The 57,671-nt window shown below is 62.0% G+C and carries 51 protein-coding genes and 1 tRNA gene (1 of these 52 running past the window's edge); 28 read left to right on the top strand and 24 right to left on the bottom strand.

Annotated features, from left to right (window positions below; translation table 11 throughout):
- Positions 1–1,054, bottom strand: partial view of a type I secretion system permease/ATPase gene (locus NPX02_RS14645; protein WP_260294503.1) — the beginning only. Its footprint begins 1,124 nt before the window's first position; the window shows 1,054 of its 2,178 coding nt (coding positions 1–1,054); its start codon is at positions 1,052–1,054; its stop codon lies beyond the left edge, outside the window.
- A 107-nt stretch (positions 1,055–1,161) separates the two neighbouring features.
- On the opposite strand from NPX02_RS14645, the gene NPX02_RS14640 reads away from it, so the two are divergent.
- Positions 1,162–1,503: a hypothetical protein gene (locus NPX02_RS14640; protein WP_260294502.1), complete on the top strand. Its 342-nt coding sequence runs from the start codon at positions 1,162–1,164 to the stop codon at positions 1,501–1,503.
- A gap of 241 nt (positions 1,504–1,744) precedes the next feature.
- Here the strand turns inward: NPX02_RS14640 and NPX02_RS14635 are convergent, their stop codons facing one another.
- The 11 genes from NPX02_RS14635 to trmJ form a co-directional block, all read right to left on the bottom strand.
- Complete coding sequence (locus NPX02_RS14635; RefSeq protein WP_260294501.1) at positions 1,745–2,983, bottom strand: DUF1015 domain-containing protein; 1,239 nt, start codon at positions 2,981–2,983, stop codon at positions 1,745–1,747.
- Between the two features lie 329 nt (positions 2,984–3,312).
- A complete protein-coding gene (gene iscX, locus NPX02_RS14630) occupies positions 3,313–3,507 on the bottom strand; it encodes a Fe-S cluster assembly protein IscX (protein WP_260294508.1) in 195 nt (64 codons plus the stop codon).
- 19 nt (positions 3,508–3,526) lie between these two features.
- The gene (gene fdx, locus NPX02_RS14625) at positions 3,527–3,865 is read right to left on the bottom strand and encodes an ISC system 2Fe-2S type ferredoxin (protein WP_260294500.1); all 339 of its coding nucleotides are present in this window, start codon (positions 3,863–3,865) and stop codon (positions 3,527–3,529) included.
- 22 nt (positions 3,866–3,887) lie between these two features.
- Positions 3,888–5,759, bottom strand: a complete 1,872-nt coding sequence (gene hscA, locus NPX02_RS14620) for a Fe-S protein assembly chaperone HscA (protein ID WP_260294499.1) — start codon at positions 5,757–5,759, stop codon at positions 3,888–3,890.
- A 54-nt stretch (positions 5,760–5,813) separates the two neighbouring features.
- The gene (hscB, locus tag NPX02_RS14615) at positions 5,814–6,359 is read right to left on the bottom strand and encodes a co-chaperone HscB (protein ID WP_260294498.1); all 546 of its coding nucleotides are present in this window, start codon (positions 6,357–6,359) and stop codon (positions 5,814–5,816) included.
- Between the two features lie 77 nt (positions 6,360–6,436).
- Positions 6,437–6,760: an iron-sulfur cluster assembly protein IscA gene (gene iscA / locus NPX02_RS14610; protein WP_260294497.1), complete on the bottom strand. Its 324-nt coding sequence runs from the start codon at positions 6,758–6,760 to the stop codon at positions 6,437–6,439.
- Between the two features lie 73 nt (positions 6,761–6,833).
- Entirely contained in the window at positions 6,834–7,220 is a 387-nt protein-coding gene (gene iscU / locus NPX02_RS14605; protein ID WP_260294496.1) for a Fe-S cluster assembly scaffold IscU, read from the bottom strand.
- A 102-nt stretch (positions 7,221–7,322) separates the two neighbouring features.
- The gene (locus tag NPX02_RS14600) at positions 7,323–8,537 is read right to left on the bottom strand and encodes an IscS subfamily cysteine desulfurase (protein WP_260294495.1); all 1,215 of its coding nucleotides are present in this window, start codon (positions 8,535–8,537) and stop codon (positions 7,323–7,325) included.
- Positions 8,538–8,571: 34 nt separating this feature from the next.
- Complete coding sequence (gene iscR / locus NPX02_RS14595; protein WP_260294494.1) at positions 8,572–9,090, bottom strand: Fe-S cluster assembly transcriptional regulator IscR; 519 nt, start codon at positions 9,088–9,090, stop codon at positions 8,572–8,574.
- A gap of 59 nt (positions 9,091–9,149) precedes the next feature.
- Entirely contained in the window at positions 9,150–9,977 is an 828-nt protein-coding gene (gene cysE, locus NPX02_RS14590) for a serine O-acetyltransferase (RefSeq protein ID WP_260294493.1), read from the bottom strand.
- 304 nt (positions 9,978–10,281) lie between these two features.
- The gene (trmJ, locus tag NPX02_RS14585) at positions 10,282–11,010 is read right to left on the bottom strand and encodes a tRNA (cytosine(32)/uridine(32)-2'-O)-methyltransferase TrmJ (RefSeq protein WP_260294492.1); all 729 of its coding nucleotides are present in this window, start codon (positions 11,008–11,010) and stop codon (positions 10,282–10,284) included.
- A 116-nt stretch (positions 11,011–11,126) separates the two neighbouring features.
- Between trmJ and NPX02_RS14580 the strand changes: the two genes are divergently transcribed.
- Both NPX02_RS14580 and NPX02_RS14575 read left to right on the top strand, forming a co-directional pair.
- On the top strand, positions 11,127–11,924 hold the full coding sequence (locus NPX02_RS14580) for an inositol monophosphatase family protein (protein ID WP_260294491.1): 798 nt from the start codon (positions 11,127–11,129) through the stop codon (positions 11,922–11,924).
- A 272-nt stretch (positions 11,925–12,196) separates the two neighbouring features.
- A complete protein-coding gene (locus NPX02_RS14575) occupies positions 12,197–12,442 on the top strand; it encodes a hypothetical protein (protein ID WP_260294490.1) in 246 nt (81 codons plus the stop codon).
- A gap of 80 nt (positions 12,443–12,522) precedes the next feature.
- Here the strand turns inward: NPX02_RS14575 and secF are convergent, their stop codons facing one another.
- The 5 genes from secF to queA form a co-directional block, all read right to left on the bottom strand.
- The gene (secF, locus tag NPX02_RS14570; protein ID WP_260294489.1) at positions 12,523–13,461 is read right to left on the bottom strand and encodes a protein translocase subunit SecF; all 939 of its coding nucleotides are present in this window, start codon (positions 13,459–13,461) and stop codon (positions 12,523–12,525) included.
- A 14-nt stretch (positions 13,462–13,475) separates the two neighbouring features.
- Complete coding sequence (secD, locus tag NPX02_RS14565) at positions 13,476–15,329, bottom strand: protein translocase subunit SecD (RefSeq protein WP_260294488.1); 1,854 nt, start codon at positions 15,327–15,329, stop codon at positions 13,476–13,478.
- Between the two features lie 91 nt (positions 15,330–15,420).
- Positions 15,421–15,753 (bottom strand): preprotein translocase subunit YajC, encoded by a 333-nt coding sequence (gene yajC / locus NPX02_RS14560; protein ID WP_260294487.1) that lies wholly within the window; start codon positions 15,751–15,753, stop codon positions 15,421–15,423.
- Positions 15,754–15,941: 188 nt separating this feature from the next.
- A complete protein-coding gene (tgt, locus tag NPX02_RS14555; protein ID WP_260294486.1) occupies positions 15,942–17,036 on the bottom strand; it encodes a tRNA guanosine(34) transglycosylase Tgt in 1,095 nt (364 codons plus the stop codon).
- Between the two features lie 161 nt (positions 17,037–17,197).
- Entirely contained in the window at positions 17,198–18,229 is a 1,032-nt protein-coding gene (gene queA, locus NPX02_RS14550; protein WP_260294485.1) for a tRNA preQ1(34) S-adenosylmethionine ribosyltransferase-isomerase QueA, read from the bottom strand.
- Between the two features lie 105 nt (positions 18,230–18,334).
- Here queA and NPX02_RS14545 point away from each other — a divergent pair.
- The 10 genes from NPX02_RS14545 to NPX02_RS14500 all read left to right on the top strand — a co-directional run bounded on the left by NPX02_RS14545 (position 18,335) and on the right by NPX02_RS14500 (position 31,168).
- A tRNA-Leu gene (locus tag NPX02_RS14545) sits at positions 18,335–18,421 on the top strand.
- A 566-nt stretch (positions 18,422–18,987) separates the two neighbouring features.
- Positions 18,988–20,352 carry a substrate-binding protein gene (locus NPX02_RS14540; RefSeq protein WP_260294484.1) on the top strand — a complete coding sequence of 455 codons (1,365 nt, stop codon included), beginning with the start codon at positions 18,988–18,990 and terminating at the stop codon, positions 20,350–20,352.
- Positions 20,353–20,585: 233 nt separating this feature from the next.
- Positions 20,586–21,401 carry a sulfurtransferase gene (locus NPX02_RS14535; protein WP_260294483.1) on the top strand — a complete coding sequence of 272 codons (816 nt, stop codon included), beginning with the start codon at positions 20,586–20,588 and terminating at the stop codon, positions 21,399–21,401.
- An 88-nt stretch (positions 21,402–21,489) separates the two neighbouring features.
- Positions 21,490–22,401: an archaetidylserine decarboxylase gene (gene asd, locus NPX02_RS14530; protein ID WP_335342576.1), complete on the top strand. Its 912-nt coding sequence runs from the start codon at positions 21,490–21,492 to the stop codon at positions 22,399–22,401.
- Between the two features lie 148 nt (positions 22,402–22,549).
- Positions 22,550–23,014, top strand: coding sequence for an outer membrane lipoprotein (locus NPX02_RS14525; protein ID WP_260294482.1), 465 nt, complete (start codon positions 22,550–22,552; stop codon positions 23,012–23,014).
- Between the two features lie 236 nt (positions 23,015–23,250).
- Positions 23,251–23,580 (top strand): DUF4156 domain-containing protein, encoded by a 330-nt coding sequence (locus NPX02_RS14520; RefSeq protein WP_260294481.1) that lies wholly within the window; start codon positions 23,251–23,253, stop codon positions 23,578–23,580.
- A 141-nt stretch (positions 23,581–23,721) separates the two neighbouring features.
- The gene (locus NPX02_RS14515) at positions 23,722–25,455 is read left to right on the top strand and encodes an autotransporter assembly complex protein TamA (protein WP_260294480.1); all 1,734 of its coding nucleotides are present in this window, start codon (positions 23,722–23,724) and stop codon (positions 25,453–25,455) included.
- Positions 25,452–29,177 carry a translocation/assembly module TamB domain-containing protein gene (locus tag NPX02_RS21490; RefSeq protein ID WP_260294479.1) on the top strand — a complete coding sequence of 1,242 codons (3,726 nt, stop codon included), beginning with the start codon at positions 25,452–25,454 and terminating at the stop codon, positions 29,175–29,177. The genes NPX02_RS14515 and NPX02_RS21490 overlap by 4 nt, the downstream gene beginning before the upstream one ends.
- A gap of 451 nt (positions 29,178–29,628) precedes the next feature.
- Positions 29,629–30,534, top strand: coding sequence for a toll/interleukin-1 receptor domain-containing protein (locus NPX02_RS14505; RefSeq protein ID WP_260294478.1), 906 nt, complete (start codon positions 29,629–29,631; stop codon positions 30,532–30,534).
- A 103-nt stretch (positions 30,535–30,637) separates the two neighbouring features.
- Positions 30,638–31,168, top strand: coding sequence for a hypothetical protein (locus NPX02_RS14500; RefSeq protein ID WP_260294477.1), 531 nt, complete (start codon positions 30,638–30,640; stop codon positions 31,166–31,168).
- Between the two features lie 197 nt (positions 31,169–31,365).
- Here the strand turns inward: NPX02_RS14500 and NPX02_RS14495 are convergent, their stop codons facing one another.
- Entirely contained in the window at positions 31,366–31,533 is a 168-nt protein-coding gene (locus tag NPX02_RS14495; protein WP_260294476.1) for a hypothetical protein, read from the bottom strand.
- Positions 31,534–31,771: 238 nt separating this feature from the next.
- On the opposite strand from NPX02_RS14495, the gene NPX02_RS14490 reads away from it, so the two are divergent.
- The 15 genes from NPX02_RS14490 to NPX02_RS14420 all read left to right on the top strand — a co-directional run bounded on the left by NPX02_RS14490 (position 31,772) and on the right by NPX02_RS14420 (position 50,526).
- Positions 31,772–34,672, top strand: coding sequence for a peroxidase family protein (locus NPX02_RS14490; protein ID WP_260294475.1), 2,901 nt, complete (start codon positions 31,772–31,774; stop codon positions 34,670–34,672).
- An 18-nt stretch (positions 34,673–34,690) separates the two neighbouring features.
- Complete coding sequence (locus tag NPX02_RS14485; protein WP_260294474.1) at positions 34,691–35,725, top strand: catalase family protein; 1,035 nt, start codon at positions 34,691–34,693, stop codon at positions 35,723–35,725.
- The gene (locus NPX02_RS14480; protein ID WP_260294473.1) at positions 35,722–36,177 is read left to right on the top strand and encodes a hypothetical protein; all 456 of its coding nucleotides are present in this window, start codon (positions 35,722–35,724) and stop codon (positions 36,175–36,177) included. The genes NPX02_RS14485 and NPX02_RS14480 overlap by 4 nt, the downstream gene beginning before the upstream one ends.
- A gap of 15 nt (positions 36,178–36,192) precedes the next feature.
- Positions 36,193–37,491, top strand: a complete 1,299-nt coding sequence (locus tag NPX02_RS14475; RefSeq protein WP_260294472.1) for a hypothetical protein — start codon at positions 36,193–36,195, stop codon at positions 37,489–37,491.
- Positions 37,492–37,504: 13 nt separating this feature from the next.
- On the top strand, positions 37,505–39,037 hold the full coding sequence (locus NPX02_RS14470) for a Dyp-type peroxidase (protein WP_260294471.1): 1,533 nt from the start codon (positions 37,505–37,507) through the stop codon (positions 39,035–39,037).
- A complete protein-coding gene (locus NPX02_RS14465; protein WP_260294470.1) occupies positions 39,034–40,257 on the top strand; it encodes a catalase family protein in 1,224 nt (407 codons plus the stop codon). The genes NPX02_RS14470 and NPX02_RS14465 overlap by 4 nt, the downstream gene beginning before the upstream one ends.
- 303 nt (positions 40,258–40,560) lie before the next feature.
- Entirely contained in the window at positions 40,561–40,791 is a 231-nt protein-coding gene (gene cydP, locus NPX02_RS14460) for a cytochrome oxidase putative small subunit CydP (RefSeq protein ID WP_260294469.1), read from the top strand.
- 11 nt (positions 40,792–40,802) lie between these two features.
- Positions 40,803–42,389, top strand: a complete 1,587-nt coding sequence (locus tag NPX02_RS14455; protein ID WP_260294468.1) for a cytochrome ubiquinol oxidase subunit I — start codon at positions 40,803–40,805, stop codon at positions 42,387–42,389.
- 12 nt (positions 42,390–42,401) lie between these two features.
- Positions 42,402–43,544 carry a cytochrome d ubiquinol oxidase subunit II gene (gene cydB / locus NPX02_RS14450; protein ID WP_260294467.1) on the top strand — a complete coding sequence of 381 codons (1,143 nt, stop codon included), beginning with the start codon at positions 42,402–42,404 and terminating at the stop codon, positions 43,542–43,544.
- Between the two features lie 22 nt (positions 43,545–43,566).
- Positions 43,567–43,698 carry a cytochrome bd-I oxidase subunit CydX gene (gene cydX / locus NPX02_RS14445; protein WP_260294465.1) on the top strand — a complete coding sequence of 44 codons (132 nt, stop codon included), beginning with the start codon at positions 43,567–43,569 and terminating at the stop codon, positions 43,696–43,698.
- 56 nt (positions 43,699–43,754) lie between these two features.
- Complete coding sequence (locus NPX02_RS14440; RefSeq protein ID WP_260294464.1) at positions 43,755–44,444, top strand: endonuclease/exonuclease/phosphatase family protein; 690 nt, start codon at positions 43,755–43,757, stop codon at positions 44,442–44,444.
- A gap of 113 nt (positions 44,445–44,557) precedes the next feature.
- Positions 44,558–45,322, top strand: coding sequence for a TVP38/TMEM64 family protein (locus tag NPX02_RS14435; RefSeq protein ID WP_260294462.1), 765 nt, complete (start codon positions 44,558–44,560; stop codon positions 45,320–45,322).
- The gene (locus NPX02_RS14430; RefSeq protein WP_260294460.1) at positions 45,319–47,568 is read left to right on the top strand and encodes a hypothetical protein; all 2,250 of its coding nucleotides are present in this window, start codon (positions 45,319–45,321) and stop codon (positions 47,566–47,568) included. Before NPX02_RS14435 ends, NPX02_RS14430 begins: the two co-directional genes overlap by 4 nt.
- A complete protein-coding gene (locus tag NPX02_RS14425) occupies positions 47,565–48,854 on the top strand; it encodes a glycosyltransferase (protein ID WP_260294459.1) in 1,290 nt (429 codons plus the stop codon). The genes NPX02_RS14430 and NPX02_RS14425 overlap by 4 nt, the downstream gene beginning before the upstream one ends.
- Before the next feature lie 43 nt (positions 48,855–48,897).
- Entirely contained in the window at positions 48,898–50,526 is a 1,629-nt protein-coding gene (locus NPX02_RS14420; protein WP_260294458.1) for an alkaline phosphatase family protein, read from the top strand.
- A gap of 58 nt (positions 50,527–50,584) precedes the next feature.
- Here the strand turns inward: NPX02_RS14420 and NPX02_RS14415 are convergent, their stop codons facing one another.
- The 6 genes from NPX02_RS14415 to NPX02_RS14390 all read right to left on the bottom strand — a co-directional run bounded on the left by NPX02_RS14415 (position 50,585) and on the right by NPX02_RS14390 (position 57,523).
- On the bottom strand, positions 50,585–51,493 hold the full coding sequence (locus NPX02_RS14415; protein WP_260294457.1) for a DMT family transporter: 909 nt from the start codon (positions 51,491–51,493) through the stop codon (positions 50,585–50,587).
- Positions 51,494–51,779: 286 nt separating this feature from the next.
- Positions 51,780–54,863: an efflux RND transporter permease subunit gene (locus tag NPX02_RS14410; RefSeq protein ID WP_260294456.1), complete on the bottom strand. Its 3,084-nt coding sequence runs from the start codon at positions 54,861–54,863 to the stop codon at positions 51,780–51,782.
- A gap of 1 nt (position 54,864) precedes the next feature.
- Positions 54,865–55,956 (bottom strand): efflux RND transporter periplasmic adaptor subunit, encoded by a 1,092-nt coding sequence (locus tag NPX02_RS14405; protein WP_260294455.1) that lies wholly within the window; start codon positions 55,954–55,956, stop codon positions 54,865–54,867.
- Positions 55,957–56,032: 76 nt separating this feature from the next.
- Complete coding sequence (locus NPX02_RS14400; RefSeq protein ID WP_260294454.1) at positions 56,033–56,314, bottom strand: hypothetical protein; 282 nt, start codon at positions 56,312–56,314, stop codon at positions 56,033–56,035.
- A complete protein-coding gene (locus NPX02_RS14395; RefSeq protein ID WP_260294452.1) occupies positions 56,281–56,463 on the bottom strand; it encodes a hypothetical protein in 183 nt (60 codons plus the stop codon). Before NPX02_RS14395 ends, NPX02_RS14400 begins: the two co-directional genes overlap by 34 nt.
- Positions 56,464–56,797: 334 nt before the next feature.
- Positions 56,798–57,523, bottom strand: a complete 726-nt coding sequence (locus tag NPX02_RS14390) for an exonuclease/endonuclease/phosphatase family protein (protein WP_260294451.1) — start codon at positions 57,521–57,523, stop codon at positions 56,798–56,800.
- Positions 57,524–57,671: the final 148 nt, after the last annotated feature.

Raw genomic sequence — 57,671 nt, 5'->3', positions numbered from 1 at the left:
TGGCCCCTTTCTGCGCCGAGGCGCGAAACGAGCTTTCAACGGCCTTGCGCAGCGGCGCTTGTATCAGCCAGCCATAGATCACCACCAGGGGGATGAGGACCAGCGGCACCAGCACGATCGGACCGCCGATAAACCAGATCACCAGCAGAAAGAAGACGATAAAGGGGAGATCCACCAGTGTGGTGATGGTGGCTGAGGTGATGAAGTCGCGAATGCTTTCAAATTCACGCAGGTTATTGGCAAATGCGCCGACCGAGGGTGGCCGGACATTCATCTTCATGCCCATCACCTGTTCAAATATCCGCGCGGAAAGCAGCACATCGGCCTTTTTACCCGCCAGGTCAATAAAGTAACCGCGCAGCACCCGCATCAGAAAATCGAAGCCGAACACCACGGAAACGCCGATCGCCAACACCCAGAGGGTCTCGACGGCGTTATTGGGTACCACCCGGTCGTAGACGTTCATGATGAACAGCGGGCTGGCCAGGGCGAACAGGTTGATCAGGAATGAGGCCACCAGTACATCGCGATAGATGCGCCAGGAGCTGAACAGGGTGCTCCAGAACCAGTGCCGCTCGCGTAGTTTGAGCACCTCGGGCGCCCGGTCATCGAACTGATGCTGGGCCTGGATGAATATTGCATAGCCGCTGTATTCGGCTTCCAGCTCCGCCAGCGGCAGCTGTTTTTCCCCGTGACCACTCTCCGGCTGGATGATGGTCGCGATGCCCGACACGGGATCGACCGAGAGCAGAATACAGGCCTGCCGTCGTTTCATCAGCATCACGGCGGGAAGCACAAAGTCCGAGATACGCCCGATCGCGCGTTTCACCACCCGGGAGGAGAGTCCCGCCCGCGCCGCGGCACGGGGAAACAGCTCCGGGGTCAGGCAGTTGTCCACCAGCGGCAGGCCGGCTCTCAGCGCTTCCGCCGAATAACTTCTCCCGGAAAGCCTGGCGACAATAACCAGCGAAGCCAGCAAGGGGTCATCATGGGCGGAACCATCACGCGGATGGGTCCAGACGTTGTCTATTTGCGCTTCTACTGAGACATTCATCGGATTAAATCACGTTCCTGTCGATTTTTTTTGCACATTATACTAACGTGATGGTTAATCAATGTGGATTATATCCACCAACTTTCCAGGACCAACAACATACCCCTATGCCATTTGCCCAGCGCGATAAACAGGGTCGGATCATTGCTCTCTTCAGCGAACCGCAGGCGGAAGCGCGGGAGGCGATACCAGCGAGTCATGAAGAGGTGCTGGCATTTCTGCTCTCCGGCAACACCGACCAGACCGAGACCAAGAGCTACCTGTCGCAAACCGATGACGAGATGATCCGGGTCGTGGAGGACGTCATTGACCTGCTGATCAAGAAGAACCTCATACTGTTCACCGACCTGCCCGCCGCCGCGCAACAGAAGTTGGTTATGCGCAAACGCCTGCGCGCCAAATTCCTGCTGGAAGACACGGTGCTGATCGAGGATGACGACATCCTCTGACGGGACATCCCGCTTCTACCTGTTCCTGGTACAGGGTATCGGCAGGGACGGGAGAACTTGAAGGGCTCGCAAAAGAATTAACAGGCAGGGGTCGGAGTCAATTCCGTCCGCAGGCAAGGGTCGGAGTCAATCCCGTCCACCCCTGGTGGTTGTAACTTACCATGTCTCACGGGTTGACTCCGACCCCATGGTATCGTCTCACGGGTTGACTCCGACCCCTGGCGCTATCCTGAAAGCGTTATCAGAGCAGATGGCTGACCAGGCCATCCGCCAGCTTCGGCTCAAACCAGGTGGATTTGGGTGGCATGATCTTACCGGCATCCGCCACCGCCATCAGGGCGTTCATGGTGGTCGGGTAGAGCGCGAAGGCAACCGCCCACTCGCCGCCGTCCACCCGCTGCTCCAGGGCCTTCAGCCCACGGATGCCGCCGACAAAGTCGATCCGGTTGTCGGTGCGCTGATCGGCTATCCCGAGCAGCGGTTCCAGCAATTCATTGGCCAGCAGGCTCACATCGAGGCTCGCTACCGGATCGCTTGAGGGAATACGCGCATCCTCCAGTTCCAACCGGTACCAGGTGCCCGCCAGGTACATGCCGAAATGCCCCGTTTGCTCCGGCTTGACCGGCTGATCCATCTCCCTGACGCGGAATTGCTCGCCGATCGCGCGCAGAAATTGTTCGCCGGTCATCCCGTTCAGATCCTTGACGACACGGTTGTAATCCAGGATGCGGGTCTGCTTGTGGGGAAAGATGACCGACAGGAAGTAGTTGTACGGCTCCTCCCCGGTATGTTGGGGATTGCCCGCCCGGCATTGCGCCGCCACGCGGGACGCCGCGGCCGAGCGATGATGGCCATCGGCCACATAGAGGGCCGGCAGCCCTTCGAACAGCAGGGTCAGGGCGGTTATCCGGGTTTTGTCCGACACCACCCAGATCTGGTGGCGCACCCCGTCGCTTCCCGTCATCTCCATGTCGGGATCGCCCTCGGCCACACCGTCGAGCAGGCCGTCGATCCGCTCATCGCTCGGGTAGACCAGAAACACTGGGCCGGTCTGGGCATTCAGCGCAGAAATCTGCTTGACCCGATCCAGCTCCTTGGCCGGGCGGGTCAGCTCATGGCGTTTGATCCGACCATCATCATAGGCATCCACCGAGGCGGCAGCCACCACACCCAGTTGGGTATGGGTGCCCATGGTGAGGCGATAGACGTAGAAACAGTCACCGCTGTCCTGGACCAACACCCCTTCACGGCGCATGGTGGCGAGATTTTCCGCCGCCTTGGCATAGACCTCTGGGGCGTAGGGATCGACATCGGCGGGGAGATCGACCTCCGGGCGGGATATGCGCAGAAAACTCCAGGGCCTCCCTTCGACCATCGCCCTGGCCTCGGTGTCACTCATCACATCATACGGCGGGGCAGCGACCTCCTCCGCGCGTCCGGCGGCGGGCCGCAGCCCGGGGAATGCTCTGATCAGCGACATGACTCTCCTCGAAGGATATGCTTGGGAACGGCGACTTATTCAGCGCGCATTGTTCCAAAGCGTTCGGACGCTGTCCAGACAGTGATGCTTATTGCGATATTAGGGGCGGTTTCGGTGTACGCGCGGGGATGGGAGGATTTAGTCATCCCGCGTGGGCACAAAAAGCGTGCCCACCCTACCAACCTCACAGGAATCGTAGGATGCCGGTGAGCTTGCGAACCGCATCAATTACGGACAGACACGATGCGGTTCGTGTTACTCACCGCATCCTACCGCGCTACGGCCGCGGGTCGGGCGAGCGGAAAGGCGCCATCCGGCTAGGCAGCGACCTACTCCCGCTCCTCGATCCAGGCCATCTGGATGGCTTCCAGGATCCGCTCCCCGGTGTGCTTCGGGTCATCATCAAAATCGGGCAACGCCATGACCCACTTGTTCAGGTCGACGAAGTTGACGTGACTGGGATCGACATCCGGATGCGCCTCGTCCAGTTCGATCGCGATATTGAAGGAATCCGTCCATTTCAAACCCATAATCTGCCCCAATTCAGTGAGTTTCTGAAACCATATTGATGGTGTATTTTGGTATCTCGATTACCAGATCCTCATCACCGACCTGCGCCTGACAGCTGAGGCGGGATTCCGGCTCCAGCCCCCACGCCTTGTCCAGCAGATCCTCCTCCACCTCATCCGCCTCTCCCAGCGAGTCGAAACCCTCGCGGATGATCACGTGGCAGGTGGTGCAGGCACAGGATTTTTCACAGGCATGCTCGATCTCTATGCCATTCTGATTGGCCGCATCGCAAATGGAGATGCCGGGCTCCACCTCGATCACCGCCCCTTCCGGGCAGATCTCTTCATGGGGAAGAAAAATAAGCTGAGTCATGTTCAATCCTATGCTGCTGTCGCTATTCAAAGTCGTCAATGCGGTGGCCGGACATGGCCTTGCGCACACTGGCGTTCATACGTCTTTCGACATAGAACTCGCAAGTTTTCTCCAACGCCTCCACGGCCGCCTTGATGGCGGCCTGATCCCCCTCCCGGGTGATCTCCGCGAGCGTCCGCAAAGCCGATTCTATGCCGTTTCGTTCCTTCGCATCCAGCAGCTCGTCGCCATCGGCATGCAGGGCCGCGGTCAGCGCCTCGATGACGCGCTCCGCCTCGACCTGCCGTTCGCGCAGCAGCCGCGCCTCCATGTCCTCCTTGGCATGGTCAATGGATTCCCGCAGCATGGATTCGATCTCACCATCGGTCAAGCCATAGGAGGGTTTCACCTCGACGCTCGCCTTGACGCCGCTGCTCTGCTCCTGCGCCTCCACACTCAGCAGGCCATCGGCATCCACCGAGAAGGTGACCCGGATGCGTGCGGCACCGGCCACCATGGGCGGGATGCCGCGCAGCTCGAAGCGCGCCAGGGAGCGGTTGTCGGCAACCAGTTCCCGCTCGCCCTGCAGCACATGCACGGCCATGGCGGTCTGCCCGTCCTTGAAGGTGGTGAACTCCTGAGCCCGGGCCACCGGAATGGTGGTATTGCGCGGGATGATCTTCTCCACCAGTCCGCCCATGGTCTCAATCCCGAGCGACAGCGGATTGACATCCAGCAGCAGCATCTCGTGGTCCGACTTGTTGCCCACCAGGACATCCGCCTGAATGGCGGCACCAATCGCCACTACCCGGTCCGGATCGATGTCCACCAGCGGATCGGTGCGGAAAAACTCGCCCACCAGCTCGCGCACCCGCGGGACCCGGGTGGAACCGCCGACCATCACCACATCCTTGATCTGCTCCGGGGTCAGACCGGCATCGCGCAGGGCCCGGCGACAGGGCGCCAGGGTCTTGCGTATCAGGGGTTCGATCAGGCTCTCGAACTGTGCGCGGCTCAGTTCGCCCTGCCAGGTCGTGCCGTCGGCCAGGGCTACCGTGATCGCGGTACTGTGCGCCTCGGTGAGCGCCTCTTTCGCCTTGCAGGCCACCTGCATCAGCTGGCGCAGGATGGAGTGGTCGGCATCCCGGTCGATACCGGCCTGGGCCATGATCCATTCGGCCACTACGTGATCCAGGTCGTCCCCCCCCAACGCGGAATCGCCGCCGGTGGAGAGGACTTCGAACACCCCCTTGTTGAGGCGCAGGATCGAGATATCGAAGGTACCGCCACCCAGATCGTAGATGGCATGCACGCCATCCGAGCCGGTATCCAGACCGTAGGCGACCGCCGCCGCCGTGGGTTCATTGAGCAGCCGCAATACCTTGAGGCCGGCAATCGTGGCGGCATCCTTGGTGGCCTGCCGCTGTGCGTCATCGAAATAGGCCGGTACGGTGATCACGATGCCTTCCAGCTCACCGCCCAGGGAATGCTCGGCACGCCGCACCAGGGACTTGAGAATCTCCGAAGAGACCTCGATGGAGCTGACCTCACCGCGTACGGTCTGGATCCGCGGAACGGCTGCGTCGCCCTCCTGGAACCGGTACGGTAGCTTGTTGCCGAGGGATTTGATATCCGCGAGCCCGCGACCGATCAGGCGCTTGACCGAGATGATGGTATTCAGGGGGTCCTGCGCCGCCATCTCCCGGGCCCGGCGACCCACCTCGATGCCGTTTTCCAGGTAGCGCACGACCGACGGCAGCAGATGCTCACCGTCCTCGTCCGGCAGGGTGACCGCCTTGCCGCTGCGTACAACAGCCACCAGGGAGTTGGTGGTGCCCAGGTCGATCCCGACCGCCAGCCGGTGTTGATGCGGCGCGACGGATTGTCCCGGTTCAGAAAGTTGGAGTAAGGCCATAATCCTGGGATCCTCAGTCGATCGCTGTACAGCGCAGCCTATCAGAACGGCTTATCATAGGGCGTCATCCAGCTCGGCTTCGAGGGATTCGGCATCAAAACGAAGTTTTTTCAGGAACTGCATCTTCAGCAGATTCTCTTTGGCCGCCGCCAGCTGCTCCGGCGTCGCCGACTCGAACTGCACCGCCATCTGAGCAATCAGGCCGTTGATCCGTCGATTCACATCGGTCATGAACTCCGCGATCACCGCATACGGATCCGGCTTGTCACGCGCCGCCTCCAGCTCCTCGCGCAGTTCCATCTGTTCCATCAGGAAGGCGGCGTCCCGGGTGGTCTCCCGGCCGTGTTCCATCTCGATCCCGTTCAGACTGAGCAGATAGCTGGCACGCAGGACCGGATCTTTCAGGGTTTCGTAGGCCTCGTTGATGCGCACCGCCCCCTGCATCGAGAGGCGGCGTTCCTGTTCTGTTGCATTGGCAAACCGGTCGGGATGCACTGCTCTCTGCAACTCACGGTAATGAGCTGATAGCTGTTCAGTGTCTACGATATAACCCACCGGCAAGCCAAACAACTCAAAGTAGTTCTTTGAGAAATCCAGCATCGCTTCGCTTTAACTGTTATTGGGCGTTAGACGGTTATCGGGTGATGTGGGCTCGGTGCCGAGAGGGGAACCCCCCATCAGACGTTAAAGCTTTCGCCACAACCACAGGAGTCCTTGACGTTGGGATTATTGAACTTGAATCCCTCGTTGAGCCCCTCGCGGGTGTAATCCAGCTCGGTGCCGTCCAGATAGAGCAGGCTCTTCGGATCGACCAGCACCTTGACGCCATGCTGTTCGAAAATCTGGTCATCCGCTTCACTTTCGTCGGCGAACTCAAGAACGTAAGCCATACCCGAGCAGCCGGAGGTGCGGACACCAAGTCTTATACCCAGGCCCGACCCCCGGTTTTGAAGAAAATTGCGAACATGCGTGGCAGCCGCTTCAGTTATGGTAATGGTCATATCGTCTCACTCCGGGTTCCCTTTCGGCATCCCGATCTACAACAACTCCAGAGGCAATATAATGCCTTAACGGCTACCCCTTTGCATTCTTTGCCGTGTAATCCTGCACAGCGGCCTTGATTGCGTCCTCGGCAAGCACGGAACAGTGAATCTTGACCGGCGGCAATGCCAGCTCCGCGGCGATCTGGGTATTTTTTATCTGCTGCGCCTCCTCCAGGGTTTTGCCCTTCACCCATTCGGTCAGCAGGCTGCTGGAGGCGATGGCGGAACCGCAACCGTAGGTCTTGAACTTGGCGTCTTCGATCACACCCTGCTCATTCACCTGGATCTGCAGTCGCATCACATCACCACAAGCGGGTGCACCGACCATCCCGGTACCGACATTCTTGGCATCCTTGTCCATTACACCGACGTTGCGGGGGTTCTCATAGTGGTCCAGGACCTTCTCGCTGTATGCCATTCTCAATTCTCCGGATTCAGTGCCCAGACCAATATATGCCGGTGACACTGGTAAACTGCAAATAGATTAACCTTATATACCCAATCAGACAGTAACTCGCACCTAATGTGCCGCCCACTGTACCGAATGGAGATCAATCCCTTCCTTGAACATATCCCACAAGGGCGAAAGCTCGCGCAGACGGTTCACCTGCTGACTGATCAGCCCGATGACATAGTCGACCTCTTCCTCGGTGGTAAAACGACCGATAGTGAAGCGGATTGAGCTGTGCGCCAGTTCGTCCTCCCGGCCGAGGGCGCGCAGCACATAACTGGGCTCCAGACTTGCCGAAGTACAGGCCGAGCCGGAGGAAACGGCAAAGTCCTTCAGCGCCATGATCAGCGATTCGCCCTCGACATAGGCAAAACTGATATTGAGGTTGCCCGCCACCCGATGTTCCAGATCGCCATTGAGATAGACCTCGTCCATCCCCTTGATGCCGTTCCAGAGCCGGTCACGCAGCTGCATGATGCGCTCATTGTCCTGCGCCATCTCCGCCTTGGCGAGACGGAACGCCTCGCCCATACCGACGATCTGGTGGGTGGCCAGGGTACCCGAACGCATGCCGCGCTCATGGCCGCCGCCGTGCATTTGGGCCTCCAGACGAACCCGTGGCTTACGCCGCACGTACAGCGCGCCGATGCCCTTCGGGCCATAGATCTTATGCGCGGAGAGCGACAGCAGGTCCACCTTCATGCGCTCCATGTCCAGCGGCACCTTGCCGGCACTCTGCGCGGCATCCACATGAAACAGAATCTTGCGCGCGCGGGTCAGCTCGCCGATGGCCTCGATATCCTGAATGACCCCGATCTCGTTATTCACGTGCATGATGGAGACCAGGATGGTGTCGTCACGCATCGCCGCTTCCAGCTTACCCAGATCGATCAGGCCGTCCGGCTCGGGATCCAGGTAGGTCACTTCAAACCCTTCACGCTCCAGTTGCCGGCAGGTATCCAGAACCGCCTTGTGTTCGGTCTTGCAGGTGATGATGTGCTTGCCCTGTTTCTGATAGAAATGGGCGGCCCCCTTGATGGCCAGGTTGTCGGACTCCGTCGCCCCCGAGGTCCAGACGATCTCTTTGGGATCGGCATTCAGCAGCGCGGCGACATCGCTTCTCGCCTGTTCTACCGCGTCATCCGCATCCCAGCCGAACTTGTGGGAACGCGAGGCCGGATTGCCGAACATGCCATCCGGAGTCAGGTACTGGCACATCTTCTCCGCAACCCGGGGATCAACGGGCGTGGTTGCCGAATAGTCCATATAGATGGGTAATTTCATCATCACTCCAAAATCTTAAGTTTGTCGAGCGGTATCAGGCCCGTACGCCTGTACCCACCGAGGTAGCTGCAAATTTCACATCGGCCGTAACGGCGGCCTTTTCAGCTGCCCGGCGTCGCTCTTCATCCTGTCGCTGCGCGACCTTCTTAACCCCGCGCCGCTCCATTAAATCGTGCAGGCTGATCCGGTTAAGATAGTCGTAAATCTGGTCACTGAGGTCATGCCAGAGATCATGGGTCAGACAGCGCTCGTTGTCCTGACAGTTATGGCTGCCGCCACACCGCGTGGTATCGACCTTTTCATCCACGGCGGTAATGACGGCGGCAATAAAGATCTCGTCGGCCTCCTTGCCGAGCACATAGCCGCCACCCGGCCCCCTGACACTGGATACCAGGAACTTTTTCCGCAGTCGGGAAAACAGCTGTTCCAGATAAGAGAGGGAGATCCCCTGACGCTCGGCGATATCCGCCAGCGTGATCGGTCCCTCCCCCTGATGGAAGGCCAGATCCAACATGGCGGTTACGGCGTAACGTCCTTTTGTGGTTAACCTCACAGCGGATACTCCTAAATATTTGATGACGCTAATATATAATACCTGAGTGAATCGGTCAACTATTCAGGGCCGCTATTTTCTTTCACCGGATCCTCCAACTCCAGGCCCTCAGCTCCTTGTATTTTAAGCAATTCTTCGGCCGTCGAGGCGAATTCGGAGGTGTCTATCTCGGGAATCTCCAGGTCGGGGTGATCTTCGCTGACACGCCGGAGTATCTGACACATGGTCTGCATGCGCTGATCCATGACGTGGATATGATCCAGCATGCAGTTGATGGCGTGGGCGACCGGATCGGGTGCATCACTGGTGGCACCGTAGGCGTCAAAGCCCATCTTCTCGGCGATCTCCGAACGCCGCGCCTTGGTGGCGCCGGACGCCGCCGCGATCAGGCGCCCGGGCACACCGACCACCGTAGTGCCCGGCGGGACCGCTTTCAGCACCACCGCGTTGGAGCCGATTCGGGCACCGTCGCCGATCTCGATCGGGCCCAGCACCTTGGCGCCGGCCCCCACCACCACATTATTACCCAGGGTCGGATGGCGCTTGCCCTTCTGCCAGCTGGTACCGCCGAGGGTGACGCCGTGATACAGGGTACAGTCGTCGCCGATTACCGCCGTCTCCCCGATGACCACACCCATGCCGTGATCGATAAAGAAGCGGCGCCCGATGGAGGCCCCCGGATGGATCTCGATCCCGGTGGTCCAGCGCGCGAAGGTGGAGAGGAATCGGGCGATCCAGCAGAGGCCTATACCCCACAGCCAGTGGGTCAAGCGATGCATCAGCAGGGCGTGCAGGCCGGGGTAGGTGGTGAGTACCTCGAAGGTGTTGCGGGCCGCCGGGTCGCGTTCAAATACACTGGCGATATCTTCTTTGAGACGAGTGAACATTAGGGGATTCCATCTACTCCGGCACGACATCAGTAAACTGCTATTCCCGACTATTCTACTCGATTATTTCACCGACTGACCAGCGCCGGCACCCGCAATCCCGACGCGGCAAACCACCGCCTGTAGGAGTGGCTCCGCCGCGAAGTTTTTGCTGTGCATCGAAGAATTTGCGGCGGAGCCACTCCTATGGGCGATTCGTTTTGACGGTCACATGGCCCACGCACCCCTCCTTGATCGAGCACCGCGTGGCGGGGGAAATGCACTTATAAAGAAGGAGGCAGGGGGTCTTATCCGCCAAAACCGCCTATTCGCACCGCATCGATTTACGGCCTTGCGCCGCACTCAGGATACCGCGCAGGATATTGAGCTCCTCCGGATCCGGGCGCGCCCGCAGAAACAGCCGCCGCAGTCGCCGCTGCAGTTTCGCCGACTGTCGGGGATCACTGAAACCGATATCCAGCAGCGCCTGCTGCAGATGCTGGAAAAATCCCTCCATCGCCTCCACCGGCGCCGCCGCTGCCAGCTCCGACTCCCGGGGTTCGGCTGCCGCCAGTGACTGCAGGTAGATTTCATAGGCGATCACCTGCAGCGCCTGGGCGATATTCAGGGAACTGTATTCAGGATTGGCCGGGATATGCACCAGATAGTGACAGCGATCCAGCTCGCTGTTGCGCAGTCCGGAGCTCTCGCGGCCAAACAGGATCGCCACCTCGCCCTGGGTCGCCTCGGCCCACACCTGCTCGGCGCAGGCGCGGGGCAGTAGTTGCGGCCACTCCACCGTCCTGAGCCGGGCGCTTGCCCCGACCACCAACCGACACCCCGACAGGGCCTGGTCCAGCGTCTCAACGACCCGGCACTGCTCCAGGATACTGTCCGCGCCGGCCGCCCGGGCGGTCGCTTCCGCGCTGGGGAAGGTGCGCGGGGCGACCAGACAGAGCCGGGTCAGCCCCATGTTTTTCATCGCCCTGGCGGCGGCGCCGATATTGCCCGGATGAGTGGTCTCGATGAGGATAATTTTGATGTTCTTCAGCATAGCCGCAAAGCCTACCTGATTCGGTGCCATTTCTCAGCTGGATTGAACGAAAAATCTTGCCGTGGAAAGTGATTTCTCCTTTATTAGCGGCGCGGGTTGATGTATCTTCCACGCCCATGCACCCGATGATGAATATTGCTGTCCGTGCCGCGCGTAGCGCCGGTAACATACTCCTCCGTTATTACGAGCGATCCGACACCCTGACGATTACCCAGAAGGGCCGTAACGATTTCGTATCCGAAGTGGACAGGGCCTCCGAACAGGCCATTATCGACACCCTGCGGAGCGCCTATCCCAACCACGCCATCCTGGCGGAAGAGAGCGGGAGCAGGAGCGGCAATGAGTTCCAGTGGATCATCGATCCGCTCGATGGCACCACCAACTACCTGCATGGATTCCCCCAGTTCTCCATTTCCATCGCCCTGAAACACAAGGGCATACTGGAGCACGGGCTGGTCTATGATCCGCTGCGCGACGAGATGTTTACCGCCAGCCGCGGAGACGGCGCGCTGCTGAACGACCGGCGCCTCCGGGTAACCAATCGGAAAACGCTGGAAGGGGCGCTGCTCGGAACCGGTTTTCCGTACCGCGACCTATCCAATCTGGACGCCTATCTGGGCATGTTCCGGGACTTGATCAAGGATACCGCCGGCATCCGCCGGCCGGGATCGGCGGCACTGGACCTGGCCTACGTGGCCGCCGGACGCCTGGACGGGTTCTGGGAGCTGGGCCTCTCCGAGTGGGATTTCGCCGCCGGCGCCCTGCTGGTCAAAGAGGCCGGCGGTACCGTGTCGGATATCAATGGCGGCGGCCGCTTCTTCGAGACCGGCAACCTCATTGCCGGCGGTCTGCGACTCCATTCCGCCATGGCCGGCGTGATCCGTCCGCACCTCACCGAGCGACTGCGCGCCTGATGGTTCGGGGGCCCGCCGCACCTCGGCTACAGCCCCAAATCACCACTTGATCGAGAGGGGTTGGAGTCAAGCCGCGTATTTCCGGAAATCGGTTAATCCATTTCGACCGGCTTGACTCCGCCCCCTGAGTACGGCCTGCGTGACCCAACAACACCCTCGGTACTACGGAATTATTCTTGAGCGGGACCTAAAGTTTTTCAGACCCGGCCCGATAACCCGGTTAAGTTCATAGGAGGTGCCACATTCATTGGGCACTTTGGAGGTCGGGTGCCATGAAGGACAATTCAAATATCACCGTTACGATCAGTGATCGTGCACTTGAGATGATCATGCGCGACGTGCTGGATGGCCTGCTTGAACTCTCTCTGGAATCCTCACTCTGTGCCGATACCACCGATTTCGAAATCCTCGAGATCCGTCCGGCACAGACCGGCAGACCAAACCAGCGGCGGACAGATGCCAGGAAAACCGAGGCAGCGATTATCGATTTTCCCAACCTCAAACGCGCCTGCGGATAGCCTCGACCACACACAAAAAAAGCCCGGCGGGTGGCTCTCCCCCGCCGGGCTTTTTACTGCTTGTTATTTTCCCGCCGGCCTCAGGGTTCGGCGTCCACCTCGGCACCCTCTTTGACCACCGGCATGAGGTCCGCCTTGCTGATGCCCAGCATCAACACCGCGGTGCTGGCCACATAGATCGAGGAGTAGGTACCGACCAGGACGCCGATAATCAGCGCAAAGGCAAAGCCGTGAATGATCTCGCCACCAAACACGAACAGGGCGACCAGCACCAGCAGCGTGGTCAGGGAGGTCATCAGGGTACGCGACAGGGTCTGGTTCAGCGAACTGTTGATAATCTCCACCGCACTCCCCTTGCGCATCTTGCGGAAATTTTCCCGGATACGGTCAAACACCACGATGGTGTCATTCAGCGAGTAGCCGATCACCGCCAGAATGGCCGCCAGCACGGTCAGATCGAACTCGATCTGGAACAGGGAGAAGATGCCCAGGGTGATCACCACGTCGTGAACGAGGGCGATCACCGAGCCCAGGGCAAAGCGGTATTCGAAACGCAGCGCCACGTAGACCAGGATGCCAATCAGGGCGTAGAGCATCGCCAGCCCTCCATCCTCGGTCAGCTCGTCACCGACCTGGGGACCGACGAACTCCACCCGACGCAGCGTGGCCTCGCCGGCCTGCGCCTGTTTCAGCGCGGCGAAGGCACGGTCGCTGAGTTCGGCGCTCGCCAGTTCCGCCTGGGGCGGTAGCCGCACCAGCACATCCCGGGAGGTACCGAAGTGCTGTACCTGCGCATCGCCGAAGCCGCCCTCACCCAGGACTCCCCGCACCTTGGACAGCTCCACCGCCTGCTCGTAACCGACCTCGACCAGAGTTCCCCCGGTAAAGTCGATCCCGAGGCTCAGTCCGCGCACCAGGACGGAACCGAGCGAGATCAGCACCAGCAGCACCGAGAGGGTCGCGGCCAGATTTCGCTTGCCCATGAAGTCGATTTCGGTCGTTCGTTTAAAAATCTGCATCAGAGTTATCCCAATCAGATACTGAGCCGGGCGACACGCTTGCCGCCATAGATCAGATTGACCACGGCGCGGGTGCCCACAATGGCGGTAAACATGGAGGTCAGGATGCCGATAAACAGGGTGACGGCAAAGCCCTTGATCGGTCCGGTACCAAAGCTGAACAACACCACGGCGGCAATCAATGTGGTGATATTGGCATCCACGATGGTGGAGAGCGCCTTCTCGTAACCGGCAAAGATGCTCGCCTGGGGGGTGCTGCCGTTGCGAATCTCCTCACGAATACGCTCGAAGATCAGTACATTGGCATCCACCGCCATACCGACCGTGAGCACGATACCGGCGATACCGGGCAGAGTCAGAGTCGCCTGCAGCATGGAGAGCACCGCCACGATGAACACCAGGTTCAGCAACAGCGCCATATTGGCCACCAGGCCGAACACCTTATAGTAGATGGCCATGAAGATCATCACCACGGCCAGGCCGATCAGTACCGAGGCAAAGCCCTGATCGATATTATCCTGCCCCAGGCTGGGACCAATGGTTCGCTCCTCGACGATATCGATCGGCGCCGCCAGGGCACCGGCGCGCAGCAACAGCGCCAGGTCGTGGGCCTCTTCCGGGCTGTCCAGACCGGTGGTCTGGAAGCGGCGCCCGAACGGCTCGATGATATTGGCAACACTGATCACCTCCTCCACCTGGACCTTGCGGGTCACCGGCTGGCCATTCACCAGGCGGGTATCCTTACGGGTTTCGATAAACACCACCGCCATCGGCTTGTTGACGTTTTCGGTGGTCACATTGCGCATGCGCCGCGCACCCTGACTGTCCAGGCTGACCGACACCATGGGACTGCCGGTACGCTGATCGAAGCCGGACGAGGCGTCGGTGATCTGGTTGCCGGTCACGATCACCCGCCGTTTCAACAGAATCGGCCGGCCATCACGGGTCTGGTACAATCGGGAGCCGGGCGGCACCCGGCCGGCCAGCGCATCCTCCACGCTGTGCTCGGTATCCTCCAGGCGATACTCCAGGGTAGCCGTGGCACCGAGCAGCTCCTTGAGTTTCGAGGGGTCCTGGGCGCCCGGGAGCTGCACCACGATACGCCGCTCGCCCTGCTGCTGGATTACCGGCTCCGAGACCCCCAGGGCGTTGACCCGGTTACGCAGGGTGGTAATGTTCTGGTCCAGGGCAAATTTCTTCACCGCGCGCTGTTCGCTGGGACTCATTTTCGCCTGGACCAGAAAATCATCCCCCTCGTCCAGGGCTTCCAACTGCAGGTCGCGGTACTCGTTGCCGATGACATCCAGCGCCTGGTCGCGCAGCCCGGCCTCCTTGAACGAGACCAGGATGGCGTCATCACGGACGGCCACCCGGCTATAACGCAGCTTCTCATCCCGCAACAGGGTGCGCAGATCACCGTTGTAGCGTTCCATCGCCTGGCTCACCGCCGCGTCCATGTCGACATCGATCAGCACATGGATACCGCCGCGCAGATCCAGACCCAGGTACATGGGCAGCGCGCCCACGCTCTGCAGCCAGCCCGGCACGTCGGTGGAGAGCGTCAGGGCCTGGGTATAATCGCCGCCCAGGGTGGTCTCCAGCATCTCCTTGGCCCGCAACTGACTCTCCGAGTCGTTGAACCGGACCAGCAGCTTGTCGTCGCCGGCATCGGTTGACTTGATTGCGATGTTTGCCTTGTCCAGGGCCGTGCGAACCGTTTGTTCGGTCGCGGAACCGACCGTGGCCCGACGGCTGCCACTGATCTCCAGTGAAGGGTCCTGGTCAAAAACATTGGGCAGGGCGTAGAGCAGGCCAAACAGCACCAGCACCACTACGAGGAGGTTCTTCCAGAGAGGATATCGGTTCATCGTTATCTGTTGTTGCGGAAACTCTACAGGGATACGCCGGAGCAACCCGGGGGCCCTACGAAACAGCCGGCCCGCACGGGCCGGCCAGTGATTACAGCTCTTTCAGGGAGCCTTTGGGCATGATGGCCGCCACTGCCTGACGGCGGATCTTGACCTCGACCCCTTCGGCGATTTCGACCTTGACGAAGTTCTCACCCAGATCGGAGATCCTGCCCATCAATCCGCCTTCGGTCTGTACCTCATCGCCCTTGGCCAGGGTCTCGACCAGTTTTTTATGCTCCTTCTGACGCTTCATCTGCGGACGAATCATCAGGAAATAGAGCATGATAATCAGGCCGATCGGCAGGATCAGGCCTTCCAAACCGGCTGAACCCGCACCGTCGCCAGCCGCCTGGGCCAGGGCATCTGAAATAAAGAAACTCATGGTGTTCTTACCTTAAGTCAAGTGGTCAAAATGTACTGATTCGGCACGGACCACACCGTGCGGGAATCACAAGCGGGGCATTATGCCACAGTTGTTATGATTAAAGAATTTATCACCACCACCGGCCGATCAAGGACGGGGCGATACCCGAAGATGAGACCCCATGGATGGTTTTTCAAGCCGGCAGATCAGGCCCGCATGGCGTAAAAATCCCGGGCAAAGGCATCGAACCGCTGTTCGGCAATGGCCTGGCGGATAGCGCGCATCAGGGACTGATAATAATACAGGTTATGGATGGTATTCAGCCGGGCACCCAGGATCTCGTTACAGCGCGACAGATGACGCAGATAGCTGCGGCTGTAGTTTTGGCAGGTGTAGCAATCACAATGCGGGTCCAACGGGCCGGTATCATTGGCATGCACGGCATTGCGGATGCGCACCACCCCCTGGTGGGTAAACAGGTGGCCGTTACGCGCATTGCGGGTCGGCATGACGCAATCGAACATATCGATGCCGCGCCGCACCGCCTCGACGATATCCTCCGGCGTCCCCACCCCCATCAGATAGTGCGGCTTGTCCGCCGGCAGCCTTGAAGAGAGAAAATCCAGCACCCGCCAGCGGTCGGCGGGCGGCTCGCCCACCGACAGCCCGCCCACCGCATAGCCGTCGAAACCGATCTCCATCAGCCCCTCCAGGGAACGTCCGCGCAACGCCTCATAAACCCCGCCCTGGACGATACCGAACAGGGCCGAGTGGTTATCGCCGTGCGCCTGCTTGCTGCGTTGCGCCCAGCGCAGCGAGAGCTCCATGGAGACCCAGGCCTCCAGCTCGGTGGCGGGATAGGGGGTACACTCGTCGAAGATCATCACAATATCGGAACCGAGTTGACGCTGTACCGCCATCGACTCCTCCGGCCCCATGAATATCCGGCTACCGTCGATCGGCGAGCGAAAGTGCACACCCGCCTCGGTAATCTTGCGCATCGCCCCCAGGCTGAACACCTGAAACCCTCCGGAATCGGTCAGTATGGGTCGCTGCCAGTGGATGAAATCATGCAGGTCGCCATGCGCGGAGATGATTTCGGTGCCGGGGCGCAGCATCAGGTGGAAGGTGTTGCCGAGGATAATCTCGGCACCGCCCGACTCCAGCTCCTCCGGGGTCATCGCCTTGACCGTTCCATAAGTCCCCACCGGCATGAAAGCCGGAGTCTGGATCGAACCGCGCGGGAAGGTGATCCGCCCCCGGCGCGCCGCGCCGTCAAGATTTGTGACTTCAAATAGCATGATTTATATCAACATAAATGGATTTTAACGACTTGACACAATGCAGCATATATTAGAAACTACGCATGTACTGAAAAACAACTCAGTACACACTCCTCCATCCTCCTTTGGTGGATTTATTTACGCGGCAATCCACTTGCCGCGTTTTTTTTGCCTGGCGATTATGGCCCGGCCGAACGCTCCAGAAACATCGCATCCCCATAACTGAAAAAACGGTAACGCCGGGCGACCGCATGCCGGTACGCCGCCATGATCCGCTCATACCCGGAGAAGGCCGCCACCAGCATCAGCAGGGTGGATTCCGGCAGATGAAAGTTGGTCACCAGGGCATCCACTCTGCGGAACCGGTAACCCGGGGTGATGAACAGCCGGGTATCCCCACAGAACGGCTGTATCTCCCCCTCCCGGGAGGCGGACTCCAGACTGCGCACACTGGTGGTGCCGACCGCCACCACCCGGTTGCCCCGGGCACGCGCCGCACGCACCCGCGCGCACACCTCCGGGCTCACCTCCGCGTACTCGCTGTGCATGACGTGCGCCTCCAGGCGATCGACCCGCACCGGCCGGAAGGTGCCGGCGCCCACATGCAGGGTGACGCAGGCGCGCTCGATCCCCATGGCATCCAGCCGTTGCAGCATGTCATGGTCAAAATGGAGACCCGCGGTGGGAGCCGCCACCGCCCCCTCGCGATCGGAGTAGACGGTCTGGTAGCGCTCCTCATCCAGTGCCTCATCGTCGCGGCAGATATAGGGAGGGAGCGGCATATGTCCAGACCGCCGCATCAGTTCATGGAGATCGGCGTCATGGGAGGCAATGACAAACAGATCCTCCTGCCGCCCCCGGACCTCCAGTTCACCGCCGCCTTCCAGCAAAATGCGGCTACCCGCCTTGGGTGACTTGCTGGCCCGGATATGGGCAAGACCCAGGCCCGGTTCCAGCACCCGCTCGATCAGCAGTTCAACCCGTCCGCCGCTCGCCTTGCGGCCGAACAGCCGAGCCCGCATCACCCGGGTATCATTAAACACCAGCAGGTCACCGGGCTGCAGCAGCGAGGGCAGGTCAACAAACAGGCGATCGACCGGCGCCTCCGTACCGCCCGGCAGATGCAGTAGCCGGCTGTCCTGCCGGTTTCCGGTCGGAAACTGGGCAATCAGCTCATCGGGGAGATCGTAGTGGAAGTCGCTTCTCTGCATGGGGGGCGCATATTACCATAGACTGCTATCCCGCCAAGGCTTCTGTGGCGCGCCCTGGAGGGATTGCACTGCCCCATGAAAAGATTATACTACGCGTCTTCGTATGCCGGGGTGGTGAAATTGGTAGACACAGGGGATTCAAAATCCCCCGGGGGCAACCCCTTGTCGGTTCGAGTCCGACCCTCGGTACCAGTCGCAAAAACCCGCTGTGGAACACCCCTCAGCGGGTTTTTTTCATGTCCAGGAGTCTGCCGGACTTAACGCTGATATGGGTACCGGTGAACCCGGCCAGCGGCGGATGACTGTCGGGTGGTTCACAAAATGCGGCCACACCGGCAATAATCCTCAATTAATCGGCAAAGCGGCCGATGCAGTGCTATGCCGGGCCTGTCACGCACGGCAGTCACCCGCGAGCAGTCAAAAAAATACAATACCGAAAGGCCTGGTGCCCGCTTTTGGTCAATGAGTTATTAGGTGGTGTCGTTGTTCCCGGCAAGCATTCGACAGGGCTGTCTTGTGCCCGGAACTCCCCCTGGGGTATTGATCGAACTACTAAGGCGATTGCCGGAAATGCACATCCCGGATTACCTAGGATTTTCGTTTCCCTGCAAGGCGCCCCAGGCGAAGCATAGTCGGACTATGTGATGCCTGGGGCAACGCCGCAGGGGGACGAAAAGACCAGCAAGCGGGGATGTTTTTTGACAGAAATCGCCTAATAACGAGATGGGCCAAAGCCCCAGTGAGAGGATGATATAGCGATGACAGATCACCGTTCTGACAAGTCCAGTACCCTTTCCCGGCGTGGATTCATAAAGCTGGGGGCCGCCTCGGTGGCCGCGGCCGGTTCCCCCCTATTCTTTATAAAAGACGCCTGGGCCGAAAACGCGGTCGGCAACTATCCGGTCAGGGGCAGCAGTGTGAAGTTCGGCTTCAACTACCCGCAGAGCGGCGCCTACGCCGACGAGGGGGCCGATGAGGGACGTGCCTACAAGCTGGCCGTCCAGCACATCAACAACGGCGGCGGCATGCTCAACACCTTGCAACCGCTGGCCCTGAAGGGCAACGGGGTGCTGGGGAAAAAAGTCGAATATGTGATTGGCGATACCCAGTCCAGTCCGGGGCCGGCGCGCACCAGTGCGCGCCGCATGATCGAGCAGGACGGCGTCATCATGTTCTCCGGCGGCTCTTCCAGCGCGGTGGCCATCGCCCAGCAATACCTGGCCCAGGAGAAAGGGGTCATCTTCATGTGCGGGCTGACCCACTCCAACGACACCACAGGAAAGGACCGGCGTCGCTACGGCTTCCGTCACTTTTTCAACGCCTACATGAGCGGCAAGGCACTGGCACCGGTTCTGGCGCGGAATTACGGCAAGGACCGGCGCGCCTTCCACCTGACCGCCGACTACTCCTGGGGACACACCCAGTATGCCTCGATGAAGGAGTTCACCGAGCAGGAGGGCTGGACCACGGTGAACAACATCATGACACCGCTGGGATCGAATGACTTCTCCATGTTCATCACCGCCATCCTCAACTCCGACGCCGATGTGCTGATCCTCAACCACTACGGCAAGGACATGGTGAACTCCCTGACCCAGGCGGTGGAGTTCGGCCTGCGCGATCTGCAGAAGAACGGCAAGAACATCGAGGTGGTGGTGCCCCTGTTCAGCCGGGTGATGGCCAAGGGTGCCGGGGCCGCCAATATCGACGGTGTGTACGGCACCACCGGCTGGAACTGGACGCTGCAGGACCCGGGCTCACAGACCTTTGTGAAGAGCTTCACCAAGGCGTATGGCTTCCCGCCGTCACAGGCCGCCCACACCTGCTATGTACAGACCCTGCTGTACGCCAACGCTTGCGAGAAGGCCGGCACCTTCTATCCACCCGAGGTGATCAAGACCCTGGAAAATTCCCGCTATACCGGCATCGGCCCGGGACAGACCTTCTACCGGGGAGAGGATCATCAGTGTTTCAAGGACATGCTGGTGATGAAGGGGAACGGGCCGGACAGCATGACCGGCCAGTATGACCTGCTGAAGACCGTGGAACAGGTGAAAGGCGAGGATACCGTCTACGACCACGCCACCTTCAGCGGTGAGCTGGGCCCCTATCTGCCTGCCTGACAGAACCAGATCGCCGCCGCCCGGTAAATCGGGCGGCGACTGCTGGACAGCCGTCGGGTGAATAAGCGCCAGCGCCTGCCCTCCCCAGGTTTGTCAACGGTACATCCTTGTACCCCTCCTCACCCCACGAAACTGCGTTACTGCCTGATATAAACGCACGCCCGGGTAAAGCCTTGAAAGCCGGCGATCCGCCACCATTATTCTATTTTTAGGTGACCGCCGGACGACCAACCATGAACGCACCCGACCTGCCGCTGATTCTCGAAGCCGATGCACTCGAACCGATACTGGGCAACAGTGGCCTGCTGGTGGTGGACCTGACCAAGCCCGCCACCTACGCCGAACTGCACATCCCCGGTGCCGTCTATCTCGATTACGGGCAGATCATCGCCATACGCAAGCCAACCATGGGCCTGCTGCCGGAAACCGCCGAGCTTGAGCGAATCTTCTCCGCCTTGGGTATAGATGATTCGGTGCATGTGGTCGCCTACGACGACGAGGGCGGCGGCAAGGCCGGACGGCTGCTCTGGACCCTGGAGGTGATGGGCCACACCCGTTTCTCGCTGCTGAACGGCGGCCTCCATGCCTGGGCCAATGAGGGTCATCCCCTGGAACAGACCGCGGCAACGCCCAGCCCCCGACAGTTCCAGGCCCAACCCACCACCGACCCGGTGGCCGATGGGGACTACATCAAACAGCACTTGGGCGATGCCGGCATTGCCCTGCTCGATGCCCGTAGCGCGGACGAGTACAGCGGCGTCAAGAAATATGCGGAAAAGGCCGGACACATCCCCGGGGCCATCAACATGGACTGGCTGCTCGCCCTGGACCAGCAGCGCAACCTGCGTCTCAAGCCGGATGCCGATCTGGAACAGATGCTGACCGATCTCGGCATCCGCAAAGAGCATGAAGTGATCACCTACTGCCATACCCATCATCGCTCGTCTCTCACCTATGTGATGCTCAAGGCGCAGGGATTCCCGCGGGTGAAAGGCTATCCGGGCTCCTGGTCGGACTGGGGCAACCGCCCGGATACACCAATCGCCTGAGCGCCCGCCCCCGGTACGGGCGCATTTACCTCACCCGGTGATGCCGGTAGTATCCCCCCACTATCCGCAATCAACGGAACCGCTGTAGATGAATCAACCCCAATCCGAGGCCCCGGCCAAGACGGCCGGCCTGGCCGACAAGCTGTTTGCCCTGCTGCTCTACCTGCTGCCACACCACCTGCTGTCCCAGGCCATGCACTGGCTGACCCGGATCGAGTGGCCACCGCTCAAGGACCGGCTGATAGCCGGCGTGATCCGGCTCTACAAGGTGGACATGGAGCTGGCCGTGGAACCGGACCCGACCCGTTATGCCAGTTTCAACGCCTTCTTTACCCGGGCGCTGCGGCCCGAGGCCCGCCCGTTTGCCGAGGCCGAGGCTGCCGTCCTCTCACCAGTCGATGGCACCGTCAGTCAGCTCGGCAGGATCGAAAACGGCCGCATCTTCCAGGCCAAGGGGCAGAGCTACACGCTGCGGGAGCTGCTGGGCGACGACGCGGAGTGGTGTGAGCGGTTCAGCGACGGTCATTTCGCCACCCTCTATCTCTCGCCGCGGGATTACCACCGCATTCACATGCCACTGGCCGGTGAATTGAAAAAGATGCTGCACATCCCCGGCCGCCTGTTCAGCGTCAGCCCCTCCACCACCCGGGTGGTGCCGCGCCTGTTCAGCCGCAATGAGCGGCTGGTCAACCTGTTCGAGACCGAACAGGGCCCGATGGCCGTGATCATGGTGGGGGCTATTTTCGTGGCCAGTATGGAAACGGTCTGGGCGGGCACGGTCGCCCCCGCCTCGCGACACATCAGCCAGTGGCGTTACGGGCCGCTGCCGTCGGCCACCCCTGTTCTCCTGGGGAAGGGTGAAGAGATGGGTCGCTTCAACATGGGATCGACCGTGGTGCTGCTGTTCCCGAAGGATGCCGTCGCATGGAGCGATACGCTTGGCGCCGATACCGAGATACGGATGGGGCAGCAGATAGCCACCATCACCAATCCGCGCTGACTCCCCGCCTCTGTCGGAGTCGGAGTGACCTTATGCGCCCATCCGTGGTCAATAATGTTAATCCGTGGAGCCGTTTTCTGCGGGTTGATTCGGGCCGGGACATGCCACCACCGGCGACAGACTCCCAGCACAGAGAAGGGGAACACCCATGAAAAAACCAGGCTATCTGTTCATCGCGCTGTTGGTATCCGTGACGCTGGTCGGCTGTACCCGCGGCCTGACCGGCACCACCTATACCCGTGACGAAGCCCGCCGGGTACAAACAGTGCAGTACGGCACGGTTGAGTCCGTCACCCCGGTGGTGATCGAGGGCAGAAACGAGGGTATTGTCGGTACCGGTTCCGGCGCTATCGTCGGCGGTCTCGCCGGCAGCACGGTGGGCGGCGGCAAGGGGCGCAGCATCGCCACCGTAATCGGGGCCGTGGCCGGCGGTCTGGCCGGCCAAGCGGCGGAGAAGAGCCTGACCACCAGTCAGGGCCAGGAGATTACCCTGCGCATGGAATCGGGTGAGATCCTCTCGGTTATCCAGGAAGTGGAGAATGACCAGTATTTCCGCCCCGGTGACAGGATCCGGCTGCTGAAACAGGGCGGGGTAACCCGGGTCGCCTACTAGGAAGACGCTGAATTTCCAGGGTGAGGCGTGGTACAGGTAACCGCGAAGGACGCAAAGCACGCGAAGAACCGCCCAGCTTCGTATCAGCCCTACGCGCCTTACCCGGTCTGCAAGTGATTGGCCTGCCTTGTTGGCCGATCTTGGTGCCGCCGCAACCTCCACGTGGAACAGAGGTCCCCTGATCTGGTATACAATCAATCATATAGCCGGGCCACGCCTTAATTGAGGTAATTCTAATGAATAAGAAATTCTCACTCTGTGCCATTGCGAGCATCCTGATGTTAAGCGGATGCACCTGGGTGAAGACCACTCCCGAGGGTGAAAAGGTCCGGGTTCTGGATGCGACCGAGGTCGCCACCTGCAAGGAACTTGGCGCCGCCACGGTCTCCCTTGTGGACAAGGTCGCCGGTATCGAACGGGATCCGCAGAAAGTGCGGAAGGAGCTGGAACTGCTGGCCCGCAACAGTGCCGCCCGCATGGGGGGCGACACGGTGGTACCGGCCTCTGACATCAGTGACGGCCAGCAACGCTTCACCGTCTACCAATGCGTCGGGGTCGACCAGTAGCCGACCCAACCGGTGCCCGGCGAGTGCATCCCGCTACGCTGACTCATCGCCACTGAACCCACGACGCGAACACCCGGGTACGCCCTGCGGCTGACCTCGTGACGTATACTTGCCCAAATGAGATGTTTTCGAACCCGGCTTATGCAGACCAAAAGGCGGCATCATTCACCCTGGTATGCGCTTTGGGGCACACTCTGCATCGGCACGGCGGGGGCGGCGACACCCGAGATCGAATTCACCGGTGTCAGTGGCGAGCTGCAACTGAATCTGCGTAGCGGGCTCTCCCTCACCACCGAGTCCTGCGATGCCCCGAAGTGGCGGGTCAATCGGCTGTTTCGCCGCGCCGACCAAGAGCTGGACCAGGCGGCCAGGGCTCTGGGGTACTACCAGATAAAGGTGGAAAAGGAGCTGCAATTCAAGGAGGAGTGCTGGCAAGCCCGCTTTACCATCGACCCGGGCCGGCCGATCCTCCTGGATCGGGTCGACATCCGCATCGAGGGCGAGGCGCGGGACGATCCCGCCTTCAACAAGCTGTTGCAGGAGACCCGGGTGCGCCCCGGCGGCCAGCTGCACCACGGTCGCTACGAGAGGCTGAAGACGCAGATCGAAACCCTGGCGGCGGAACGGGGCTATTTCGACGGCCTTTTCAGCCGCCGGGCGTTGCAGGTCGACCCGGCGGCCGGCCAGGCAGACGTCACGCTGCACTACCGATCCGGCCGGCGCTACCACATCGGCACCCTGGAGCTGGATCAGCACACCTATGAGCCCCGGTTGCTGGAGCGCTACCAGAACATCCATTCCGGTGATCCCTACGACGCCGGGGAACTGGCGGCGCTGCACCGGGGACTGGCCGACAGCGGCTATTTTGAACTGGTCTCCGTGAAGCCCGACTACGAGGGGGCCGCGGACGGCCGGATCAATGTCCGGGTACAGCTGGAGCCGATCAAGCGCACCGCCTACCGGGTGGGCATCGGCGCCGCCACGGACACCGGACCGCGCCTCAGCCTAGCCTACGACCGGCGCCGCATCAACCGCCTCGGCCACCGCCTGCAGTCCAAGCTTACCCTCTCCGGTGTGGACAGCTCCCTGGGTCTGGAGTACCTGATCCCGATGCAGCGCCCGCATATCGACCAGCTCAGCATCCGTGCCGGTTACCGCGAACAGGACACCGATACCACCACTAGCGACACCGCCACCCTGGGTCTGCGCACCCTGGGCAAACGCAACGGCTGGAACGAGACCCGCTACCTGGACTGGATATCGGAAGAGTCCCTGATCGGCGACGAAATCACCTCGGCCACGCTGCTGGTACCCGGCATCAACTGGACCCGCACCCAGGCCGACCATCGCATGCGGCCAAACCGGGGATCGCGGCTCAACCTCGAACTGCGCGGCGCCCATGAGAGCCTGCTCTCGGACGCCAGCTTCGTGCAGATTCTGGCCGCCGGCAAATGGGTGCTGCCGCTGGGCAAGGGGCGCCTGCTGCTGCGCACCGACACCGGCATGAGCCTCACCCCTGACTTCACCGATCTGCCGGCCTCCTACCGCTTCTTCGCCGGCGGTGATCAGAGCGTGCGCGGCTACGAATACCAGTCCCTGGGGCCGGAGAATGCCAGTGGCGACGTGGTGGGCGGCCGTTACCTGGTCACCGGCAGCGTCGAATACGAATATCCGATCCAGGGTGCCTGGTCGGCAGCCCTGTTCGTGGATGCCGGCAATGCCTTCGACGCCTGGAGTGACGGAATCAAGCACTCCGCCGGTATCGGCCTGCGCTGGCGCTCTCCGGTCGGCCCCATCCGGCTGGACCTGGCTATCCCCGACGACCAGCGCCGGGACAACTTCCGTATCCATTTCTCCATGGGGCCGGATCTGTGAGGCGGCCGCTGCTCCTGGTGTTGTTGCTGACGCTGCTCGGCATAGTAGGTGGCGCTGCCTGGCTGCTGGGGAGCGAGCAGGGCAACCGGCGTCTGCTAGAGTGGACCCTGGGTGACAACCTGCGCATCGAACGTTATGCCGGCACCCTGCTCCAGGGACTGGACCTGCAGGGGGTGGCGTATCGTGACGGTGAACTGCGGCTGACCATCGAGAACCTGCACCTGCGCTGGGAGCCAACCGCCCTGTTCGGCGGCCTGCTGCATATCCGGCAGCTGCAGGCGAGCGGCATTCACTACGTCTCCCTAGCCCCGGCCGAAACGGCGGCGAGCCCCGCCCCGCCACAGCTGCCGCTGACGCTGCGCCTGGACCAGGTCGAGCTGGATGATATCCGCATAGGGGACGGCGACGAGGCGCAGTCGATCGGCCGCCTCGCCCTCAACGCCCGCACCCGGGAAGACACGCTGGAGATCCTCAACCTCCAGGTCGACTACGCCGCTTACCGGGCCGAGGTGGAGGGGCAAATCGAGCTGGCCGAGGACTACCCGCTGCAGTTAAAGATCCGCTGGCAGGGGGACTTGTCGGAGCTTGGGCCTGAGTTCGGGCCGGCGCGCGGTAGCGGAGAGATCAACGGCAACCTGCAACGACTGACCCTCCAACACACCCTGGAAAGGCCGTTCGGGATCCGCACCCAGGGTCAGGTCGACCTGTCCGGCGAGAGCCCCGAGCTGACGCTCGAAGGCGACTGGCGGCCACTGGCCTGGCCGCCGCAGGATGCCGTGGTGGAGAGCGCCGGTGGCCAGTATCGACTGAGCGGCCCGCTGGAGTCCCCGCGGCTGAGCAGCGAGGCCGAGCTGTTGTTTCCCGGTACCGATACCCCGCCGTTCAAGGCGCGGCTGGAGACCCGGCTCTCCCCCGACGGCCTGACCGATCTGGACCTGGAGGTGCGGGAGATCCGCGCGGCGGGACTGTCGCCGCTACAGCTGCGGGTCACCGGCGCGGTCCGGCTGGCGGGCGAGGAACCGCAACTGGATCTGCGTGGTGAATGGATGCAGGTCCGCTGGCCCCTGTTGAGCGAAGCCTTCAATGAGAGCCCGAACGGCAGCTTCCGGCTCAGCGGCCCGGTCACGAATCCGCACCTGGAGAGCCAGGCCGACCTGCATTTCCCGCAGGGCGGGGCGCCGGACATTCAGGCACGACTGCAGGGCCAGCTGAGCGCCGGCGGCCTCTCCGACATGACCCTCGAGGCCGAACTGCTGGACGGTACCCTGCGCAGCCAGGGCCAGGTGACTTGGGCCCCGGCCATCGACTGGAACCTGGCGATCAGCGGCGACTCCCTGAACCCGGCGCGCCAGTGGCCGGAGTGGCCCGGCAAACTGGCCCTGCAGGCCACGCTGCAGGGCGGCATCTCGGATCAGGGGCTCTGGCTGAGCACCGAACTGCGGCGGTTGGACGGCACCCTGCAACAGCAGCCGGTGACGGCCAGCGGGCGCGGGCGCTACGACCACAACGGCCTCGAACTGCAGGCGCTGGATCTGCAGAGCGGACCCAACGGGCTCAAGCTGCAGGGTCGTCTGGGCGAACGGCTGGATCTGCGCTATGACCTGCAGGCGCCGAAGCTGGCGGCCTTCTGGCCGGCGCTGCAGGGGGCGATCACGGCCGACGGGCGGCTGGGTGGCACGCGGGACCAGCCGGAATTCAGCACCCGGCTCCGGGCCACCGGCCTGAGTTATGCGGAGCAGCGGATCGGCCGGCTGGAGGCGGACCTGACCTGGCTGCAGGGTCGGGCCGAGGGCCAGCTGACAGCGACCGGTCTGCAGAGTGGCGAATGGCAGGGCCGCCGGCTGTCACTCAGCCTCACCGGGACCCCTGAAGCCCACCAGGTCCGGCTGAGCCTGGAGGCCAGCGACCTCCGGCTCGACACCGCGCTGCAGGGTGGCTGGAACGCCCCGCTCTGGCGCGGCCACCTGGAACGGCTTGCCATAGACCAGGCACAGTTCGGACGCTGGTCCACGACCGGCCGCTCGGCCCTGCTGGCCGGCAGCGACCGATTCAATCTGGAGCAGACCTGCCTGACCCAGGAGCAGGCACGCCTGTGTACCAGCGGCGCCTGGACTCCGAAGAGCAGCCGGGTCGATGGCAACCTCACGGCCATCCCGCTGAACCGCCTGCTGCACTGGCTGCCGGCAGAGGTGGCGGTCAACGGCAGCCTCGACGGGGAACTGCACCTGGCGGGCACCTTCCCCGCCCTCACGGGCGAGGCGCGACTGGCGCTGCCCCAGGGGAACCTGCGGATGGAGGCGGCAGAGGATCAGCCGTTGCAGCTGGCCCTGCGGGACGGGCTCTTGACCCTGCGCATGACCCCGGAGGGAAACCGCGCCTCCTTGGAAATAAAAGCCGGTGACGGACGGATCGCCGCCGATGCCCGCACCGCCCCCTTCAACGCGGGGAAACCCCTCGCCGTATCCGGAAACCTCAAGGCCGAACTGCCCGATCTGCAACCCCTGGGATTGTTGCTGCCGGGCCTGCGTGACCTCCGGGGCCGGCTGGTGGCGGAGGCCAGCCTCGACGGCGACCTTGGCCAACCGCGGATTGAAGCCCTGGCGACCCTCGATGAGGGGGCCGCCAATCTACCGCAGCTTGGCCTGATGCTGGAAGGGGTGCAACTGACCGCCCGCAACCGCGGCAACGAACGACTGGTGCTGGAGGGTCAGCTGGTCTCCGGAGGCGGCACCCTCAGGCTGCAGGGAGACCTGCTACTCGATGCCGCCCAGGGCTGGCCGCTTAGCCTCAAACTGCAGGGCGAGGAGATCCAGGTTGTGCGACTGCCGGAGGCGGTGGCCTACGCCTCCCCCAAACTGGAGATCGGCCTGCGCAACCGCCGGCTCCAGGTCGAGGGCAACCTGAAAATCCCCAAGGCCGATATCCAGCTGCGGGAGCTGCCCGAAAGCGCCGTGGAAGTGAGTGAGGACGAGGTCATCGTCGGACAAACCGGAACCGAACAGAGCACGCCCCCCCTGGCCATCGAGACGCGTTTGTTCATCCAGCTCGGTGACCAGGTCCGTTTCAGCGGCTTCGGTCTCAAGACCCGGCTGGAGGGGGCGGTCGCCCTGAACAGCCGGGAAGACCGGACCCTGGCACGCGGTGAGTTGTCGCTGCAGGAGGGGCGCTACCGCGCCTATGGCCAGGACCTGACCATCCAGCAGGGTCGCCTGCTGTTCAACGGACCGCCGCAGAATCCAAGCCTGGATATCCGGGCTACCCGACTTTCGCACGACCGCTCGGTGACGGCCGTACTCAACCTCAGCGGCAATCTGCGTGACCCCCGGGTACAGGTCTCCAGCGACCCGAGCCTGCCGGAGGAGGAGGCCCTGGCCTACCTGATCACCGGCCGCGGCCTGGCCGAGGAGGGGCCGGGGAGCGCCGCCATGCTGCGCCAGGCCGCGGCCGCCAAGGGCCTGGAGAAGAGCCAGGAAATTCTCAACCGGCTGGCCGGCGGACTGGGGGTGGACGAGGTCCGCTTCGAGGAAGGCGAGACCCTGGAGGATACCTCCCTGCTGCTGGGCAAATACCTCTCACCCGATCTCTATGTCAGCTACGCGGTCGGTCTGTTCGACAACCGCGGTGCCCTGGTCACGCGCTATCGTCTGAGCGAGCGATTGCGCCTGGAGGTGCAATCCGGCAGCAGCCAGAGCATGGACCTGATCTACGATGTGGAGCGCTGAGGGAAGCGGGTTGAAGTAGTGGCCGATACGCTCTCGCACCATTCGCCCGGTGACGGGTGGTATTCGACAACGGCACTGCAGAGCGCGAGAGCCGGACTGATGCTGCGCACCGCAACACGCCAACTCCATGCCCCCAAATATTTCGGTCGCCTGACCCCGGGGAGACCGCTCCCCGCCCATTAACCAATCCGCTATTGAGCGCCGTGCCAATTCATCCGATCTATGATATTGGTGACGATATACTATGATGTTAGTCACTTCCTTGATTATTGACACCGTGGACTCCGGTCCAGTCTGCACCAGGATCGTATCCATCCCTAAAGGAACCTAGGGGGACTCATGAAGAAGTGTCAGTTGTACAGAAAAACAATTGCCGTGACCGGTATAGGTTCTATTCGTTCACACCCGGCGCCACCACTGGCAGCACTCGCTTCGTTCTTCTAAGTGAGGCATGGGCCAGATATTCATTTCGTATCGTCGCGAGGGCTCGTCGGGGCATGCCGGGCGCCTTGAAGAGGCGCTCGAAGCGCATTTCGGCGCCGACCAGGTGTTTCGTGACGTGGAGGATTTGACACCTGGACTGCCGTTTCCCCAGGCGCTGTCCCAACGGATCGATGCCGCAGCGGTCATGCTCGCGCTCATAGGACCACACTGGCTCAATACCGAGCGCGACGGCGTTCGACGCCTGGATCGGGAGGATGACTTCGTGCGCAACGAGGTGGCCCAGGCGCTTGCCAGCGGCAAACCGGTGGTGCCGGTCCTGATCGACGAGACTCCCATGCCCACGGTCGAGCAGCTCCCCGATGTGCTGCATGCGCTCGCCCAGCGCCAGGCGGTGCGCCTCTCCGACGTAGGCTGGCGAGACGATGTGGCTCGGCTGATCGACACGCTCGAACGCTGGGTGCCGCCGGCCGCCGCTGTTGGCGGCGAAGCGAGGATGCGACGGCGTGTGTTTTTTTCCCTGGCAGGCGCGCTCCTCACTGCCCTGGCGGTGACCGTCTGGTGGTTCATGCAGGGGGATGACTTTCCGTCAGGCCAGTGGCAGGGAAAGGTGCATTACGATTGGGGGCCGACCCATCAAGAGCACTTTAGTTTCGAGCGCCAGGGCAATTCCATCGTCGGCCGGGCCAGCTTTCTTGGGCATGGCTTGGCGATTGATAAGGCAACCTGGGCGGATGGCGTGCTCAGCTTCGAGACCCGGACCGAAAGCGTGATGGGCGAGGAGCGTCGGCAGTTGATTCATCGCTATCGCATGGTGCGATCCGCTCCCCGGCAATGGCGCGTCGACTACGCCATCCATGGCGGATTCACGCCGGCGTCGCCAATGGAGTTCACCGTCACGCCGGTGGTGCCATGAGGCCTGTGTTCAACCGCCCGCGATCTTGCGCAGGCCGGCTGGACGGCCACAGACAGGAGACAGGTGTGATGTCGATCAAGTGAGTGGGTTTGAGGTCGCGGCGATGATGTTGTCAGCTGTGCTGGCGATGCCCGTGTTTGCCTGGGAGCTGAACGGCACACACCCGATCGAACTGGCGCGTAAAGACGGTTCGGCAGTGATGCTGGGCGAAGTCGTGTTTACACTGAAGGGCGATCGTGTGGGCTTTGAGTTCAAACCCGACCACAAGGTGTTCCAGGATTATTTCCTGTCCATGAAGGAGTTCAAGTGCCTGACCGGGCAGCAAGAGGTGTTCTGCCATGTGCGCTATCCGTATTCCAATCCGGCCAGCGTGACGGCGAATGACCTGAGCTGGCTGGAGCACGCCTTCCTGTTCCTGCACAAGTCGCCCAAAGAATTCGGTGCCCGTCTGTGGAACGGGGTGATCCACAAGATGAATATCACCGATGAGGGCATTGTCGGGCAGCCGCAGGCGGTGGATCTGAACCTGATCAGCGCGCCGCCGACGGACAATCGGCCGCCCTGTGGGCTGGGCGAGCGTAGCGATATCGAACCGGCAACCCGGGAGTTCGGGCTGCTGCAGATTCGGGAATAGGAAAGATAAACGCTCTTTTGCACGCTGGCCAACGCTCGATTCACAGGTGACGAATGGCCACGCGTTTTGCCACCACCCCTCAATACCGTGCCCTTCACTCCTCGACATCGAGAAACACCTGCACACCACCGCCAATTTATCCCCGACCCGGCCGATAGAGCAGCCGACGCCCTACCTTATGCCGCCAGCAGCGAACATCAGTGTCGAGAGACCCTGACCCTAGGAGTCTGTCGGTAGTGCCATGCCAGCAAGATCACGCCCGCCAGACCGGGCAACAGCAGCAACACATAGGAGCGGGTGCTGTACTGCTGTAACAGGAGCGGTATACGGTCGAGAAAACTCCAGAAGTCGTCTGTGGATTCCACCCGAACCACTATAAACCTGGTCTTCCGGTTGTCCTGGACTGCGCCGGCAGCTCAATCCGCTCACACGCGACTGAGTTGAAGCGCAACGCGGCAATTCATCCGATCTATGATATTGGTGACGATATACTATGATATTAGTCACTTTCTTGATTATTGACACCGTGGACTCCGGTCCAGTCTGCACCAGGATCGTATCCATCCCTAAGGGAACCTAGGGGGACTCATGAAGAAGTGTCAGTTGTACAGAAAAACAATTGCCATGACCGGTCCACTGTTTTATGGCCTGTTGTTGTTCAGCCCATCGGCATCGGCCGAAAGCGATACCGAAGCCTGCCTGCGAATGGCCAAAAGCGGTCTGCTGGAGATTGGCGACGACCCCACCCGACGCTTCCTGGGCAAGGTGGAAGCCGATACGGCCCGCTGTCGTGGCGGCGACAAAGCGGTGCAATACCGCGACACCCCCTGGGTGGACTGGCAGAACTATTACGCCACCGGCGACGGGCAGAGTCTGCACCCGGGTGACCAGGCCATCACCCGCCTGGGAGAGCATCTGTACCCGAACGGACGTGGCGTTGACGGCGCGCTGATGGACCTGGAGTACCAGCGCATCGAACTGATCAAGTTCAACCTGTTCGATCCCAGCACCTACCAGCGCTTTGTCACCGATCCGGTGCGCGCGTCAACAACCGTGTGGGATGAAATGCGCCTGCCCCCCGACCACCCGGACTATGCGGCAGTCGGCGGTGACGGCAGGCAGTTGTGCAAAGGCGGGCTGATCACCCATCGCACCCTGAACGGCATTTGCAACGATCTGACCAACCCGTTGATGGGCGCGACCGGGACACCGTTCGCCCGCAATGCCCGATTCGAGGAGACCTTTCCGCGCCTGCAAAAGACCGAGCTGACGCGCAATCGGCACGACGGCCGCCTGGATCTGCTAAAACCCGATCCACAGCTGCTCAGCCGCAAGCTGTTCACCCGCGAGCAGACCCCGGGCAACGGCTGCAACCAGGGCCTGGGGGATGCCGAGGCCTCGCCCGAGGTGAATTGCGACTATCTCAAGGCGCCGTTTTTTAATGTACTGGCGGCGTTCTGGATTCAGTTCATGACCCATGACTGGTTCTCGCACGCCGTGGAGGGGCTGAATGAGGAGCGGCTGGCATCCGCCGGCTGTGAATCGGCCGAGGCCCAGGCCCTGGGTTGTCGGCCCGGGGACCGGCTGCAGCCGTCCCTGTATGCCGAAACCGCCGATCCGGAGAGCTTCACCCATGACGGTCAGAGCTATCTAAAGCGGCCCTACCGCACCACCAGCAACCAGGTCACCGCCTGGTGGGACGCCTCACAGATCTATGGTCATGACGCGGTCTCACTGCGGCGTGTGGCGCGCGACCCGAACGACCCGGCGAAGCTGCTGCTGCGGGACAACTACCTGCCCCTGCTGCCGGACTGCCCGGCCTACAGCGCGGATTGCCCGGTGCAGCCGCAATGGCGCGGACAGGAGGCGGCAGCCTTTCCGGACAACTGGAATATCGGTCTCAGCTTCTATCACAACCTGTTCAGCCGCGAGCACAATACATTCGTCGACAATTTCCGTGCCCTGCAGCAACAGACCCCCGACGCCGACTCGGGGCTGCGCGACCCGGACCAGCCGGAGCGGGTAATCAGCTACAAAGAGGTGACCGATGAACGGCTGTATCAGGCGGCACGGCTGGTCATCTCCGCAGAGATCGCCAAGATTCACACCATTGAATGGACCACCCAGCTGCTCTACAACGAACCCCTGAACAAGGCCATGAACGCGAACTGGTCCGGCCTGTTCAATCAGGAGGAGAGCCGGGTATCGCAGATCCTGCGCCGCATCACCGGCCGGGATGAAAACTTTCTCAGTCGTGTCTCGTCGCGCCTGGTACAGTGGTTCGGAGTTTCCGAGGATGCCAGGAAATCCGGCGGCGCCTACTCGGTGTTCGCCTCCGGGGCCGGCATTTTCGGCCTTGGCAACAGCCGGCCCGCGGGCCATCTGTGGTGGAAACATGACGGCTGGGATCTGACCAACCTGGAACAGGATGTCAACGGCGGCACCAACCATTTCGGCTCACCGTTCAACTTTCCCGAGGAGTTTCCCTCGGTGTATCGCCTGCATGCGCTGGTCCCCGACCTGATCGAATTCCGCAATACCGAAGCTCCGGACAACATCAGCCACAAGATCGCGGTCGCCTCCACCGTGCGCCAGGGCGCCACCGAACAGATGCACCGGCGCGGCCTGGAGAACTGGGGTCTGAGCATGGGCCGCCAGCGCCTCGGGCTGCTGCAGTTGCGCAACTCGCCGCTGTTCCTGCAGAACCTGCCCATGCCGCACCTGGACTCGGAGAGCAAAAAGCTCGACATTATCGCCCTGGATATCCTGCGCGACCGGGAGCGCGGGGTGCCCCGCTTCAACGAGTTCCGCCGCCAGATCGGCCTGCGCACCCTGACCAGCTTTGATGATTTTGTCGATCAGCGGCTGGATGAGAACGATCCCTGGCGTCAGCACCAGCAGGAGACCGTGCGGCGCCTGCGGGAGATCTACGGCACCCACCTGTGCGACGCGTCGAAGATCATCTCTACCGCCCAGCGCAACCCCGACGGCAGTTTCATCAACGACTGCCATGGCCGGACGGACGGCACCCGGGTGGACAATATCGAGGACGTGGACAACATCGTCGGCTGGATGGCGGAGTACACCCGTCCGCACGGCTTTGCCATCTCCGAGACCCAGTTTCACATCTTCATCATCAACGCTTCCCGGCGTCTGTTCAGCGACCGCTTCTTCACCTCCAGCTTCCGGCCCGAGTTCTATTCACGGCTGGGTTACGACTGGGTGATGGATAACGGCCCCGTGCAGGAGTGCCCGTTCCCGGTCAGCACCCGGGCGGACGGTAGCGAGGCATGCCTGGAACCCGACGCGGTGAACGGTCACCAGGTGGCGGTCTCGCCCTTCAAGCGCCTGCTGATCCGCAATATCCCCGAACTCAGGGAGGAACTGCTGCCGGTGAAAAACGCCTTTGATCCCTGGGCACGGGACCGGGGCAGTTATTACGACATCTCCTGGAAACCGCGTCCGGGCGCTGAAGCCGACCCGGCCTTCTCCCCCAAACCCTAGCCTGAAATGGTAAATGGAATGACCACCCAGTGCAGAGACCGCCGCAAACACCCGTTGCCCCTGCTGGCAACCGGGCTCCTGTTGGCGGGCGGCCTGGGCGCCGCCGAACCGCCCAGCACCGAACAACTGGTGGCGGAGATGAACCAGCGTATCGCGGCCATCACCCGGGCCGCTGCGGTCAACGGCGTCATTCCCCGCTTCAACCAGGCCAAGAGCCTGGGTTGTTTAGAGGCCACGTTCCGTGTGCACGGCGATCTCGATGCCGCGCTCAGGCAGGGACTGTTTGCCCGGCCGGCCAGTTACCGGACGACGCTGCGTTTCGCCAACGCCAGCCAGCAGGACGATTCGAAAAAGGATATCCGTGGCCTGTCCATCAAGCTGTTCGACGTCGACGGGGAGCCGCTGTGGGGCGAGCCCGGCATCCAGGATTTTCTGCTCAACAGCTATCCGGCGCTGTTTGTCGCCACCCCGGAGGATTTCCTCGCCTTCATTCGGGCGCGCCAGGACGACGCCATGCTGCGTTTCTTCATCAATCCGTTCGACCCGCACCTGAAATCCCTGTGGATTCTGTTCCGGGCACGGGCCGTACACGACAGTCCCTTCAACATCCGCTACTGGAGCACCACGCCCTACCGGTTTGGCAGCAGCGACGGCCCGGCGGTCAAATATTCGGTCACCCCCTGCAGCGACAACCCGCAGCCATCGCAAGCGGCCTCCGGCAAGGATCAGCTGCGGGCCGCCATGCAGGCTCACCTGAGCCAGGGCCCGGCCTGCCTGGAGTTCGGGGTCCAGCCGCGTACCCGGCCGGTGGAGATGCCCATCGAGGACGCCTCGGTGATCTGGGACGAGGAGGATGCGCCGTTCCACACGGTGGCCACGCTCACCATCCCCGCGCAGGCGTTCGACAGCCCCGAGGCCCTGGCGGCCTGTGAAAAGATCAGTTTCAACCCCTGGCAGAGCCTGCCTGCCCATCAACCGCTGGGACGCATGAACGCGGTGCGCAGAGAGACCTACATCGAGGCATCCCAACTCAGAAACCGGGAGGCACCATGAATCCACTGGTTGCAAAATGGCTGGACAAATCCCGCGACGAGCTGGATGAGATCTATCGCAACGCCGGCGCCGGTACCATCCCGTCTGGCGATACCCGCGGCACCGCCATTGTCACCGGCTCGCTGTTTTCCAAGACCCTGGCGGCCATCGCACGCCTGTTCGCCTGGCAGGGCAAGATCTTCGACCTGTTCCCGCCGGACCGGCAGAACGGCATCCTGGTGAACAAGATCACCCCGTTCAGCCTCACCTTTGTGGTGGCCAAGGTGTACCGCGACGCCAGCTGGATGGACGGCCAGGAGACCATTGTCATCGACTATTCCAAGACCTCGTTTTTCGCCAAGGCGATACGTGACGAAATCCGCGAGGTGGAGCCCGGGGTCTATCTGGGCAAGGTCTGGTGGGGCAAGACCCGGGTGCTGGATTTCGCCCTGACCCGAAATGTCACCCCATAGCCGGGACGATCGGACATGACGCCCCAATCCACGTTCATGATTATTGCCGACATCGCCAACGGGCAGCTGGGGCCGCTGCGCGCCCTGCTGGAGAGCATGAACCGCGAACCGGGCATGGTCGATCCCGACAACCCGCTGTTTCCGTTTGCCCGTTTCGGACGCCTGCACGTGGCCCGGTTTCTGATACTGCAAGCGCTGTTGGAGGATGAGCTGACCACCCTGCCTGATGCGCCGCCACGACTGCTGTTTCTCGGCGACTATGACGGCCCGGCGGATAGCTTTATCGCGGAAATGGCGGTGCTGGCCGGTCCGCAGCTGCGACATATCTTCGGCCACTGCGCCGACTTCATTGGGGAGCCGGAGAGCCTGGTGAACTGGATGCAGCGGCACGATGTGAAACCGGCGGCCAACTACATCAACTGGATCGGCCGCACCGTGACCCAGGTCCATGAGGAAGAGGCGCTGCACCGCGCCCTGTCCGGGGAGCTGCGGCGGATTGTGCAGGATATCGGCCGGGACGATTCGCGCGCCATTCGCCAGCAGTTGCTGTCGTTTGTCGAACGGGAAACCGCGGCCGGGCACCTGACCCTTACGCCCCCGGCACCCACACCGGTGGAGTGGTGGCTGAAAAACCGCCTGCACAAATACGGGGTGCCGCTGCTGCTGTTGCTCCTGTCGCCGCTGTTCCTGCTGCTGTCGCCCTACCTGATCCTGCGGCTGCGCACGCTGGAAAGCCGTGATCCGGAGCTGGTTGGGCGGCCGCCCCGGGAACACCTGCAGGAGCTCTCCGCGCTGGAGGACCAGGATGTCACCAATCCCTTCAGCGCCTACGGCGAGGTCAAGCCACAGGCATTCCGGCGCCACGCGGTACGCTTCTTTCTCTGGCTGCTCGATTACTCCGCCCGGCACGTCTATAACCGTGGCTACCTGACCCGGGTGCAGACCATCCACTTTGCCCGCTGGGTAATGCTGGACGATAACCGCCGCCTGCTGTTCGCCAGCAATTACGACGGTAGCCTGGAAAGCTATATGGACGACTTCATCAACAAGGTGGCCTGGGGACTGAACCTGGTGTTCAGCAACGGCGCCGGTTACCCATCCACGCGCTGGCTGATCAAGGACGGTGCCGAACAGGAGCAGAAATTCAAATACTTTCTAAAGCGCCGGGCACTGCCGACCCAGGTCTGGTACAAGGCCTACCCCGGCCTGACGGCCTTCGATCTGGCCCGCAACAGCCGCATACGCAAAGGCGTGCAGGTACGTCAGGACAGCGACGCGGAGATACGCCAATGGCTGGCACAGATTCAGGCATGACAGGAACGCGACCATGAGCGGCCCCGGCAGCGCGGAATACAGCGACATCCAGGCCCTGGCCCGCTTCGGCCACGGCGGCCTGAAAGAGGCGCTGTTCCTGTTGCTGGAGATTGCCGATCCGGCAGCGGCGGGTGACTGGCTCAATAACGCCCCGGTGAGTAGCGCCGAATGGACCACGCCGGCACCGGAAACGGCCCTGCAGGTGGCCTTCACCGTAGATGGCCTGCGTGCCCTGGGGCTCGACGAGGCGATGCTGGATGGTTTCTCGGAAGCGTTTATCGCCGGCATGGCCGCCGAGCCGAGCCGCTCGCGGCGCCTTGGGGATGTGGCCCACAACGACCCGTCGCACTGGCATTGGGGGGGCGGCCCAGACAGCGTGCCGCATCTGCTGCTGATGCTCTACGCCCGGACCGGCCAACTGGAGGCCCGGAAGGCGACCCTGCAAGAAGATCTCTTTAACCGGGCTTTCCGCACCGTGGCAGAGTTGCCTACCGCGGATCATGGCGACCGCGAGCCGTTCGGCTTTGTGGATGGCATCAGCCAGCCGGCCATCGACTGGGAGCGCCGCCAGACTACCGACCTGCACCGCCGCGACCGCTACTCCAACCTGCTCTCCCTGGGCGAGTTGTTGCTGGGCTATCCCAATGAATACGGCCAATACACCCGCCGTCCGCTGGTTGATCCGCTTTCCGACCCTGCGGCACGGTTGTTACCGACCGCGGAAGAGCAACCCGAGCTGCACGACCTGGGACGCAACGGCAGCTACCTGGTGATGCGCCAACTGCATCAGGACGTGGCGGGGTTCTGGCGCTTTGTGGATCACCAGGCCGACGGCGACCTGCAACAGCGGGAGCGGCTGGCCAGCCGCATGGTGGGACGCCAACGCGACGGCACGCCGCTGGTCGCGCACACCACGCAAGCCATCGAAGGTATTGAGGAGAGCGGTCGGCAGGCCGACCTCAACCAGTTTGATTTTGCCGAGGACCCGCACGGCCACCAGTGTCCGATCGGCGCCCACATCCGCCGCTCCAATCCCCGCACGGGTGATTTTCCTCCGGGGGTGACCGGACTGCTGTCACGCCTGAAACGGATCTTCGGCTTCGGCCGCCGCTTCCCGGACGACGACCTGATCGCATCCACCCGTTTTCATCGACTGCTGCGTCGCGGCCGGGTCTATGGCGCGCCGTTGACGCCGGAACAGGCATTGGAGACCGACGCATCCGACGAGCCCCGGGGCCTGCACTTTATCTGCCTGGTGGCCAATATCTCGCGCCAGTTTGAATTCGTGCAGAACGCCTGGACCATGGGCTGCAAATTTGCCGGACTCCCGAACGAGTCCGACCCGTTGCTGGGCAACCGGCAATCGCTTGCCGACGGCCAACCGACCGACCACTTCAGCCAGCCCGACCCGCAGGGGCCGTCCCGGGACACCCAGGGTCTGCCACCCTTCATCACCGTGCAGGGTGGCGCCTATTTCTTCATGCCGGGAATTCGCGCCCTGCGCTATCTGGCCGGCCGCGCCGCGGCCAAGGATGACAGCGCATGATGAGCAAGGCACTGCGCCAACGGATCTATCCGGTGCTGGATGCCCTGCACCGGGTGATGGTGGCCGGCATGCACCTGGAACGCCGTCTGGAGCCCTGGTTCCGGCCGACGCTGAACCACCTGACCAGGGAGCCGCTGGCGCGGCTGCTGCAGTACCTGATCAACCGCAATCGCCCCAACCTTGGCCTGGGACTGGCCGAGGAGAAAATCTTCGACTGGGAGGAGCAGGCGCTCGATGACATTATCGATCTCATGGCCGACCAGATGCGTGGTCACTTCAAACCCGGCGGCTACGAACGCGGCGGCAACACCAAGACCCATGGCATCGTGCGCGCCACGGTAACCGTGCGCGCGGATCTGCCGGAACACCTGCGGCGCGGCATTTTCGCCAGCCAGCGCAGCTACCCCGCCTACGTGCGTTACTCCGGTCCTGGTCCGGACGTGCCGGCGGATATCCGCGATGTGGGCTTCTCCAGCATGGCGGTAAAAATCATGGACGTGCCGGGTGAGAAACTGATGGAGGAGGAGCGCTTTACCCAGGACATGATGGGGGTCTGCACCCCCACCTTCGTCACCCCGGATGTGCGCGAGAACGCCAAGCTGCAGTACTGGAGCCTGGTGGACATGCCGCTCTACTACTTCATCAATCCCTTCGACTCCCACCTGCGGGACTTCCTCATGCAGGCGCTGTGGAATGAAACCCAGTACAACCCCCTCGGCCACCGCTACTACAGCTGCGTACCCTACCTGCTCGGCGAGGGCCAGGCCATGATGTACTCGTTCGTGCCGAAAACCGAGGTGCCACGGGAAATTCCCGGACTGCCGTTCGGCTCGCCCTCCTTCAACTACTTGCGTGACAACATGGTGAAGACCCTGAACCAGAGGGATGTGGAGTTCGACCTGCAGATCCAGCTGCAGACCGACCCGCACCGCATGCCGATCGAGAACGCCGCGGTGCGCTGGCCGGAAAAACTCTCACCCTTCATTGCCGCCGCCACTATCCATATTCCACGCCAGAAATTCGATTCACCGGCCCAGTTCGAATTCGCCAAGCGCCTGAAGATCAACCCCTGGCACTGCATCCCGGAACACCGTCCGCTGGGCAACCAGAGCCGCGCCCGCCGGCGTATGTACTACGAGCTGTCCAAATTCCGCCAGCAGATGAACGACGTCGCGCATCTGGAGCCCACCGGTGACGAGGCCTTTGATGAGGCCGAGTAGACACCGGCTGCCAATAACATGGGTATCCTCGAAACCATAAAGGCTTTCCTCCAACGCTCGCCGCAGGAGCCGGCCGCGGGGCGGCATCGGTTTACCCCGGATCAAGCCGCGGACCTACAAACCAACAGCGTTCTGGCAATCGAACCGCTTTCTGCTATTAGTTACACATGACCGAACGCTTGTCGCCCAGGCGGCGGAGCAGACGTTGTCCCGATAGGGGAACAGCGAGACACGGGCTGCCGCAATGTTCAGCGCCCGGGCGGTGTTTCGTACCTCACAGTCATCAATAACACGGCCGATCCATTGCACAACTCATCCACCACCACAGCGCGCTCACCCAACCGGCTGTTTTCCAGCCGCCTGGCGCGTGAAATCACCGTGGTGCTGGTGGTCAAGTCGATCGCGCTCTATGTTATCTGGATGGCCTTCTTCAGCGAGCCTGTTTCCCCACGCCTCACGGCGGATCGTGTCAGTGAGGCCATTGTCGGCGGAGGCACGGACCGGCCGGCCGTACCGCGACACAATAACGAGTAAAGGAGTACAACATGGTAGAAGAGGTCGTCGAGCTATCGCGCCTGCAGTTTGCCATTACCGCGATGTACCACTTCCTGTTCGTTCCGCTGACCATGGGTCTCTCGTTTTTGCTGGTGATCATGGAGACGGTCTACGTCATGACCGGCAAGCAGATCTACCGGGACATGACCCAATTCTGGGGCAAACTGTTCGGCATCAACTTCGCCCTCGGCGTCACCACCGGCATTACCCTGGAGTTCCAGTTCGGTACCAACTGGGCCTACTACTCGCACTACGTGGGTGACGTCTTCGGCGCCCCCCTGGCCATCGAGGGGCTGATGGCCTTCTTCCTCGAGTCCACCTTCATCGGCCTGTTCTTTTTCGGCTGGGAACGCCTCAGCAAGGTACAGCACCTCACCGTCACCTTTCTCACCGCCCTCGGCTCCAATCTCTCGGCGCTCTGGATCCTGGTGGCCAATGCCTGGATGCAGAACCCGGTCGGTGCCGAATTCAACTACCAGACCATGCGCATGGAGATGACCAGTTTCTACGAACTCCTGTTCAATCCCGTGGCCCAGGTGAAGTTCGTCCACACCGTTGCGGCCGGCTACGTCACCGGCTCCATGTTCGTCCTCGGTATCAGCGCCTACTACCTGCTCAAGGGGCGCGATCTGCCGTTCGCGCGCCGCTCGTTCGCCGTGGCCGCCGGGTTCGGACTCGCGTCGATCCTCTCCGTGATTGTGCTCGGGGACGAGAGCGGCTACAACCTGGGTGACGTGCAGCGGACCAAGCTGGCCGCCATCGAGTCTGAGTGGGAGACCCATGAACCGCCGGCGGGATTCATCCTCATCGGCCTGCCCAACGAGGAGACCCAGACCACCGACTATGCCATTCGCATCCCCTACCTGCTGGGGTTGATCGCCACCCGCACCCTCACTGAACCGGTCTACGGCATCAAGGACCTGCTGGTCGATCACGAGGCGCGCATCCGCACCGGTATCACCGCCTACGCGCTGCTGCAGAAACTGCGCAGCGGTGATCCTGACGAGGCCGACAGGACCGCCTTCGAGGAAGCCAAGAAGGACCTGAGTTACGGCCTGCTGCTCAAGCGCTACACCCCCAACGTGGTGGACGCCACCGAGGCGCAGATCAAGCAGGCGGCCCGCGACACCATCCCCCGGGTGGCGCCACTGTTCTGGAGTTTCCGCATCATGGTGGCGGCGGGCTTTCTCATGCTGTTCATCTTTGCCGCCGCCTTCTACTACTGCGCCAAACGTCGCGAACACCGCAAGCGGTGGCTGCTGCGCCTGGCCCTGTACGGTATCCCGCTGCCGTGGATCGCCGCCGAGGCGGGCTGGATCGTGGCGGAGTACGGCCGCCAGCCCTGGGCCATCGGCGAGGTCCTGCCCACCTTCCTGGGTGTCTCGTCCCGCACCACCGGCGACCTGTGGTTCTCGCTGGCCGGCCTGGTCGGCTTCTACACCCTGCTGCTGGTGGTGGAACTCTACCTGATGTTCCGCTTCGCCCGCCTCGGACCCAGCAGCCTGCACACCGGGCGTTATCACTTTGAACGCTCCTCCGGCGGCGCGGCCGGCCAACCCATGGACCAGCAGCAGTAACGGGAGAATCCGATGATCTTCGATTACGAAACCCTGAAGCTGATATGGTGGGTCCTGATAGGAGTGCTGCTTATAGGCTTTGTCATCAGCGACGGCTTCGACATGGGTGTCGGCGCCCTGCTCCCCTTTCTCGGCAGGGATGACGACGAGCGGCGTGTCATCATCAACACCATCGGTCCGCACTGGGAGGGCAACCAGGTGTGGTTCATCACCGCCGGCGGCGCCATCTTTGCCGCCTGGCCGGCGGTCTATGCGGCGGCCTTTTCCGGCTTCTACATCGCCATGCTGCTGGTGCTGTTCGCCCTGTTCTTCCGCCCGGTGGGTTTCGATTACCGCAGCAAGATCGCCGATCCGCGCTGGCGCACGGCCTGGGACTGGGGGCTGTTCGCCGGCGGCGCGGTGCCGGCGCTGCTGTTCGGCGTCGCCTTCGGCAACCTGCTGCTGGGGGTGCCATTCTCCCACGACGAGTTTCTGCGTCCCAGCTACAGCGGCAGTTTCTGGGGACTGCTGCACCCCTTCGCGCTGCTCTCCGGCGTTCTCAGCCTCGCCATGCTGATGACCCACGGCGCCCTTTGGCTGCAGCTGCGCACCGAGGCACCAATCGCGGCGCGGGCGCGGGCGGCGGCGCGCATCGCGGTGCTGATCATGCTGGCGGCCTTCGCGCTGGCCGGGATCTGGCTGGCCTTCGGCGTCGACGGCTACCGCATCGTCTCCATGCCGCCCACCGATGCCCCGTCCAATCCACTCGCCAAGGTGGTGGAGATCGCCGACGGCGCCTGGCTGAACAACTATGGCCGTTATCCGTGGATGATACTGGCGCCGGTCGTCGCCTTCGCCGGCGGCGTCGGCACCTTCCTGCTGGCAACCATTCGCCGTCCCGGCTGGGCCTTCATCACCAGCGCCCTGTCCATGACGGGAGTGATCCTTACCGCCGCCTTCTCCATGTTCCCCTTCATCCTGCCCTCCAGTACGGTTCCGAACAGCAGCCTCACCGTGTGGGATGCCCCATCGAGCCACCTGACCCTGATGGTGATGTTCTGGGCGGCGGCGATTTTCGTGCCGCTGATCCTGCTGTATACCTTCTGGTCCTACCGGGCGCTATGGGGCAAGGTCACGGTGAAGCAGATCCAGGAAAACACCCACTCGGCCTATTGATAACGGAGCAGGAGAAGAGACGATGTGGTACTTCACTTGGATACTGGGTTCGCTGCTGGCGGTGGCACTGGGCATTATCAATGTCATGTGGCTGGAAGCAGAACTGAGTCTCGGCGACGAGGATGAGGATGAGGATGAGGATGAGGCCGGATGATGACGCAGACATCGGTTACGGACGGATTCAACCGGGTGAGAGCATCGTAAAGAGCCATGGATATTACCCTCGCCACTTACAACATTCACGCCGGTATCGGTGCGGACGGGGAATTTGCTCCCGATCGTATCTGCGCAGTGTTAGCCGAGCTAGATGCGGATCTGGTGGCACTGCAGGAGGTCGAACACCATCAGGTGGGCGATCTGGATCTGCTGGACTATCTCGCGGAAAAGTTGGCATGCAGCGCGATCCCCGGTCCCACGCTGCTGCGGGAAACCCGGCACTATGGCAATGCCCTGCTGACCAGACTCCCGCTTCTGGCGCTGAACCGGCTTGACCTGAGCATACCGGGTCGTGAACCGCGTGGCGCACTTGACGCCACCTTTGATTTTCACGGACAGATCATGCAGATGGTCGCCACCCATCTTGGCCTCACACCCGGAGAACGTCGCCGCCAGGTGCAACAGTTACTGGCCCTGTTTAACCGGCCCAGGCCGGCGGATATTTCCGTGCTGATGGGCGACATCAATGAATGGTTCCTGTGGGGTCGCCCCCTGCGTTGGCTGCATGCGCATTTTCAGTCGAAACCCAACTACGCCACCTTCCCGGCGCGTTGGCCGCTGTTCGCCCTGGATCATATCTGGATAAGCCCGCGTAGCCGATTGCGCACGCTGCAGGTGCACCGCAGCAGGCTCGCGCGTATCGCCTCCGATCACCTGCCGTTAAAGGCGGTTATCAAAATATGAGGTTTCCGCACTGACGCCCGATCCCGTCGCCCGTCCCGCGGTGGACCCCATTATCGCCAGGCGGACAACTATACTGTTTGTACGCCATTAGCCTACCCAATGACCCGGCACAGATGAACGACACACCGACCCATTCGCCGACCCATTCATCGATCAGGCACCTGAAATCGCCCCTGTGGGCCATGGCCGGGAGCATCCTGTTCGTCGCACTGATCGTGGGGGCGCTGATCTACTTCGGCGTTCATGAACAGTTGCTGAGCCTGTTGCAGTGGGTCGACGCACAGGGGGCGTGGGCCGCGACCCTGTTCATCCTGATCATGGCGGCGGTGGTGGTCTTGTTGCTCCCGGGTATTCTGGTTACCACCGGGGCCGGCTTCGTCTTCGGTCTGCTGCAAGGCACGCTCTATGTCGTTCTCGGTACCACACTGGGCGCCGCCCTCGCCTTTCTGATCGCCCGTTATCTGTTCGGCAGACGCGCCAGGCGTTTTATCGTGGCGCACAGCCGACTGCGGGTGGTGAGCGAGGAGATGACCCGCCACGACTGGAAAGTGGTCCTGTTGACCAGGCTCATCCCGTTTTTTCCCAGCAAAATATCCAATTACTTTTTCGGTTTGACCGGTTTCTCATTTCGCGGTTATGTGTTGGGCTCGCTGATCGGTTTCATCCCCTTCTCCCTACACAACGTCTATCTCGGCTCCATCGCCGCCGATCTCGCCACCCTGGGTAACCAGGAGATCGGCCGCAGTCCGTTGGAGTGGGTGCTCTACGCCACCGGCTTTATCGCCACCGTGGTCGCGATCGTGTTTTTCAACCGGCTGGCACGCCGCGCACTGCACCGCTACACCCGCGGCACCGACGCGGAAGAGGAGGTATCGTGAGCTGGACGAAATGGCTGCCGCTGCGTTTCATCATCCGCCGGGCCATACGCAGCCAGGGCTTTCTCGATCCCATCGAATTGATGGCCAGGCTGCGCAGCTTTGCCCAGCCCTCCGAGGTGGGAGAGCCGATCGAACTGCTGCGCGCCGGCGTGGTATTCCATGCCCGCGGCCTGATCAACAGCAAGGTCATTCAGAACAACCTGGACTGGGTGTGGCCCTACTGGATCAAACGCCAGTTCGATCCCCACGACGTCTCCTTCACCCCGCGGGCATTCTCCTTCTCCCACATCAATCTCACCCATCGCAACTGGACCGCCATCGGCTATCCCGGTAGCGAGGAGCTCTCCCTGGTCGACCCTCGCGGCCTGCTCACCCCCTGTTTTGACGGCTGGTCGCTGGACGGCTGGGTGATCACGGAAGACGGCCGCACCCTGCTGCCGTCCCTGGCGGTGACCAGCGAGCAGCGACAGGATATGGCGGACGGCTTATCGATAACCACCCGCTGCCAGGCCGATGGCATGGTTTTGACCAGCCAGGCCAGCGTACATCCCGTTGCCGGCAGGCCGGTATGCCGGCTGACGCTGACCGCCGGTAGCACCACTCCGGCCTGGCTGGCCCTGGTACTGCGGCCCTACAACCCCGAAGGGATCAGCTTCATCCACCAGGTCAGCCTCTCTGCGGATCGCCGACGCTGGACGGTCGACACGAACCACACGATCGAATTCAGCGCACCGGCCGAACGCCATCACATATCCGATTATCGTGCCGGCGACGTCTTTATCCACCTCTCAGAGCTTGAGGATCAGGCTGAAGGGCTGTGCGACCTCGGCATGGTCACGGCCGCCGCGCTGTTCCCGATCGCGGCCCATGGCGAGACCGCACTGGACGTGCGCATCCCCCTGGATAACAACGGCGCGAGCCAACCGGACAGTGACTGGCCGAGCGTGCGCCAGCAGGCCTGCAGGCTGCGCTGCCCCGAAGCGCGTTACCAGTTTCTCTACGATGCCGCGGTCACCTCGCTGGTACTGCACTCCCCCCACGATGTCTATCCCGGTCCCTACACCTATAAACGCTTCTGGTTTCGCGATGCCGCCTTCATCATCCACGCCCTGTTGTGCCTGGGGCTGAACGATCGGGCCGAACGGGCACTGTCACGTTTTCCGGAGCGGCAGACCCCGCTGGGCTATTTCCGCTCCCAGGAGGGTGAGTGGGACGCCAACGGCGAGGTGTTGTGGATACTCTCCCGGTTCGAGCAGCTGACCGGTCAAAGGCTCACAGCCGACTGGCACACGCCTATCCAGCGCGGTGCCCGCTGGATCATCCGCAAGCGGCTGGCCGATGACATCGACGCCCCGCATGCCGGGCTGCTGCCGGCCGGATTCAGCGCCGAACATCTGGGCCCGAACGATTATTACTACTGGGATGACTTCTGGTGCATCGCCGGATTGCACGCCGCCCATGAACTGATCAAGGGGCACGCGGCCGACCTCGGCGAAAGTTACCTTCGCGCGGCACAGGCGTTCACCGCCGCGGTCGATCGCAGCCTGGATAGTTGTGCCCGGCGCCTGGGCCGCCAGGCCATGCCCGCCTCGCCCTATCGCCGGCTGGATGCCGGGGCCATCGGCTCACTGGCCATCGGCTATCCGCTGCAGGATTGTCCACCTGACGATCCACGCTTACTGGATTGTGTCGAATTTCTGTTGTCTAAATGTTTTGTTGACGGCGCATTTTTTCAGGACATGATCCATTCCGGCCTCAATGCCTATCTGACCCTGCATGTGGCCCAGGTCCTGCTGCGGGCCGCTGACCCGCGTTATCTCGAGTTGATGGATACGGTCGCCGCCCTGGCAACCTCCACCGGACAATGGCCGGAAGCGATCCACCCACGCACCGGGGGCGGCTGCATGGGCGACGGCCATCACGTATGGGCCTCCGCCGAATGGGTGATGATAATCCGCAACTGCTTCGTGCGCGAGGAGGATGACCGCCTGACCCTCTGTGGCGGTATCCCCGGCCGCTGGCTCGAACAGCGCCAGCCCATCGGTTTCGGACCGGCCCCGACCGCGTTCGGGTCGATTTCGATCACCCTTACCCCGACCGATGAAGAGCGGGTCCGGATCGACTGGCAGGGCGCCTGGCATAGCGATCAACCGGCCATGGAGATCCGCCTGCCCGGCTTCACCGCGGTCACTGTTGAGTCCGGCCAGCACGCCCTCACCCTGCGCAGAAAGGTCATGAAGGTATGAATATCGTCATCTTCAGCAACACCTTTACGCCACATGTCGGCGGCGTGGCCCGCTCGGTGGAAGCCTTTACCGAAGCCTACCGTGAACGTGGCCACCGGGTACTGGTGGTCGCACCGGAATTTGCCAACACTCCGAAAAACGAGATCGATGTCATCCGCATACCGGCGATCCAGAACTTCAACACCAGCGATTTCTCCGTGGCCCTGCCCATCCCCACCGGCCTGACCGACAAATTGGAGGCATTCCAGCCGGACATAGTCCATGCGCAACACCCCTTTCTACTGGGTATGACTGCGGTACGCACCGCCCGCTATTTTCAACTGCCCCTCGTCTTCACCCATCACACCCTCTATGAGCAGTACACCCACTATGTGCCGGGCGACTCTCCGCTACTGAAACGCTTCGTCATCGAACTGGCCACCCATTACGCCAACCTGACGCATCAGGTCTTTGCCCCGAGCGAAAGTATCCGCGCGCTGCTGCTCGAGCGCGGCGTCACCACACCCATCCGGGTCCTGCCCACCGGCGTGAAAGTGGAACAGTTTGCACAGGGTGACGGAGCGGCCTTTCGAAAACAGCACCACATACCCGCGGACAGTTTTGTCGTCGGCCACCTGGGACGCCTGGCAGCGGAGAAGAATCTGGAATTCCTCGCCAGGGCGGTTGCCGAATTTATCCGCTCGCATCGCCAAGCATGGTTTCTGGTCATCGGCACCGGCCCCGCGGAGGCCGCGATACGGGGAATCTTTTCCCAGGCCGGGCTCGAAGCGCAGCTGCTGATTTGCGGCATCCTGCCACCCCGGGAGCTAGGCGATGCACTGAGCGCGATGAACCTGTTTGCCTTCGCTTCGCAAAGCGAGACCCAGGGGATGGTACTGACCGAAGCAATGGCCGCCGGTCTGCCGGTGGTTGCCCTGGACGCCACGGGCGTGCGCGAAGTGGTCAGGGACCAGCAAAACGGCCGCCTACTGCAGGAGCAGACCATCGAGGCGTTCAGCGGCGCGCTAGCCTGGGCACATGACCTGCCGGCGGAACAGATGGAGCAACATATCGCCGCCGCACGCGAGACGGCCGAGGCCTTTTCCATGTCGCGGTCGGCCGACCAGGCGCTCGAATGCTTTGCATCATTGCAGCAAGCAACGGCGAAGCATAGCCACGAGGCCGAGCGCGGCTGGGAACAGGTGATGGCGCGGATCAAGGCGGAATGGGAGATTATCGGCAGTGTGACCCGTGCCGGCGATGGGGCCTTGAGCAACCCCCGGGCTACGGACGAAGGTAACCGCTGATGCCGCTGCCGCCGCCACGCCGCTGTAACCGGGCGCCCCCATGATGGCGCGAATCAACACGCTGCTGCGGGGCATCCGGCGTTACCTCAACCGCAGCCACTGGCTGACCCGTCTGTTCCGGCTGCCGGTCTCCGAGGGCCCCGCTAGCCGGCCAGGGGTGGTGCTGATCCAGGTCGACGGGCTCTCCGAGCCGCAGCTCAGGCAGGCGCTGAAGAAGGGTGAAATGCCCTTTCTCAGGCGCTTGCTCAGGCGGGAACAGTATCGTCTTCACTCCCAGTATTCCGGTCTCCCCGCAGCCACACCGGCCGCTCAGGCGGAACTCTTCTATGGCGTAAAGACCGCGGTCCCGGCCTTTTCATTCAGGGATCAGGAGAGCGGGAAGATCATCCGCATGTACGAACCCGATGCCGCTAGCCGGGTGGAAAGCCGCCTGCGGCAAAGTGGCAACGCGGCCTTGCTGGCCGGCGGCAGCGCCTATGCCGACAACTTCACCGGTGGCGCGGCGGAGGCGCATTTCTGCCCCGCATCGCTGGGCTGGGGTCCGGCGCTGCGCACCGCCAACCCCCTTGCGCTGCTGGTATTCCTGATCAGCAATTTCTACAGCTTTCTCCGTATCGGCGTGCTCCTGGGGTTGGAACTGCTCCTGGCACTGATGGATTTCATGCGCGGCATTTCACACGGACACGACTTTATCAAGGAGCTTAAATTCATCCCCGCCCGCGTCGCCATCTCCATCCTGTTGCGCGAGCTGTGCGTCATCGGTGGCAAGATCGATATCAACCGGGGCCTGCCCATCATCCATATCAATTTTCTCGGCTACGACGAGCAGGCGCATCGCCGCGGACCGGATTCCCTGTTCGCCCACTGGACGCTCAAAGGCATCGACGATGCCATCGCCCGGCTCTGGCGTGCGACCCGGCACGCGCCCAGGCGCCGCTATCAGGTCTGGGTCTACTCGGATCACGGCCAACACGCGGCCCTACCCTACAAATACCTGCAGGAGGGCGGTATCGAAACCGCCGTGGCGGAGGTCTTCTCCCGCCTGCAAAGCGTATCCACCCGTTCGCGGGCAACGTCGCCGAACGGCATCCAGACCCAACGGGTCCGCCTGTTGGGCGGCCACCGCTTCCAGCGTCTGTTCGCCGTGGCCGGCCTGGCCGCGGAACCGGAAGGGGAGGAAACCGCGCAGGTGGCGGCACTGGGTCCGGTCGGACAGGTCTACGCGCCCGATAAACTGGATATCGACCAGCGCCGCCAGGTGGCCCGTGATCTGGCCCGACGTCATCAGGTGCCGGTCACCCTGATTGCGGAGGATTCGCAGCGGATCCATGCCTGGACAGCAACGGCCGAGTTTACGCTGCCGGGACAGGCTGCCGAACTGTTTGGCGCCGACCATCCCTTTCTCGGCGAGCTCGAACAGGACCTGATAAGCCTGTGCCGGCATCCCGATGCGGGGGATGTCATCCTGCTGGGCTGGCACCAGGGGGCAACGCCGATCACCTTCGCCACCGAGGGCGGTTCGCATGCGGGTGCCACACCCGATGAGACCCATTGCTTCAGTCTGCTGCCACGGGACGCCCCGCTCCCGGCGCGATCCCGGGATTATATACGGCTCGACGATCTACGTACGGCCGTGCTGCAACGGCTTGGACAAACGCAGCACAGCCCCTGACGTTGCCGATAACACCACAACCCAACGTGCTTGCAGCCGGCCCACCCCGACATGCGCATCACCCCTCCTCGCCGGCGGCGAGTTGTAGCCGTTGCAGCCGCGCCAGGCGCACGGCACCGAACTGGAACAGGGCCAGGCCGCACAGGATCAACGCGGTGCCAACGATGATGGTCAGGGACAGCGGTTCATTCTGGACCAGATGGCCGAGCTGCAACGCCCCGACCGGGGTGATCAGGGTGATCAGCGCCACCTGGGTGGCCGCCAGGCGCTTCAGTACGAAGAAGTAGAGCGCGAAACCCAGTACCGAACCGAAGGTGGCCAGATAGAGGATCGACAGCGCGGCCTTGAACGGCAGGCTGACCGGCCAGACCCCATCGAACAGATACCAGGTCAGATCGAACAGCGGCGTCGCCACCAGCAGACCGCCGGCGGTCTGCACGATGGCCGGGATGTCGGCATTGATCTGCTTGACGATCACGCCGCTGGCCGAGTGAAAGGTGACCCCGAACAGGATCGCCAGCATGCCGTAGGCCACGCTACTGGCCATGTCCAGGCTGCTGCCGAACATCACCGCCAGACCGAGGACACCGAGCAGCATGCCGCCCACCTGGGCGGGGGAGACACCCCGCTCCCCCTGCCACAGATAGGCGAACAGGCTGGTGATCAAGGGTGACAGGCCGAAGATGACCGAGATCCAGCCGGACGGAATCTGCTGCGCCGACCAGTAGACGCAGAGCATGGCGAGATAGATACCCAGACCGGCGGCGACATAGGCGCGTCGTGCCGGCCTGTCCCAGCGCATGCCATAGCCGAGCAGGGCGACCATGATCAGCGCCACCACCGCCGCGATACTCATGCGGCTGGCGACGCCAAACAGGAAACCCGGTCCGTCGCCACTCCACTGAATCGCCAGCGGGGTGGTGGTCCAGATCACGATAACGCCGAGGTACGCCATCGGTACTGACATGGTCCCATCTCCTTTTTTTGGGGCGGTAAAAAAAGGCCGCAGATTCGTCGGAACCTGCGGCCTTTTCAGTGTCGGGTATAACGCTATTTAATGCAAAATCACCTCACACTGACCGGCGCACAGGGCACAGCACGTCGCGGTAGACGCCATGCGACCAGGTATTCCGGTTTGCGTAGGAGATGGGTTTTCATGCGCCCAGTTTCACCGCTGTCCGGGAGCCGTGTCAACAGGAGATTGGAGGAAAATGTTTGATTCCGCTGCCGGGAATTCCGCTTGACGCTCGCCGCTATGCTTGCCCGGTTGTCTTCGGCAGATCCACCGCCAGCTCGCCAACGGCTTTGGTCCTGGAGAGGTCCTTGGCCAGCAGGGTGTAAGCGGTCGGCAACACAAACAGGGTCAGGAAGGTGCCGAATGTCATGCCACCCACAATCACCCAACCGATCTCCTGCCGGCTCTCCGCGCCCGTACCGGTGGCCAGGGCGAGGGGCAACGCACCCGCCACCATGGCGGACGTCGTCATCAGGATCGGCCGCAGACGCAGGCCAGCCGCTTCAATCACCGCGTCCCGGAGCGGCTTGCCCTGGGCCTGTAGCGTATTGGCGAACTCGACAATCAGGATGCCGTGCTTGCTGATCAGACCGATCAGGGTGACCAGGCCGATCTCGCTGTAGATGTTCAACGTCCCCCCGCTGAGGTTGAGCGCCAGCAGCGCGCCCGTCATGGTCAGCGGCACCGTCAGCATGATGATAAGCGGGTCGACAAAGCTCTCGAACTGCGCCGCCAGGACAAGAAAGATGAACCCGAGCGCGAGCACGAAGACAAACAGCAGGCTGCTGCCCGCTTCCTTGAATTCACGCGATTCGCCGGCGAAATCGTAACGTACCGTCGGCGGCAACACGCGCCCGGCCGCCGCTTCAAGGAAATCGAGCCCCTCGCCCAGTGAATAACCCGGAGCGATATTGCCGGTGATGGTCGCCGAGCGGAACTGGTTGAAACGGTTCAACTCCTTGGGCGCGACACTCTCGTGCATCTTCACCAGGTTCGAAAGTTGCACCATGGTCCCACCACTGCCGCGAACATAGATGTCGTTGAGATCACCCGGTGTGCGCCGGTCGTCCGCGGCAACCTGAACGATGACATCGTATTGTTCGCCGTTCTGATTGAAGCGCGTCACCTGCCGCCCGCCCAGCAGGGTTTCGAGCGTTCTGCCCACGGTCAGCACGCCGGCACCCATGTCGGCGACGCGTTCGCGATCCACCTCCACGTCGATCTGTGGTTTGTTGAGCCGCAGGTCACTGTCGAGGTTGATGAGGCCGGGGTACTGCTCGGCCTCGGCCAGGATGAGCGCCAGGTACTGATCCAGCTTTTGATAGCTCTCGGGAGTCTGGATGACAAACTCGATCGGCTTGTTGCGCGCGCTCTGGCCGAACGAACCGGGATTGTTGCCAAATGCGCGAACCCCGGTGACATCGCGGAGTTTTGGCTGAAGCTCGCTCAGGATCTCCATCTGGGTGCGCTCGCGCTGTTCCCACGGAATCAGTTGCGAGAACGATATCAATTCGGTCACCGCGCGCGAACCGATGATCACAAAGGCGTGCTGCACCTCCGGGATCTCCCGTAGCAGGGTCTCGAAATCCTCGACGTAACGGCCGGTGAAATCGATGGTGGAGCCTTCGGGCGCCTGGCCGGCGGTAAACAGCACGCCGCGATCCTCGATCGGTGCCAGTTCCGACTTCAATTCCGTGAGAAGAAAATAGCCCGCACCCGCGGCAAACAAGGCGATGACCACAACCAGCGGACGCATGCGCAGTGTGGCGGCAAGGGTCCTGTTGTAGCCGCTATTGAGACCCACGATGAGACGCTCGAAATAATTGTACAGACGGCCGTGCCTTTCGTGATCGCGCAACAGGCGGGAGCACATCATTGGACTGAGGGTCAGCGCGACAAGGCCGGAGACCAGGACCGCACCGGCCAGGGTCAGGGCAAACTCCGCAAACAGCTTGCCGGTCCGTCCGGGCGCGAAGGCAACCGGCATATAGACCGCGGCAAGCGTCAGGGTCATGGCGACGACCGCACTGGAGATCTCACCGATGCCGACGATTGCCGCACGGAACGGCTTCATACCCGCCTCGATATGGCGGTGGATATTTTCCAGTACCACGATCGCATCGTCGACCACGAGTCCGATGGCCAGCACCATCGCCAGGAGCGTCAATGAATTGATGGAAAAACCCAACAGTTCCATCAGCGCGAAGGCGCCGATCAACGAAACCGGAATGGTGACGAGCGGGATGATGGTCGCCCGCACCGTGCGCAAAAAGATAAAGATGAAGATAACCACCAGCGCCACCGCCTCGGCAATCGTGGTATAGACGGCCGCAATCGAACGATCGATAAAGATGGATTTGTCGTAGGCGATGGTGGCGCTCATGCCCTGGGGCAGTTCATCGGTCAGTTCGGGCAGGACCTTGTGCATGGCCCGGGAGACGTCGAGTGGATTGGCTGTCGCCTGCTTGACAATGCCGAGGATAACAGCGCGGTTGCCATTGAACCGGGTAATACGCCGCTCGTCCTGGGGACCGAGTGCAATCTTCGACACATCACGCAGACGTACCGGAAAGCCGCCCGCGTCCTTGATGATGATGCGTTCGAACTGTGCCGGCGTGACCAGCCCGGTGCGCGACAGCACCGTGAACTCGCGGTCCAGGCTCTCGATCCGCCCCGAAGGCACCTCCACATTCTGCTCGCGCAGGGCATTTTCGATGTCCGACACCGTCAGGTCATAGGCGGCCAGTCGGGCACGGTCGAGCCAGATGCGCATGGCATAACGCCGTTCACCAAAGATGCGTACTTCGGCAACACCGGGGATATTCTGCAGACGGTCACGCACATAGCGATCGGCATAGTCGGAGATCTCGATCGTTTCATGGCGATCGCTGGTAAAGGCGATGTACACAATCGCTTGGGCATCCGCTTCCACCTTGGCGATCACCGGCTCTTCAATCTCTGCGGGCAGCCGTCCACGCACGCGCGCCACGCGGTCGCGCACGTCGCTGGCGGCCACATCCGGGTCGGTGCTCAAGCGAAAGCGCACCGTGATCCGGCTCTCCTCCGGCTTGCTGCTCGAAGTCAACGTATCAATGCCTTCGATGCCGGCGATGGAGCTTTCCAGAACCTGGGTCACCTGGCTCTCGATGATCTCGGCACTGGCACCCAGATAGTTGGTCCGGACGGAGACGATGGGTTCGTCGATATTGGGATATTCCCGGACCGTGAGCTTCGAATAGGAGACGATGCCAATCAAAACAATGATCAGGCTCACGACCGTCGCGAAGACGGGCCGGCGAATGAAGAATTCAAAGGACCCCATTTCAGGTTCCTGCGCGAGCTGCAGTGATCGTTATGCGGCTTGCATCCCTGATCTGTTGGTGACCGGCGGTGACAACGACCGCATCGCTTGCCAACCCGCGCTGTACTTCCACCCTGCCCGGCAACCGCTGCCCCAGCTCAATCTCGGTTTGTACCGCGCGCCCATCGACCACCCGATAGATATAACGTTTCTGACCGTCGGCGAAGACGGCCGACTCCGGAATCAGCAAGGCATTTTCCCGCCGGTCAACAATGATCTGTACACGGGCGAACAAACCCGGCGATAGCCGGCCGTCAGGATTCGGGATGCGCGCGCGCAATCGAATGGCGCGGCCGTTGGCATCAACGACGGGATCGATAACGTAGATTTCGCCAGCAAAAGTCTGTCCCGGCACGGCGTCGACGGTGACGCGAACCGACTGCCCGACCCGCACCGCGGGAAGGGAGAGCTCGGGCACCCGGAAATCCACCTTGATCGGGTCGATATCCACGAGTTCAACGATATGATGACCGGGACTGACATAGGCCCCGACACTGACCGCGCGTACACCGACCACGCCGGACAATGACGCGGTAATCGTTGACTTGCCGAGTCTTGCCCTGGCGAGCGCCACGTTCGCGGTTGCCGACTGGTAGGCGGCCACCGCCTCGTCGCGCTCGCGTAGTGTACCGGTCCCCTGTTTTGCCAGCGTCATGATGCGGTTCTGGTTGGCTTTGGCGAGGGCCAGTTCGGACTGCGCCTTACGCAGTTCGGCCTGCAGTATGGTTGAATCAAGTTCGACCAGTACCGCACCGGCCTCGACCGTGTCGCCCTCGTCGAAGGGCAGACTCGCAATGCGCCCGGCAATCTCCGGCGCGACAATAACCGCCTCGTTTGGTCTCAGCGTGGCGACCGCATGAATGGATTCGAGTACCGTTTCGACCGAAACGGGCGCGGCCTCAACCCGGGTAACCTTTTCGACGGGTGTGCTGACGGCTTTCGGCGGAGGTGATGCAATCCACTGATTGCCACCCTGGTAGAGGAAGTGATAGGCGGCGCCAAAAAGGACCACCGCCAGACCTCCCAGCAACCCCCAATAGGAAAAACGACGCATCGCAAAAAGACCCTCTCACTCGGATTTTGGATTAACCGACCTAGGCTAAGGCACCGGATCAAGCGGGTCAATCAGTTCAGGAAGGGTACTGCAACTGCAGCGCTTTCCAGGAGGAATCGCGGCGTGATTCGACAGAAATAAAGTAATCCGTGTTTTTTACATCAATATTCGGCATTTTTGACCGGAAACAGGTGCGGCAACCTGCAGGCTCAACGGCTTCGGAAAGCCTACCCGTTGGCGGCAGGCGCGCGCCGCCGCGCTGGCCACGCAACCGCGTCTCCCTGGAATGGACATCTCCGGCAGCGAACATGGAGCGGAAACCGGTCAGGGAAACCGGTAGCCCTGTTGTTTCCACCACTCGGCCATCCGCTGATTGACCTGCTCCCAGTCGACCCGGTCTTCGGGCGTCCCCTGCCGGCCCAGTTCCCGGGCAATCTGATCCAGCGCCTGGGTGTACTGTTTTGTAAGCTCACTGGCGGCCTGGGTAAAGTGCGGTAGATCGCTCATGACACCCTCCGTATCGTCTGCACTCCCTGTATAGCTTAGTCCAGCCGAGCGCATCCTGATGCACCTTGTCGATGCGCCGATACCGGTAAAGCGCGATACAGGCCTATGCTACTTCAAACTCCGCCCACAAGGGTCTGTGATCCGCGATGTGATACTTCACCGCCCGATTGAAATAGTCCGGCCCTGTATTCCAGGCATCGATAAAGAAAGGATCATGATCAAAATCGAATACTCCCGAATGCCCCCGATAAGCCGCTTGCATGCCACCGGCGTGGAAAGCTACCTGATCATAATCCTTGTCACCCGCAAGGTTACTTCCCATGGCTGTGGAATGTTACGGCAATATCAGACGCTTGGCTTTCAATGCCGTGTAGACATTGCTGGAGTTGTCCCGAATCGGCAGGTTCATGTCACCCAAAACCAGGATGTTCTGGGAGTAGGCCCCGGCTGCCTTGTGGCGCTGGTCGGCCCAGCGGGCGAGCGCATAAGCTTCCAGCGCACGCCGGTCCTCGTCATAATAGGCATGGCTGCCAAAAAACAGATGAACACAAACCGCAGTAAACTCCAGTGCGCCGGCCCGAAATGCCACTGCATAGGGATTGCGGTCAAACCCCTCGAAGGCACCGGACACCCCCTTCAGCCGGATATAGTGCCGATCACTCGGCGGCACCGCCACCTCGGTAGCCAGTTCCAGCCGGGTGAGCTTGTCGCTGTCGTAGAGGAACCCCGCCCGCTCATCATTGCCGCCGATATCGGAGAGAATGACGCGGTAACTGGCTGGCAGGTGGCTTAGAAGCAGATGCAGGTGGGCAAGTGAGTCGGCAATCTCCTGAATCGCTACCAGGTCGAACCAGCCAATGATCTCGGCCATGAGCGCGATATCATCATCCGTCCGCTCCTGAAGGCCAAAGTTGGTCAGATTCCAGGTGGCTGCCAACAACCGGTCATCGGCCTTCTGTGGGATTCCGCGCAGCATCTTGGTTGCCAACAGCGCCTGTCGTTCCGTTGCCGCCGCGTAAGCGAATCTAGGCTGTTCCTGTTCGTGAGGTACCATCGCCATGCCTCGAGTGAATTCAATAGCCGGACAGCAGTTTCAAAAACATCTCTGTCATCGCACACCGGCACAACCCCGGATGTGATGCAGCCTGGACAGAGCATTTCGTGTTCACCACTCTGCTGGAACTGCGTAAACGACTGGATGATATAAA

Source organism: Sedimenticola hydrogenitrophicus (assembly GCF_025175675.1).
GTDB classification, from domain to species: domain Bacteria; phylum Pseudomonadota; class Gammaproteobacteria; order Chromatiales; family Chromatiaceae; genus Sedimenticola; species Sedimenticola hydrogenitrophicus.
The sequence above is the reverse complement of the archived record's forward strand: the minus strand, read 5'-3'. Positions and strand labels throughout refer to the sequence as shown.

What these genes read in the sequence shown, in the direction of transcription:
- NPX02_RS14600 (WP_260294495.1), bottom strand. Translation starts at nt 8,537, where the DNA reads ATGAAATTACCCATCTATATGGACTATTCGGCAACCACGCCCGTTGAT.
- NPX02_RS14635 (WP_260294501.1), bottom strand. Translation starts at nt 2,983, where the DNA reads ATGTCGCTGATCAGAGCATTCCCCGGGCTGCGGCCCGCCGCCGGACGC.
- NPX02_RS14395 (WP_260294452.1), bottom strand. Translation starts at nt 56,463, where the DNA reads ATGAGCGATCTACCGCACTTTACCCAGGCCGCCAGTGAGCTTACAAAA.
- yajC (WP_260294487.1), bottom strand. Translation starts at nt 15,753, where the DNA reads ATGAGTTTCTTTATTTCAGATGCCCTGGCCCAGGCGGCTGGCGACGGT.
- NPX02_RS14390 (WP_260294451.1), bottom strand. Translation starts at nt 57,523, where the DNA reads ATGGCGATGGTACCTCACGAACAGGAACAGCCTAGATTCGCTTACGCG.
- NPX02_RS14425 (WP_260294459.1), top strand. Translation starts at nt 47,565, where the DNA reads ATGAATATCGTCATCTTCAGCAACACCTTTACGCCACATGTCGGCGGC.
- queA (WP_260294485.1), bottom strand. Translation starts at nt 18,229, where the DNA reads ATGCAGAGAAGCGACTTCCACTACGATCTCCCCGATGAGCTGATTGCC.
- NPX02_RS14440 (WP_260294464.1), top strand. Translation starts at nt 43,755, where the DNA reads ATGGATATTACCCTCGCCACTTACAACATTCACGCCGGTATCGGTGCG.
- cydX (WP_260294465.1), top strand. Translation starts at nt 43,567, where the DNA reads ATGTGGTACTTCACTTGGATACTGGGTTCGCTGCTGGCGGTGGCACTG.
- hscA (WP_260294499.1), bottom strand. Translation starts at nt 5,759, where the DNA reads ATGGCCTTACTCCAACTTTCTGAACCGGGACAATCCGTCGCGCCGCAT.
- cysE (WP_260294493.1), bottom strand. Translation starts at nt 9,977, where the DNA reads ATGTTCACTCGTCTCAAAGAAGATATCGCCAGTGTATTTGAACGCGAC.
- NPX02_RS14420 (WP_260294458.1), top strand. Translation starts at nt 48,898, where the DNA reads ATGGCGCGAATCAACACGCTGCTGCGGGGCATCCGGCGTTACCTCAAC.
- iscA (WP_260294497.1), bottom strand. Translation starts at nt 6,760, where the DNA reads ATGACCATTACCATAACTGAAGCGGCTGCCACGCATGTTCGCAATTTT.
- NPX02_RS14455 (WP_260294468.1), top strand. Translation starts at nt 40,803, where the DNA reads ATGGTAGAAGAGGTCGTCGAGCTATCGCGCCTGCAGTTTGCCATTACC.
- NPX02_RS14435 (WP_260294462.1), top strand. Translation starts at nt 44,558, where the DNA reads ATGAACGACACACCGACCCATTCGCCGACCCATTCATCGATCAGGCAC.
- NPX02_RS14535 (WP_260294483.1), top strand. Translation starts at nt 20,586, where the DNA reads ATGAACGCACCCGACCTGCCGCTGATTCTCGAAGCCGATGCACTCGAA.
- NPX02_RS14410 (WP_260294456.1), bottom strand. Translation starts at nt 54,863, where the DNA reads ATGGGGTCCTTTGAATTCTTCATTCGCCGGCCCGTCTTCGCGACGGTC.
- asd (WP_335342576.1), top strand. Translation starts at nt 21,490, where the DNA reads ATGAATCAACCCCAATCCGAGGCCCCGGCCAAGACGGCCGGCCTGGCC.
- iscU (WP_260294496.1), bottom strand. Translation starts at nt 7,220, where the DNA reads ATGGCATACAGCGAGAAGGTCCTGGACCACTATGAGAACCCCCGCAAC.
- NPX02_RS14505 (WP_260294478.1), top strand. Translation starts at nt 29,629, where the DNA reads ATGGGCCAGATATTCATTTCGTATCGTCGCGAGGGCTCGTCGGGGCAT.
- NPX02_RS14540 (WP_260294484.1), top strand. Translation starts at nt 18,988, where the DNA reads ATGACAGATCACCGTTCTGACAAGTCCAGTACCCTTTCCCGGCGTGGA.
- NPX02_RS14515 (WP_260294480.1), top strand. Translation starts at nt 23,722, where the DNA reads ATGCAGACCAAAAGGCGGCATCATTCACCCTGGTATGCGCTTTGGGGC.
- NPX02_RS14475 (WP_260294472.1), top strand. Translation starts at nt 36,193, where the DNA reads ATGACGCCCCAATCCACGTTCATGATTATTGCCGACATCGCCAACGGG.
- secD (WP_260294488.1), bottom strand. Translation starts at nt 15,329, where the DNA reads ATGAACCGATATCCTCTCTGGAAGAACCTCCTCGTAGTGGTGCTGGTG.
- NPX02_RS14415 (WP_260294457.1), bottom strand. Translation starts at nt 51,493, where the DNA reads ATGTCAGTACCGATGGCGTACCTCGGCGTTATCGTGATCTGGACCACC.
- NPX02_RS14480 (WP_260294473.1), top strand. Translation starts at nt 35,722, where the DNA reads ATGAATCCACTGGTTGCAAAATGGCTGGACAAATCCCGCGACGAGCTG.
- NPX02_RS14580 (WP_260294491.1), top strand. Translation starts at nt 11,127, where the DNA reads ATGCACCCGATGATGAATATTGCTGTCCGTGCCGCGCGTAGCGCCGGT.
- trmJ (WP_260294492.1), bottom strand. Translation starts at nt 11,010, where the DNA reads ATGCTGAAGAACATCAAAATTATCCTCATCGAGACCACTCATCCGGGC.
- NPX02_RS14525 (WP_260294482.1), top strand. Translation starts at nt 22,550, where the DNA reads ATGAAAAAACCAGGCTATCTGTTCATCGCGCTGTTGGTATCCGTGACG.
- NPX02_RS14640 (WP_260294502.1), top strand. Translation starts at nt 1,162, where the DNA reads ATGCCATTTGCCCAGCGCGATAAACAGGGTCGGATCATTGCTCTCTTC.
- NPX02_RS14520 (WP_260294481.1), top strand. Translation starts at nt 23,251, where the DNA reads ATGAATAAGAAATTCTCACTCTGTGCCATTGCGAGCATCCTGATGTTA.
- NPX02_RS14465 (WP_260294470.1), top strand. Translation starts at nt 39,034, where the DNA reads ATGATGAGCAAGGCACTGCGCCAACGGATCTATCCGGTGCTGGATGCC.
- NPX02_RS14470 (WP_260294471.1), top strand. Translation starts at nt 37,505, where the DNA reads ATGAGCGGCCCCGGCAGCGCGGAATACAGCGACATCCAGGCCCTGGCC.
- secF (WP_260294489.1), bottom strand. Translation starts at nt 13,461, where the DNA reads ATGCAGATTTTTAAACGAACGACCGAAATCGACTTCATGGGCAAGCGA.
- NPX02_RS14485 (WP_260294474.1), top strand. Translation starts at nt 34,691, where the DNA reads ATGACCACCCAGTGCAGAGACCGCCGCAAACACCCGTTGCCCCTGCTG.
- cydB (WP_260294467.1), top strand. Translation starts at nt 42,402, where the DNA reads ATGATCTTCGATTACGAAACCCTGAAGCTGATATGGTGGGTCCTGATA.
- NPX02_RS14405 (WP_260294455.1), bottom strand. Translation starts at nt 55,956, where the DNA reads ATGCGTCGTTTTTCCTATTGGGGGTTGCTGGGAGGTCTGGCGGTGGTC.
- hscB (WP_260294498.1), bottom strand. Translation starts at nt 6,359, where the DNA reads ATGCTGGATTTCTCAAAGAACTACTTTGAGTTGTTTGGCTTGCCGGTG.
- fdx (WP_260294500.1), bottom strand. Translation starts at nt 3,865, where the DNA reads ATGACTCAGCTTATTTTTCTTCCCCATGAAGAGATCTGCCCGGAAGGG.
- NPX02_RS14500 (WP_260294477.1), top strand. Translation starts at nt 30,638, where the DNA reads ATGATGTTGTCAGCTGTGCTGGCGATGCCCGTGTTTGCCTGGGAGCTG.
- NPX02_RS14575 (WP_260294490.1), top strand. Translation starts at nt 12,197, where the DNA reads ATGAAGGACAATTCAAATATCACCGTTACGATCAGTGATCGTGCACTT.
- tgt (WP_260294486.1), bottom strand. Translation starts at nt 17,036, where the DNA reads ATGCTATTTGAAGTCACAAATCTTGACGGCGCGGCGCGCCGGGGGCGG.